The sequence below is a fragment of the Natronospira proteinivora genome, assembly GCF_024170465.1.
In the GTDB taxonomy this organism is placed as follows: domain Bacteria; phylum Pseudomonadota; class Gammaproteobacteria; order Natronospirales; family Natronospiraceae; genus Natronospira; species Natronospira proteinivora.
In genome coordinates this window covers 630,901-688,571 of record NZ_JALJYF010000002.1, presented here as the reverse complement: position 1 = coordinate 688,571, position 57,671 = coordinate 630,901, and the positions used below count along the sequence as shown (strand labels likewise).

Here is a 57,671-nt window from a genome sequence, read left to right as displayed (position 1 = left end):
ATGACGGCAAGAACCTGATTTTCGCGTCCACTGGCCACAACATCATCCAGTTCGATGAGACCGTGCCCTTCTCGGATGTGGCCTCCCAGCTCCAAAGGCGAGACGACGACTTGATTCTCGGGAATGCCAGCAGCGATGCCGAGGTCCGAGTTCGGGAATTCTTCAGCCGCGCTAATACCATCAGCGAAATCCGATTCGCCAATGGCCAAGTCATCACGGCCGAACAACTGTTCGACGTCATGAGCAGCCCCGCGCCTGATCATGAGCAGGCTTATCGCGTCGTCGCTCCAGGTTTTCATTTTGAAGGCGACGACGGTGACGATGACTCTGACGGCGGCGATGATTCTGGAGACGAAGACGGCGGTGGAGGTGATGACGGAGATGGTGATGATCCCGGTGACGGCGGTGACGGCGGTGATGGTGGCGACGGCGATGATGGTGATGGCCCTGGCGATCACCTGGAACCGCTCCCGGCTGCGGGCCCCAATAGTATCCGAATTGCTGACGATGGTGACTATCTGTTCAGCATCGAAAGCGGCGAGGATTTCATCCTCGGTGGCCCTGGCGACAATTATTATCTGGTCGAGGGTGGCGAAGGTGAGACCCGAATCATCGAAAGCGGCGGCCATAATATCCTGCACTTCGGCCAAGGCATCAATTACTCCGATGTGGCCAGTGGTTTCATTCGCCATGGCCAGGACCTGCGAATCGAAATCGCTAATCGCGACCAAGCCGTCTTCATCCAGTCCTTCTTCGATTTCAATGACACCATCGCCGAGTTGCGCTTTGAAACCGCCGACACTATGAGCAGCGGGCAGTTATACGACCTTTTCGGGGTGGATGTACCTGAACAGGCCGCTCCGCAACGCGCAATCAGCGATATTTCTGATGACACCGGCTTATTAGCCCCTAGCGTTGATGATGAAATCCTCATCCAGGATGCCGCCACATTCCGGATGCAAAGCAGCCCGGGTGACGACTACATTATCGCACCTTACGGGGAAGTGATCTTTGAAATAGAGCCAGGCCATGGAAGAACGCAAATCTTTGCGCCTTCGGTCGGTAATAAAATCGTCTTCTCCGAGCAATTTTCTCCCGCCGATGTTTCGTGGTCAAAAATGGGCGATACGCTCATTATTTTTCATGAGAAGAGTGGGACGGAAATCGTCGTGATCGACTATTTTTTGCAGGCCAAATCTATCGAGGCCTTGCAATTTACTAATAGCGGGAGTACGAGTCTACGAACACCCGCCTCTCAACTGTTCTCATCATTCGATACCGCTGTCCCGGAAGAGCAAACTCATTTTTGGCTGTCTGTCAGAGATCGCATTGCTCTAGACGAGCTTGCTAAGCCTGGTGAGGTCTCTGTTCCAGAGCATGGCCGGGCGACTCTCATAGCGTCAAACCAAGATGACTTCATAACAACCGGCCATGATCATTCCACAGTGCATCCTGGGGCGGGATTGAATTTTATCATCGGGGGCGATGGGGATAATATTTATAATATTCCAAGCCTCTTCGGCCGAACCACTATTTCCGATACCTCTGGATTCAATCTCGTCGCCTTTGATGAGAATGTCAGCTCCGCGTCCTTTCTGAAAAGTCTATCGAGGCGGGGTGATGACCTTTTTGTGCCTTTGGACGGTCAGGCACAAAAGCTTCGGATCCGCTATTTCTTCGAAGCAGACAATACAATCTCAGCGTTCAAGTTCGCCAATGGCGACCTCATTACGAGCCCGCAGATTTTTGATCTCATGGATACACTGAAACCCGAAGAGATCCGACCAGCAAAGGACGTGCGCCTTGCTGATGCTGACAATATTCATTTGACCGGAGGTGATGAAGATGAGCTCCTGATCGCCCGGCTAGCTACGCAAAGCATCAAGTCCGTCAGCGCCAATGACTACATGGTCACCGGTGGTGGTCAGGAATATCATCTATATCTGGAAGACGACCCGCGGATCAGTCAGTGGACCAGAGAAGGGATAGTTTTCGAGATTGGACCTGATTTTGACGATAAAAAAATTGTCACTTACGGCGGCGACAATATCGTAGTCATTCGGGAGGAGGTCCCCGAGGAAGAGGTTGAGGCGCTATTCTCCAGGCACGGCAGCGATCTTCACATCTCCTCTTCCATCGGTACGGGTGAGGTTATTGTGCTCGATTACTTTTCACGGACCCCTCAGGTCCGATATTTCTTTTTCGGCGAAATCAGCCAATCAGGGCGATTGCCTCAGACCCGCGTAACACACAATGACATGCAGGCATGGATTGGAGCGGGTCCGAGAGCAGTTCAGGCCGAAGGTAACTTGTTGCTAAGAGACAGGGCTGTGAGCGCTTGCTCCGGAGTTGAGCTGCCTGCTGGTGTTGAGGGGTTTACCCCGGTCGCCTCAGAACAAGATGGGCCAATGTCCTTGGCCTCCCCTGGAACCCTGTCTGTGGTGGCTGGGGAGGACCTCTTCGAAATAATTCAAATTGATGAGCCCAATAATCGTGCCCTATGTTTCGACCTCGTTTCCGCGCCCGATGGAATGGGTCTTTCACCAGAAGCCGGAATCCTTGAGTGGTCTCCAGAAAGAACGGCTCTAGGTCGTCATGATGTTGAGGTCATCGTTCGGAACTCCATAGGAAATGAGTTGCCCATTTCCCTGGAAGTCGTTGTTGAAGATCCGCTTCGCGGAATGGAGTTTATTACCGAGCCACCTAGATAGGTTGTGATCGGTCAACTGCTTCGATATCTCCCGAGGGTCGTGGATGAGGCAGACCGGGCTTCAGTTGAATATGCCCTGGTGAGCAGTCCAGAGGGCATGAGTTTGAAGAGTGGCGCTTTAGAGTGGCGGCCTACAGATGAAGCTCTGCTTGGCGAGCATCTAGTAAAGCTGGAAGCCACCGACGAATTCGGGACTGTAATTAACCAGCAATTTGACCTTAACGTTGTTGCATTGGAACGGATTGAGGCCTTATCGGAAGGTGTTTCCAGAGTGCCACGGACAGGCTTTCGTCATTCACTATTAGACGGTGATGATGGTGATCACCAATTTGGTACTCAGCGCGTTTTTGAGCGAGATGATGCACGTCAAATTGTCTTCGACAAAGTCAATGATTTGGTTTGGCAAGATGACAAGGATGCGATCGAACAAAGAATGAGCAAGAATGCCGGGCACGCTTATTGCGATTCGCTGGACCTAGGCGGAATTGATGATTGGCGTGTGCCGGACCGATTGGAGTTGATTTTCCTGATGAGCCACAAAGGTTCATCAGATGCTGTGGCCACTGAAAATAACTTCAGACAACTTGGTTTCGAGAACGTCAAGGGAACAGACTACCTGGCAAAAGGTGTCCCATCAGGCCCGGGAAGAAGCAGGGAAGATTTTGCTGTAAATTTCAATTCGGGCGGTGTTCAACTGACAGGGATTGTTTCCCCGGGGAATGAGCCGACAGAGCATAATATTCGATGCGTGTCAGGTGCGCCAAGATTTCTGCCAGAGTTTGAGCGTCCAGATACAGATGGTCTAGTTGTCGACCGTGTTAATCGCCTAATGTGGCAAGACCTTGAGGTAAATAGAGAAACTAAGAAGCCACTCTCCGAAGTCCTTAATTACTGCAATACCCTTGATCATGCAGGGTATGAGGATTGGCGCGTTCCAAATTACAATGAATCCCATACCCTTTTGATGGATGTCATAAATCGGTTGTACGGTCGGCAGCAGCGCCGTATATTTCGATTTGTTCCAAACGTGAGCGATGAGAGGGATGAGTGGCATAGTTCGACACTGACAGATTGGTTCTCGGATTCGTTTAGCGAAGGTGAACCGGCCGCGTTTAAGTTCCGCTATCAGGACAGACCGAAACATTTCCTCAGCGATAGTCAAAATATTAGGAATAATGCCGGCGATGCCTACCCTCGCTGTGTGAGAACTTATGCAGAGGCCACTCTAGAGTATGAAGGTGCTTTCGAGTACCAGCTGGCAGTGGGTGAGGAACTGAGCCTGGATGGATCGAATAGCCATCATGTGGATGGTGAGATCGTCTCCTATGAGTGGCGAGAAATCGACTCAGACAAGGTCCTGGGTGAGTCGGAATCTCTGGAAACGAGCTTCCAGGCTCCTGGTGAATATCGTCTCCAATTCACCATTTGGGATCAGCATGGCCTGGGCCAAAGTCTTGATCAGCCGGTAGAAGTTGCGGTTTATTCTGAACCAACGTTCGAAATTACCGGTCCCAAGGCTGCCTGGATAGGTGAGACTATCCATTTATCGATCGAGTTTCTGGAGGATCAGCTCGGTGAAGTCGAATTTCAGTGGATGAACAGCCATTCCGGCGAAGTTGTAGGTGACAGTGCTGAGTTCCTTGTTTCGCCCACGTCCGCTGGAGAATTTCACTACGAGGTTACGGTTCGCAATGAACGGGGACTGGAAGCCTCGGAAAGCATTGTCCTGAGTTTTTTGAATCCACCGATGGTGAATATCGGCGGTGCCACGGAAATCCATGTCGGTGACGATCTGGAGCTGGAGGCCGACGCCTCCGAATCGGAGCACGATATCGTCTCCTACCAGTGGATCGACCCGGAGACGGGCGAGGTCTTGGGTGAATCCGGCACCCTGAGTCTGGCCGGTCTGGCCCAGGGGCAGCATCAACTGCTGCTGCGCATGACCGACGCCAATGGCCTGGAATACGAACAACTGGTGGACGTGGATGTTCAACCGCCACGCCCCGTGATCGTCCTTGAAGAGGCCGTCACCGTTGCCCAAGGCGCGCCTGTGACCCTGGATGCCAATGAAAGTCATGTGCCCGATGGGGAGATTGAAAGCTTCCAGTGGTTCCACGACGGCGAGGTCGTGGGGCAAGACCCTGTGTTGGCGCTGGATGATCTGCCCCTTGGTGAGTGGGTCTACGAGCTTGTAGTGACCTCCGTGGCAGGGGTGTCGGCAAGCCAGACGGTGACCGTGGATGTGGTCCACCAGCCCACCGCCGAAATTCGCGGTGATCTGTTTGTCTATGAAGGCCGCGAAGCGGTCTTGGATGCCTCCGAAAGCCACATCCCGGAAGGCGAGTTGAGCTATCAGTGGCTTTTGGATGGCGAACCTGTGGGCAGCGAATCGGAGCTGCATCTGGCCGACTTGGCGCCCGGCGAGTACGCCATCGAGTTGACCGTGACTTCCGCGGCCGATATGCAAGACACCGCTGAGGCCACCTTGGTGGTTCAGGCTGGCCGAGGGCTGAGCGCTTGCCCCTACAATCCGGTGGAAGATGATCGGGACCGTCTGCCCACCCACCCGGACGGTAATATCGACTGGCAGGGTGGCCAGGCCGAGACCGTGGAGGCCATCACCCAGGCCTTCAACTACGCCCGTGCCCAGGACGACAGTGTCTTCCAATATCTCGTCATGCCCGATCAAGCCGATTGGGATGCCATGAGCGTCTCCGAGAAGGGCCTGTATCTGGTCAATGCAGAACGCATGGCCCGTGGCCTCAAGCCTTTCAGCGGCTTTGACCCCGCGGTGGTGACGGCAGCCCAGGAATTCGCCGACTATACCCGCGACAATGTCTTGATGATTGATCATTTCGCGGATGGGCGCTCCCCTCAGGAACGCATGGATGCGGTGCCCTACATCGATGAGCATCGCCATAACCAGCCGATCGATCCCGAGTCCCTGGCCTACGGTTTAGACAGCGAAATACCGTCCGAGGATTATGCCGTTGCTCGGGCCATCTACCAGTGGATCTATGAAGACGCCGATTGGTTTGAGGAGTTCGAGGGCGCAGATGGGCCTGCTTGGGGCCATCGGGATCATGTCTTTCAGGTGGGATTGGCCGATAGCAGTCATGATCCACACCAGCAAGGCGTGCTCGGCTTTGGTCTTTCCCGGGGCGACTACCCCCTGGATGGCGTGAACGACTATGGCTATGTCACCGTCTTGAAGACCGTTAATCAAGGCGAGAGCTGGGACGCGGAGCGGATTCAGAGCGTGGATACCCGCCAGGCCCAGGGCTGCAATACCGATCATGTGATCCATGTTGATCCGCAGCACGTGGACGTCGATAGCCTAACGGGGCTGCGAATCGAGCCCAATACCCTGTTCATGGCCCTGGGCGACAGCCATGCTATTCAGGTCACCGGCCTGATGGATAATGGGGGTGAGGTTGATCTCAGCCCTTATGCCCAGTTCACGCCTGATAGTCGTTCCATCGTCTCCGTGGATAATGGCCGCATCAGCGCCGAGCGCGTAGGCCACGCCCGGGTGTTGGCACGGCTGGAGGGCATGCGCTCCAACCGCCTGCATGTGCGGGTCCGTGAGGCCGCGGATACCGATCAATTGGTCGGTACGCCCGCCGAATCGCTGCGTCGCCATGTGGCGGGCAATGCCACCGTAGAGCGCTATGAGCCCATGGCCATGGCGGTCTACACCGGTTTAGTCACGGACCGCGATGGAGACCCCCTACCCGGGGTCCAGGTGTCCTTCCTGAATGAGCCGGAACACGGTTCCATGGAAACCGATGCCGACGGCCGCTTCATGATTACCGGCTCGGCGGGTGAAAGAACCGTGGTGTATGAATACCCCGGTCATCTGGTGATTCAACGGACCACCATTGGTGCCTCCGGTAGCTGGGCGGTTTTGGATGAAGTCATGATGCTGCCCCGGGATACCGCCGTTAGTCGCATCGAGCTCGGCACGGGAGAGGCCCAGGTTCATCAATCCTCCCTCATCAGTGATGAGTTTGGCGAGCGGCGGGCCACGGTGATCTTCAATGGCATCCAATCCGCGACGGCGATGAGCCTTGATGGCAGTGAACGTGAGATTACCGCCTTCGATTTCAGCGCCACTGAATACGAAACGCCAGCCTCCATGCCCGGGGAATTGCCAAAGGAAGTGGCTTTCACCTTCGCCAATGACCTGCATGTGGCTGGTACTCACCACACCGAGACTGTGGTCTTTGATAACGATGTGGTGATGTACATCGACAACTTCCTCGATTTCGAGGTAGGTGAGATCGTTCCCATCGGCTATTTCGATCGTCTCGACAACCAATGGGTGGGCTCCGACAATGGCGTGGTGGTCCAGCTGGTGGACGAAAGCGGCGATGGTCTGGTGGACGGTGCCGACTACACCGGCGATGGCCAAGCCAATGACCTCAATGGCAGTGGTTACACCCACGATGATGTGATCGGCCTGGCCGAGCACTACGAGCCCGGCGACACCCTCTGGTGGGGCCATTTCGACCATATGACCCCCTGGGACTACAACTGGGCCCCCGACGACGCCGAAGCTCCCTCCGAGCTGGGGGTGGACAAAAATCCGGAGGACGCCTGTAATTCAGAAGCGGCATCAACCGGTTCTTTTGCCCGTCCCTTCCAGCAATCCTTCCACGAAGACCTGGAAGTGGCCGGCACCAATTTGACCCTGCATTACAGCAGCCGCCGGACCCAGGGCTATCAGCACGAGTTTCGTGTCACCGTCAGCGGCGATGAAGTGCCGGATTCCATGGAGCGCATGGTGGCGCAACTGGAAATCGGCGGCCATGTGTTCAAGAAGGAACTGTCGCCGGCCCCCAACCGGGAAGTGCGTTTCCTCTGGGACGGCGAGAATATTGACGGCGAACGAACCGAAGGCATGGTGCATGGCCAGGTCAAGATCGGCTATGAATACCCCACCGTCTATATGAGTGCGGGCAATGCCGCTGAATCTGAACAGGCTCCAGATGAGTTTCCCATGGCCTGGGCTACCCTGGGCGAACGGGCTACCGAAGTCCCCGGCCGGGAAGCCTTCATGAGCTGGCAAAGCCGGGGCGTCTCGGTGAAGAACAGCTTCGATCGCCAACTCGCCGATGGCTGGTCTCTGTCCAATGTCCATGAATACGATCCCGCCGGTACGGTCTACCGTGGCGACGGCCGGGTTCAGGATGTGGCGGATGAGTCGGTGATTCTCAAGACCGGCCAGACCCGCAGTCTGGTAGAAGGCGACGACGGCTACTACCAGCGGGGCGGCAACACCATCAATTACCGCATCAACAGCGAGGGCATTCTGGAAGACCGTATTACCGGTCTGGAGTGGGAGTACGCGGAGAATCCCCACCAGGTCATTACCCTGCCGGGCGCTGAGGCCTGGTGTGAGGTCTATGCTGACCTGCCCGGGGACGGCTGGCGTCTGCCCACCGCCAAGGAAATCGCTTACGGCATGGACAAGGGCGGCGCCAATCCGGGCCCGGCCATCTACAATGTCCGCCAGGCAAGGCAGCTTTGGCACCAGAGCACGGCCAACCCTGAATTAAATATGCTTCCCGTACTCTGTGTACGTGGCGAAGCCCTGGATGAGCGGCAGCCTGAGTCTCTGGCGAGCAATGTGGTCGAGCAAGTGGTGGTGGATCAGGACAATGGCCTGATGTGGGAAGACAGGCACGCCAACGCCGCCCAGAAGATGGACTGGGAAAGCAGCGTGGCCCACTGTGAGGCCTCCGAGCACGCCGGCTACGATAACTGGCGCCTGCCCAACATCAATGAACTGCTCTATGCTTTGCCCAATGAGGTGTTCCGGCATCAGACCGAATGGGACGAGAGCGCGCGTGGTCGCTTGTGGGACTATGACGTGGATTTCCGTCGCCCCTATTGGAGTGCTACGACAAACCATTCGGACGATGACCGAGCCTGGGCCATTGAGAGCGCCAGTTACAACAGCGAACGCTTCAAAAAGGAAGATGAGTTCTATGTTCGCTGTGTGCGCGACGACCACAGCGCCCAGCGCATGCCCTACCGCTTCGACGGCGATGGCCGGCATAGGGCCACCATCGACATGGACAGTGGCAAGACCCTCACCGAGTTCGAGTATGACGCCGAGGACCGTCTAATTGCTGCGGTAGATCGCTTCGGAAACCGGGTCCGTATTGAGCGGGATGCCAACGGTATCGTGGAGCGCATCGTCGCCCCGGACGGGCAGGAAACCCGTCTCACCGTGGACGATGACCACCACCTGGCCGCCGTCACCTATGAAGACGGCGCCCAATACCGCTTCAATTACACCGCCTGTGGCTTGGCCACGGACAAGATCGATCCCCGGGGCGGCAACTTCAGCCGCGCCTATGATGAGCATGGCCGCATCATCGAGACCGGCGACCCCGAAGGGGGCAGTTGGTCCTTCTTCGATGACCGTCTCGACATTGGCCATGATCATTACGGCTATACCACGGCCGAAGGCAATGCCTACGAGACCGAACGCCGGGTCCTGGACGATGGGGCTGTGGAAACGGTGACCACCCATAAGAACGGCACCGTCACCACCAGCCTGCTCAGCGCGGACGGCTTGGAATCCACCTCGGAAACCTGCGACATCAGTCGTGTGGTGGAAAGCCGTCGTGACCCCAAAACCCGTCAGCCCCGGCCCGAGCGTATTACCCTCACCCAGCCCAGTGGTCTGCGCCGGGTGATGGAAATGGACCTGAGCTACGCCGAAAACGGCGCCGACACCAGCCGCTACACCGTGGTCAGCGGCCGTGATGGCCGCCTGTCCAGCATGAGCGTGGACGCGAGAAGCGGCCAGATCAGCCACCAATCCCCCGAGGGCCGGGGCTTCACCCAGCAACTGGATACCGACACCCTTTTGCCGGAAAGCCTCCAGGTGGAAGGTCTGCCCGAAACCCGCTATGCGTACGACAGCCGGGGCCGCCTGCTGGAAGAAGTCACCGGCGACCGCCGGGTGGCCTACAGCTACGACGAGCGGGGCCGGGTGGCCACCGTCACCACCCCAGATGATCGGAACACCGCCTACGAGTACGACGAGCGGGACCGCATCACCCGGATCATCTTCCCGGACGGCCAGTCCCTGGAAAACCGTTACGACGCCAAGGGCAACCGCACCACCCTGGTGGTGCCCACACCCGCCGAGCATGAGTTCGACTACACCGGCGTCAACCGGGTCAGTGCCTACCGCACACCCCTAGACGAGGCCACCCACTACGAGTACGACCGGGACCGGCGTCTGACCGCCGTCACCCTGCCGTCCGGCCAACGCATGGAGCACAGCTACGCCGACGGCCGGCATGTCAGCACCAGCACCCCGGAAGGCGTCATCGAATACGACTACCTCTGCGGCGGCCGCGTCAGCCAGATCACTGAAGGCAGTGAAAGCCTCAGCTACGACTGGGACGGCAATCTGGTCACCGGCGTCCACTACCAGGGTGCGCTGAACGCCTCCCTGAGCTACGGCTATAACACGGACTTTGAGCTGGATCAGATGAGTTATGCCGGCGGCCAGACCAGCCTGAGCTATGACAAGGATGGTCTTTTAACCGGCATTCACGGCTTCGACATCGACCGCGACGCCAAACACGGCATGGTCACCGGCTTAAGTGATGGCGTCCTCAACAGCAGTTGGCAATACAATGATTACGCCGAGAGCGTTGACGTCACCCAAAGCGTAGCCGGAACTCAGTTCGACTACGAGCTGGAACGCAACAGCCTGGGCCGCATTACCGCCCGAACCGAAACCCTGCCCGACGGCAGCGAAGTCCACTACGAGTACCGCTACGACGACCGCCAACGCCTCACCGAGGTGATCAAAAACGGCCAAACCGTCGAGCAGTACCAATACGACGCCAACGGCAACCGCGTCCAAACCACCAGCACCGCCCGCGACGTCACGAACGAGACCGCCCAGTACAACCTGGCCGACCAACTCCAAAGCCGCCAAACGACTGATGGCGAAGTCAGCTACGAGTACGACGGCAACGGCCGACTCAGCAAAAAACACCACGCTTATGGTCAGGTCACCGAATACAACTATGACAGCCAGGGCCGTCTAAAATCGGTGACCACCCCAGAGCACCACGTTGAGTATCAGCACAATGCTTTGGGTAACCGTGTCTCCAAGTCCGTCGACGGCGAGGTGGTGGAATACTATCTCTGGCAGGACAAGACCACGCTGCTGGCGACTTATGACGGCGACGGAAACCTCAAACAGCGATTTGAATACACCGTCGGCCATACGCCCAGTCGGTTTACCCAGGATGGGGAGACCTACTACATCCTGGCTAGCCACTTGGGGAGTCCGCGGGCGATTGTGGATGAAAGCGGCGAAGTGCTGAGAGAAATCCAGTACGATGCCTATGGGAGTGTGATTGAGGACAGCAATCCGGAGTTCAGCATTCCGTTTGGATTTGCTGGCGGACTGACCGATGAACATACGGGGCTGATTCGTTTCGGTTACCGGGACTACGATCCCAGGATCGGACGCTGGACGGCCAGGGATCCGGTTGGGTTTGCTGGTGGGGATCCCAACCTGTACGGATATGTGTTGGGGGATCCTGTTAATCTATTAGATTCGCTCGGATTGCGTGGTGAGTTCTATGATAGCCGCCGTGGAAGGCGGGGTATTTTCGCTCAAGCATTTATGCCAGCTCATACGGCGCAATTCTCCAGAGATCCAATCGGTGGGGCGCCAGAAGCTCAGCTGGCCTATTCAGCTAACACAAACCAGATTCGAGGTGCTTCTGCGACGGCCGGATATGCAGCTGTCTCCGGTCCGCTAGTAGGAAAAATTGGGGTTGGGACGACCCGTTATGCCTGTGCGACGGCAGCGAGACATCGAGACCAATTGATGGATATAGTTGATCTGCTCCTTGAGCTTTCAACTCTGCTCACAGGTGAAGTCCCGGCAGACATGTCCACCCGAGGGCGTACGGATGCGATGGGTATATATCATCAGCAGGAGGTGGAAAGTCGCGCACCTCGTAGAGGCCCGCGGAGGCCATGATGAACCAAGATTCAGTTATAGCATTATTTGACAGCTCAATTATGAGGCCCTACCTATTATCAGCGTCTTCAGGTCGCCTCGGATCGAGCTATGACAGGAAGTCAATAGTTGAGCAAATTTTGAAAAAAGATTGTGATCTCGTTGAGGTTGTTCGCGCATTGTGCGCTATTGAAAAGTCAAGGCCGCTTTACGCTGCCTATGAGGAATTATTGGATATATCATTAGAATCGAAGTCGATGGAGGCCGCCGCTTTGGTAGGTGAGCTGTTTGTCGAGCCAGCCCCAAGTGAAAAATGGATCGGTGACCGTGGAGCTGAGCAGTATTTTTGCGCGATCTCTAACATGTCCGAATTTGTCCGTGATTTTAGCCTTGCTGTTTACTGCATTAATCGAATGGTTAGCCGGGATGATTCGTATTGGTATAGCCTTGGAGCAAAGATGCTTTCTGAGTGTGCCCACTCTGGAAGTTATTCTGCGTTCGCATTATGCACTGGGGCCAATCTATATATGGAATCTCATTCGGTGGAAAATCGGGATAAATCAAAACGGTATCCAGTAATATCTAGAGTCCCTGGTTTGTTATGGGGTGCAGCTAGTATTTTGTGGCGTGGGCGAAATTTGAGTAAAAGTGCATATTATTGGCGGTACAATATCTTAGGTCGATTTGCTCCGCGTCACGTAGCTAGGTTAGATCGCAGGGTAGCTGAAGGAGGTGTGCCGTGGAGCCTTAGTGCGCAAGACGCCTGCCTTAAGCAAATGGAGCATGAATCGAAATATGGTGATAGCGTTTTGAATGAGATATTTGGTGGCTAGCTACTGCTAGTGGATCACCGCCTACGAGTACGACGAGCGGGACCGCATCACCCGGATCATCTTCCCGGACGGCCAGTCCCTGGAAAACCGTTACGACGCCAACGGCAACCGCGTACAAACCACCAGCACCGCCCGCGGCGTCAACAACGAAACCGCCCAGTACAACCTAGCCGACCAACTCTAAAGCCGCCAAACGGCCGAGGGCGAAGTCAGCTACGAGTACGACGGCAATGGCCGCCTCAGCAAAAAGCACCACGCTGACGGCCAGGTGACTGAATACAGCTATGACAGCCAGGGCAGGCTGCAATCGGTAACGACCCCAGAGCACCATATTGAGTACCAGCACAATGGTTTGGGTAACCGTGTCTCCAAGTCCGTCGATGGCGAGGTGGTGGAATACTATCTCTGGCAGGACAAGACTACGCTGTTGGCGACCTATGATGGCGACGGAAACCTCAAACAGCGCTTTGAGTACACCGTTGGGCATACGCCCAGTCGGTTTAGCCAGGATGGGGAGACCTATTACATCTTGGCTAGCCATCTGGGCAGTCCGCGGGCGATTGTGGACTCAAGCGGCGAAGTGCTGAGAGAAATCCAGTACGATAGCTATGGGAATGTGATTGAAGACAGTAATCCAGAGTTTAGTATTCCGTTTGGATTCGCGGGTGGCCTGACCGACGAGTATACGGGGCTGATTCGATTTGGCTATCGGGATTATGATCCGCGGACTGGGCGTTGGACGGCCAGGGATCCGATTGGGTTTGCTGGTGGGGATCTTAATCTTTATGGATATGTGTTGCGGGACCCGATCAATTATTTTAATCCGAAAGGGTTGAGTACTGTTGGAGTTCACTTGAACGGGAACTTGGGATTGGGTAAGGGAATTACAGTTCGCTCTGGCTTCGTGAGAGATTCAGATGGAAATATAGCCTTTCAGATAGGAGGTGGTGCTGGCGGGACACCACCCCAAGCTTCAATGTCGCTCAGCACAGAGTATACAAATGCAGTCGAAGTTACCGAGTTAGGGGGTATCGGTGCCCAAAGTGGAGCGAATGCACGTTTGCCAGCGGGTCCGGGCGTTGCATCTGGATTGGTCGTGGGTGGTGGCGAAGAAGGTCGTTACGAAGGGGTTTACAGTGAGGCATCACTTGGGTTTGGCACGCCGGGCGTCTCCACATACGCTACGAGGACATATAATGTCTTCGTGTTTAACCCAAGAGAGACTTGGGAGAGAGTTAAAAGGTTGATGCGACGAGGCTCTACTTGTGATTGATATTTTCGAGACGTTATACATTTGGCTAGCAGTCGTCATTATTATAATTATGTTCCCACTCTTGGTTTGGAGTGGATTCGTAATTATTGCAAGTGGTTTGAAAAAGTGATTCATGGGTGGGCCAAAGTGGTTTTTCGCTATAGGCTTCACGTTTTTATGCATAGGATCTGCATTGGCAATGCAAATCACTACGGCAAGGTATATATCAAAAAATATAGAGTCGACTGAGCAAATTAAGCTAGACCCGAGATTTCCTTATGGTGAGGATCAGGTGCTGTCTGCGCTTAAAGGAATGTCGCAATTTAAGTATGCGGGAACCCACCCTCAAGAGGCTTTCGAAGTCGTTTTAACAATAAATGGAATAGAGAGAGAGTTAACGCTGTACCGCGATTCGGGTCTGGATCATATGTTCTGGGTGAAGTATGAGCCATACTTTTTGACCCCTTCGATCGGTTATATTCGGTTTAGTGATTGAGAGCTAGATATAATTCATTAGTGGTAGAGTTTTTAGTCCGCTCATCATGCAGAATTGTCCGAAGATCGATTGAATGACTTTTCTATAGCTTAATGTTTTGAGTTTTTTGATATCTGTGGGCGTCTAAAATTTCGTTGTTATCGGTGATCGTGTGAATTGTTGGAAAGGATTGGGGAGGCCATGATTCTGGCCACCAGACCTCTGCAGGATCAACAACGAAACCGCCCAGTACAACCTGGCCGATCAACTCCAAAGCCGCCAAACGGCCGATGGCGACGTCAGCTACGAGTACGACGGCAACGGCCGCCTCAGCAAAAAACATCACGCTGATGGCCAGGTCACGGAGTACAGCTATGACAGCCAGGGCCGGCTGAAACAAGTCATCACCCCAGAGCATCATATTGAGTATCAGCACAATGCTTTGGGTAACCGTGTCTCCAAGTCCGTCGACGGCGAGGTGGTGGAATACTATCTCTGGCAGGACAAGACCACGCTGTTGGCGACTTACGACGGTGATGGGAATCTGAAACAGCGGTTTGAGTACACCGTCGGGCATACGCCCAGCCGGTTTACGCAGGATGGGGAAACGTACTACATCCTGGCTAGCCACCTGGGGAGTCCTAGGGCGATTGTGGACTCAAGCGGAGAAGTCATCCGCGAAATCCAGTACGATGCCTATGGGAATGTCATTGAGGACAGCAATCCAGAATTCAGCATACCGTTTGGATTCGCGGGCGGGCTGAACGACGAGCATACGGGGCTCATTCGCTTCGGCTACCGGGATTATGATCCCCGGAATGGGCGTTGGACTGCTCGAGATCCGGTTGGGTTTGCTGGGGGCGATCTGAATCTTTATGGGTATGTGCTAAATGATCCGATAAATCGAATCGATCCTTTTGGATTGTCATCCTTAATATATGATGATCATGTTGGAGTATTGACAATAATTTCAAGCTCCGGTGAAAGTGAGAGTTATCCCGCAGCCAATAACGCACAGAGCTCTAGTGCTGGGCCTTTCCCGGAGGGCGTGTTCGAGTTTTCATGGCATAGCCCACACTCTGGTAGTGGCCCAAGTGACCCATTCGGCTCATATGGGAATTTTATTTTTGAAGTTCCGGATCGACAGGGGATGGGGGTGCATTCTGGAAGAGAAGGGCAGTGTGACCTGGCTAACCAGTGCGGAATAGATTATTCGACCAATGGATGCATAAGGACATCCGATGATGCGATGCAGAAAATACATGAGCTGCATTATGGTGGAGATCCTATTCAGAATATAACGGTGATTCGATAATATGAAATCGATACTGGCGGTAACTATTTTCCTGTTGATCTTTTCAACGAGTTCATATGCTAAAGGTGAGGTTGTTCAGCTAGCTTCAACTGATTGCCAAAGCGGGCTGCATGAGCATCCAGAAGGGTCGGATTTCTCTGTGTTCGTGTTTTGCGATGATGCGCTAGGAACCCAGATTGGTATCATACTAACTAGACCTGCTGCAGGGCCAGTCGAGACAGATACAGATTGGTCATTGGGTAATCGTTTTTGGCAGGAAGGGGCTTGGATGACTGATGTTAAACAGATGGTATGGTCGAAGTCTGGGGATTTCCTTTATGTTACGACATCTCAAGTCTACAGTGACGAGTCATTCTATAAGATTGATCTGGTGGATCGGGAGGCATGTAAACTTATTAGTGGCCGTGAACTCGGTGAGTCAGTCTACATCAATCGTGTTGAGGAGGGCGCTATTTTCGTTAACGGCCATGAATTTAAAATGAAATAATAATCATATCATTATACTGGGACGCCGGCCAACGCATGGAGCACAGCTACGCCGACGGTCGGCATGTCAGCACCAGCACTCCGGAAGGCGTCATCGAATACGACTACCTCTGCGGCGGCCGCGTCAGCCAGATCACTGAAGGCAGTGAAAGCCTCAGCTACGACTGGGACGGCAACCTGGTCACCGGCGTCCACTACCAGGGCGCCCTCAACGCCTCCCTGAGTTATGGCTACAACTCGGACTTTGAGCTGGACAGCATGAGCTACGCTGGCAGCCAAACCAGTCTGAGCTACGACAAGGATGGTCTTTTAACCGGCATTCACGGCTTCGGCATCGATCGCCACGCCAAACACGGCATGGTCACCGGCTTAAGTGATGGCGTCCTCAACAGCAGTTGGCAATACAATGATTACGCCGAGAGCGTTGACGTCACCCAAAGCGTAGCCGGAACCCAGTTCGACTACGAGCTGGAACGCAACAGCCTGGGCCGCATTACCGCCCGAACCGAAACCCTGCCCGACGGCAGCGAAGTCCACTACGAGTACCGCTACGACGACCGCCAACGCCTCACTGAGGTGATCCAAAACGGCCAAACCGTCGAGCAGTACCAATACGACGCCAACGGCAACCGCGTCCAAACCACCAGCACCGCCCGCGACGTCACGAACGAGACCGCCCAGTACAACCTGGCCGACCAACTCCAAAGCCGCCAAACGACTGATGGCGAAGTCAGCTACGAGTACGACGGCAACGGCCGACTCAGCAAAAAGCATCATGCTGACGGCCAGGTGACTGAATACAGCTATGACAGCCAGGGTAGGCTGAAATCGGTTACCACCCCAGAGCACCACATTAAGTATCGGCACAATGCCCTGGGCAACCGTGTCTCCAAGTCCGTCGACGGCGAGGTGGTGGAGTACTATCTCTGGCAGGACAAGACCACGCTGTTGGCGACCTATGATAGTGACGGGAATCTGAAACAGCGCTTTGAATACATCGTTGGGCATACGCCCAGTCGGTTTACCCAGGATGGGGAGACCTACTACATCCTGGCTAGCCACTTGGGGAGTCCGCGGGCGATTGTGGATGAAAGCGGCGAAGTGCTGAGAGAAATCCAGTACGATGCCTATGGGAATGTCATAGAGGACAGTAATCCAGAGTTCAGTATTCCGTTTGGATTCGCGGGTGGGCTAACCGATGAGCATACTGGGCTGATTCGTTTCGGGTATCGGGACTATGATCCCCGGATCGGACGATGGATAGCCAGGGATCCGGTTGGGTTTGCTGGTGGAGATCCGAATCTTTATGGGTATGTTTTGGGGGACCCGGTGAAATGGATTGATAGCTTCGGCTTGACTGGTGAATATCCAGGTAGCCGCTCTCCGCGGCGAGTTGGCGTAGTTCAATCGGTATTCCCAGCGCACACTGCTCAATTTTCTAAAGACCCAATAGGGGGTACTCCAGAGGCGCAAACGCAGTATGCACAATCAGTAAATGCATTTCGGTATACTGCAGTTATCCCGTCAGATGTGCTATATGGCGCTGCAGCGGGTGGACCTGCAATCACGCTAGGGGCGCGATCCTGTGCGGCTCAAGCAAAAAAGATCGATCGAAATAAGGCAAGGAGAACAGCCTGTGCTCTTGGTTTCGCAGCGGGATGTGCGCAGGGAGAGCTAAGTAATATGAGTGATATTGCGGCCCATCAACAAATGCGCCATCGACTTGAAAGGTCGATTCGAGCCCAACCTTCTCAAACGACCCATCAGGTTAGAAACTGAAGTCGCGATTGATGCCAAAGGGCGAAGCGGTGAGTAGACGTAGTTCAACTAATGATGTGGGCCCAGCAATTCAGGCGTTGGAGCGCGGCGAGGTTTCTTGGGCATATAATTATATTATGGCCAACTGCGATACAAATGATCCTTTTGTCCTCTCCGTTTTGGGTAAAGTTTATCTGATCGGATCTAATGATGTTCCGCAGGATGTGGGTTTGGCAGTCGAGTGTTACGAACGGTCTGCGTCTGAAGGCGATGTTCTTTGCTCATACTATGAGTTAATTAAAATTTATTTTTATGGTTTTGGCGGGATGGCTAGCTGCGAGAAAGCGGTCGCTTATTGCCGGCTGCTTGCAGAGGAGTCCAAGGATCCTAGAGCTATTTTCCACCTGGGAAGGATGGCGATGGAAGGAAGATGCATGGATAAGGATATCGATTATGCAAGTAAGATGTTTAAGCAGGCATGGGATAGCGGTTATGTCTATGGATTAACTTACATGGCAAAAATTGACTTCCTAAAAGGTCGATTTTTCCAGTCTATCGTTAAGCGAATTCGGGCAGTTAGATTATTGTGGAAACTGGAGGGCGATCCCGAGCAGTACTGGCGGATAGAACTCCCCCTCTAATCGTAGATAACTAAAGGCGGTTATCCCGTTCAGCTTGTTCGCCTCACGGACTGACGAATAAAGGGCGATTGCACCCATAATCTAGCTTGAATTATCTTTCTAGAAGATATTCCTCACAATTGGGAAGCTGTATTGGTTATGAACTGAGCCGAGGGCAGTGGAAAAGTGCCAAGGTTAATCGGTGTTGACGCGGCCCCGGATGACCGGACCACCGCCTACGAGTACGACCGGGACCGGCGTCTGACCGCCGTCACCCTGCCGTCCGGCCAACGCATGGAGCACAGCTACGACGACGGCCGGCATGTCAGTACCACTACCCCGGAAGGCGTCATCGAGTATGACTACCTCTGCGGCGGCCGCGTCAGCCAGATCACCAAGGCAGCGAAAGCCTCAGCTACGACTGGGACGGCAACCTGGTTACCGGTGTCCACTACCAGGGCGCGCTGAACGCCTCCCTGAGTTATGGCTACAACTCGGACTTTGAGCTGGACAGCATGAGCTACGCTGGCAGCCAAACCAGCCTGAGCTACGACAAGGATGGTCTCTTAACCGGCATCCACGGCTTCGACATCGACCGCCACGCCAAACACGGCATGGTCACCGGTCTAAGTGATGGCGTGCTCAGCAGCAGTTGGGACTACAACGCCTACGCCGAAAGCGTCGAGGTCAGCCAAGAAATTGCCGGCACGGGCTTCGACTACGAGCTGGAAAGAAACAGCCTGGGCCGCATCACCGCCCGGACCGAAACCCTGCCCGACGGCAGCCAAGTCCACTACGAGTACCGCTACGACGACCGCCAACGCCTCACCGAGGTGATCAAAAACGGCCAAACCGTCGAGCAGTACCAATACGACGCCAACGGCAACCGCGTACAAACCACCAGCACCACCCGCGGCGTCAACAATGAAACCGCCCAGTACAACCTGGCCGACCTACTCCAAAGCCGCCAAACAGCCGAGGGCGACGTCAGCTACGAGTACGACGGCAATGGCCGCCTCAGCAAAAGCATCATGCTGATGGCTAGGTTCCTAAATGTTGTTGTCTGGGTGTCACCCAGCTGGCGAGGCCGTTAGGTCACTATATGATTCCGGGTGTGCTTGGCTTGTAGCCAAGGTCAAAACAGATCGATGGGGTCCACATCCAGGGACCAGCGGACCCGGCGGGCGGATTTGAGGTTTTCCAGGGCCGGGGCCAGGGGGGTGAGGAGTTGGTGCAGGGGGGTGCGCTCGTCGGCCTGGATCATGATCTGGGCCCGGTAGCGTCCGGCGCGGCGTTCCATGGGGGCCGGCACCGGGCCCATCAACAGCACTCGTTCGTCGGCGGTTGCTTGCCCCAGTCCCATTGCTTCTTCCAGGAAGGCTTGCACCGCTGTCTTCTCGTGGGCTTCGGCCCGCAGCAGGGCTAGGTGGCTGTAAGGCGGGAAGCCGGCTTCCGAGCGTTCCCGTAGGGCGGCGTCGGCGAAGGCCGGATAGCCTCCCCGGATCAGGGTCTCCAGCAGGGGATGCTCGGGGGCCCGGGTTTGGATCAGAACTTCGCCGGCCTTCTTGCCCCGTCCGGCGCGGCCGGCTACCTGGGTGACCAGTTGCGCCATTCTCTCCGGGCCCCGGAAATCGGCACTCATCAGGCCCTGGTCGGCATCCACCAGGCCCACCAGGGTGAGGTTGGGGAAATCATGGCCCTTGGCCAGCATCTGGGTGCCGATCAATAGCTGGGCCTCGCCGTCACGGGCCGCGGCCAGCTTGGCATCCAGGGCCCCCTGGCGGCGGGTCGTGTCCCGGTCAATGCGAACCTGGCTGATATGGGGATAGCGCCGGGCCAGCACCTGTTCCAATTGTTCGGTGCCTTGCCCGGCCACCCCGAGTTTTTCACTGGCGCATTCCGGGCAGGCCCGGGGCAGGCGCCGGCTGGCCCCGCAATGGTGGCAATCCAGGCTGCCGCGCCGGCGGTGATAGGTCATGCGGGCATCGCAGCGCAGACAATCGGCGGTCCAGCCGCATTGATTGCAGACCAGCACCGGGGCATAGCCGCGCCGGTTGAGAAACAGCAGGGCCTGTTCCCCGGCCTTGAGCCGTTCATCCAGGCGCTGCAGCAGCCGCCCGCTGAGCCCCGCCTCCAGTTCCTGGCCCCGGATGTCGATCACCTTCAAGGCCGGTGGCCGGGCATCGCCGGCCCGCTGGGACAACTGGGCATGGCCGTAGCGCCCGTCCCGGGCGTTGCGTAGGGTCTCCAGCGCCGGGGTGGCCGAGCCCAGGACAATGGGCATGGCTTGTTGCCGGGCGCGAACCACGGCCAGGTCCCGGGCCGAGTAGCGAAAGCCGTCCTGCTGCTTGAAGGCCGGGTCGTGTTCCTCGTCCAGGATCATCAGCCCCGGCCGGGGCAGGGGCAGAAAGACGGCGGATCGGGTGCCGATGATCACATCCAGTTCCCCGGCCCGGGCCATCAGCCAGGTATCCCGGCGTTCCCGATCATTCATGCCCGAGTGATACAGGCCGATCCGTGCCGGCAAGGCACGCCGGAACCGCAGGGTCAGCTGGGGGGTGAGGGCGATTTCGGGTACCAGTACCAGGGCCTGCTTGTCCTCGGCCAGGATGCGACGGATCAGGGCCAGATAGACCTCGGTCTTGCCGCTGCCGGTGACCCCTTCCAGCAGGTGGCAGGCGAAACCGTCCATATCCGATTCAATCCGGCTCAGGGCCGCGGCCTGTTCCGGGTTCAGCACCATTTCCGGTTCCTCACCGCGATTCAGCGGCACCGCCGGGTCGCGGCTTTCCTTGAACAGCAGGCCGTTGTCGGCCATGCGGCGGGCCACGCTCTGCCAGCCCTGGCCGAGGTCCGACATCTCCTGGGCGGGCAGGGCGCCGCCGGCCTGCTGCAGGCGAGCCAGCACCGCTTGCTGGCGGGGCGCCCGGCCCAGTTCGTCCGGGTGGGTTTGTCGGCCGGCCTCACTGAGCAGCCACCAATCCTCCTGGCGCCGCTGGGCCTGACCCTCCCGGCGCAGGGCCAGGGGCAAGAGATGTTCAAACACCTCCCCCGGGGGATGGTGGTAATAGCGGGTGCCCCACTCGCCCAACCGCATCATCGACTCGGGCACCAGCGGCTCGGAGTCCAGGCAGCTTTCCACCGGCCGCAGCCGTTTCAGGGGAAGATCGGGATCGGCCTCGCCTACCGAGACCACCAGTCCCACCACCTTGCGGGATCCGAAGGGCACCTGCACCCGGCAACCCACCGGTTGCTCCGGGTAGTCTCCGTCGGGGGGCAGGTAGTCGAACAGCCGTCGCAGGGGAGAGGGGATGGCGACTCGCCAGACTGTGGGCTTCATGGCGATGCCCTCATGGTTGCTGGCGAGCGTGGTGGTTGTCCACAAAAGCTGTGGATAACTTTGTGGACGACTTGGGTGTGAAGCCACCAGAAGGGGTTGCCTGCAAGCCCGCTGTTAGATTGGTCAAAAAATCACCGAATGTATATTTCATTTTAAATCAGCAGGTTACAAAAATATCATGATAAGGCGGGTGAGCATATGTGGCGAATGCGCTATCCCTTCCGGTGATGTGCATAAGTCAAGGCCCCGGTGCGATAAAAAGCGAGAAAAAGGGTGGTCCAGGTGCTTGCTTTTTCAGCACCACAGTGTCCCCTAAAGTCGCCGCAAGGTCGACCGCGAGTGGCTTCAGGGGACGCTGCGTTTGAAAGGGGGGCGTTCCAGGCGACTCGCGGCCCGCCACAGCCATTCCACGGGGCCATGGTGAAAACGCCGCACCCACCACAGGGAGAGCGGCAGTTGGACGGTCCAGATGAGTAGCACCAGCAGCAGTTGCTGAGCCCGTTCCACCTCACCGAACAGCCCCAGCCCGTGGCCATAGAAAAGCGTGGTGCAGATCAGGGTCTGGAGCAGGTAATTGCTCAGAGCAGTTTGGCCCACGGCTTTCAGGGCCGGCACCCGGGCCAGAAAGCCCGGATGGCGGCAGGCCAGCATCACCAGGCTGGCATAGCCCAGGGCCGCCAGGGGCGCCCCCAGCTGGTTGAACTGAAGGCCGATCAGGCGGGTCCAGGGAAAGGCCCAGTCACGGGCTTCTATGGCCACCATCCCCCAGAGGGTCAGGCCCAGGCCGAGCAGCAGTCCGGCCCCGGCCATGGTCGCGTAATGGCGAGTTTGCCATTGCAGAGTGAGAAAACCACTGCGGTAGAGGGCGATGCCGATGAGCATGAGTCCGAGGGCCTGCCAGAGCAAATTGCCGAAGAACTCGAAGCCGATGATCTGCAGGAAGGTCGAGGCCCGCCGGGATTGCTGTTCCGCCCAGCTCCCCTGATAGGCGTTCAAATCTTTTTGAATTTCGGGAGAATCGCTTGCCCAAAGGGTTGCCAGTTCTTGCTGCACTTCCGGCGGGGCATGGTCCAGGCCCGCATGATTAAGCACCCCCAGGACCGAGGGAATGAGGGCGAAAATAACCCCGGCAATCAGCAGAGTGCGAATCCGGCGCCGCAGAAAGAGATAGGCGAGTGAACCGCAAACGGCGTAGATGAAAAGAATATCGCCAAACCAGAGCAGAAAACCGTGCAGCAGGCCGATCAACCCCAGAACCAGCATGCGGCGGTAGTGGCTCCCGGCCGCCGGACGCCCCCCCGCCAATGACCGTTCCGCCATCAAGGCGATGCCGGCACCGAACATCAGGGCGAAGAGGCTGTAGAACTTGGTGTCGAAGAAGAGGTGGCTAAGGCTGTAGACCCAGCCATGGATCCCTTCCAGACTGCCGTAGGCATGGGGGTTGGCGTAGGCTGGCCAGGGCATGGCAAAGGCCTGCATGTTCATCACCAGAATGCCCAGGATGGCGATCCCGCGCAGGACATCCAGACTGTCATAGCGTTGCGGCATTGGATTCTCCTCCTGAGAACCGCAATCAGGACATGGGTACTGGACCGGGACTAGGTGGGTAGCCCCTCGAAGGCCGGAACATACTGAATATGGCTGCCGGCGGGGGGCAGCTTGCCCTTGCTCAGCACCAGAATGCGGAAGGCCTCATCGGCCGGATAGTCGCCTTGCAACTCGTGCTTGTTGATGGGCTCGAAGCCGAGACGGCCATAGAAGGTGGGATCACCCAGTACCACCACATAGGGTGTCCCCAAGGCTTCGGCCTTCTCCAGGCCGGCCTGGACCAGGCGGGAGGCGATGCCCCGCCGCTCGTGTTCGGGGTCGATGCCCACCGGCCCCAGCGCCAGGGGCGGGGCCTGAATACCTGCAATGGCGGGTTGCACGGGAGAAAAGGCGATATGGCCCACCGGGTGCTCGCCCACGGTGGCCACCAGGCTGATGCTGAGTTGATCATTCTCCCGCAGCCGGGCCACAAGCTCACCTTCATCACTGCGGCCAAAGGCCGCTTGGTGAACCCGTGTCAGGGCGTTGATATCCCCGGGTTCTTCTTCACGAATGCTCAGCATGGTTTAAGCCCCCTCGAATCGAGTCTCGTCTATGGCATGAGCGGTTTCCGGGTTCTCCCCGGCCGGCCGCCGCCCATGCTACTGGAAAATGCCGCGCTTGATCACAATTCTTCGAACAGACGTCTGGTTTCATGCAGGCACATTATTCGTCCAGCGAACGGCGCGCGGCAGTCAGGATGTCCTCATCCTGCATCAGCACCCGGTTGGCCGCATCCCCCAGGGGGATGTAGCTGTCCTGTCCGCACACACGCGTCTTGCGAATACCGTGACCGGCTTCCTCTTCAATTACGGTGAAGACTTCTTCGGCCAGCCCCCCGGTTTGGCGGCCTTCATCCACCACCAGCACCCGGCCCACGTCCCGTGCATGCTCGGCAATGAACTGTCGGTTTAGCGGCTTGAGCCAGCGCAGATCCAGGATTCGGATCTGAACTCCGCGCTCTTCCTCCAGGGCGCGGGCCGTGCGCAAGGACATGGGCACGCCATTGCCGAAGGTGATAATCAACAGGTCCCGGGCATTGGGATGATAGACCCGGCCTTCCCCCAGGGGAATGGCCCGGTCCGGCGCGGGGTAGGGGAAGAGCCACTCACCGTCCCGGGGTTCATACAGATCCTTGCTCATGTACAGGGCAATGGGCTCCAAAAAGGCCGAGATGCGGCCATCCACCTTGCCCAGGGCCGCCAGGGTCCGCAGCATCATGGCCGCGTCGTCACCCCGGGAGGGGCAGGCGATCACCAGGCCGGGGATGTCGCGCAGGGCAGTGAAGCTGTTGTCGTTATGGAAGTGCCCGCCGAAGCCTTTTTGATAAGCCAGCCCGGCGATCCGCAGGATCATGGGGTTGCGGTACTGATCATTGGAGAAGAACTGCAATGACGCCGCCTCGCCCCGGATCTGGTCACAGGCGTTGTGGAAATAGGCCAGGTACTGGATCTCCGGCACCGGCAGCAGCCCCATCATGGCCTGGCCCTGGGCCATGCCCAGAATGGTGGTTTCATCCAGCAGGGTGTTGAAGACCCGGTGGCCCTTGAAGGTTCGGTGCAGGCCGGAGGTGACGGTGTAGACACCCCCCTTCTGGGCCACATCCTCCCCGAAGACCGTCATCTCCCGGTACTTGGCCATCAGATCATGCAGGGCCCGGTTGATCTGAATGGACAGATGCCGGGCCGGCTGCTCCTCGGGCAGCCGCTTGCCGAAGACCGCCTCCCGGGCCTGATCGTAATCATTACGGGTGGCCTCGGCATTGACTGCCTCGGGGGAATAGGGGGCCTGGGGCCGGATCACGTCTTCGGCGGATTCCAGCTTGTGCCGCTTGGCCGCCTCGGCGGAGGCCTTTTGAACCCGGGCCCGGACCGATTCATACAGCGACTCAATCTCCTCGGCGCTCATCAGCCCCGATTCCAGTGCCGTTTCCGCCGACATCAGTAGAGGATCCTGGGCCTCGATGGCTTCCACTTCCTCCACCGGCCGGTAATCGCTTTCCACATCCGTGCCGGCATGACCCAGCAGCCGCTTGAGCTTGAGATGCAGAAACGCCGGCTTGCGGTTGCGGCGGACATAGGCCTCGGCCTCCCGGGTGGCCCGCCAGGTGTCGATCAGGTCCAGCCCATCGGCGGAGAAGTATTTGATGCCGGGGCGGTGCCGGAAACTGGCCTCGATCCAGCCGGCCGGGGTCTGCACCGAAATGCCGATGCCGTTGTCCTCGCAGACGAACAGGATCGGGCAGGGCAGGTTCTGGTGGCTGGTCCAGCCAGCGGCATTGAAACCGGCCTGGGCGGTGGCGTGATTGGCCGAGGCATCCCCAAAGGAACAGACGGTGATGCTGTCCTCGGGCACCGGCAGCTCGCCGGTGAGGCGCTTGGCCTGGGCAATGGCGATGGCCGCGCCCACGGCCTTGGGCAGGTGACTGGCAATGGTGGAGGTCTGGGGCGGTACCCACAATGGCACCGAACCCCAGACCTTGTGGCGCCCGCCGGAGATGGGGTCGTCGCTGGAAGCGGCCAGGGACAGGGCCGTGTCGTAGGCCGGGTCAATGCCCTCCAGTTTGCGCGAGCGCTCCATCATGAAGCCGCCGGAGCGGTAATGCAGAAAAGCTGGGTCGGTATGCCGGGTCACCCGGCCGACCACGGTGTTGCCCTCGTGGCCGGCGCTGCCGATGGTGTAGAAGCCCTCGTTGCGACTGCGCATGGCCCGGGCTTCCAGATCCAGATGCCGGGACAGCATTTGGGATTCGAACAGCTGGATAAAGGTCTCACCGTCCAGCTCAGTGCCATGATGAATGGGCGAGGACAGCTCCTGGCGTTTCTCAACGGCTTCATCCCATTCCGCCAGAAACTGGAGGAAGTTCCGATCAACGATTTCCGCCCGATTGATGGCACGGGTGCCTTTTTTGGCCAGTCCGGTAGACATGATGCTTCGATTACCTTCGTGCTTGGCTTCTGTTATGTCGGCATTAGAAAAAAGCTTCAAGCTGCAAGCCTCAAGCTCCAAGCTATCTTGAACAAACGGCCGGCATTGGGGCGATAGCAACTTGTCGAGGCTCTATTGCCTTCGGTACTCGGCTTGCCACGATCTGCTTGCAGCTTGCGCAGCTTCGCTGCGCTAAAACGCCATTTCCCCCGTCAGCTCCCGGCCGATGATCAGCTGATGGATGGTCTCGGTGCCCTCGTAGGTGATTACCGATTCCAGGTTGAGCATGTGCCGGATGGGGCTGTGTTCGGTGGTGATTCCGGCGCCGCCCAGCAGATCCCGGGCATCCCGGGCGATATCCATGGCCATGCGGATGTTGTTCCACTTGGCCAGCGAGACCTGGCTGGGGTTGAGCCGGCCGGCGTCCTTGATACGGCCCAGGCGCAGGGACATGAGCTGGGCCAGGGTGATCTGGCGGCCCATCTCGGCCAGGCGCAGCTGGGTGGCCTGGGTCTGGTTCAGGGGACGGCCGAAGAGCTTGCGATCGGCACTGTAGTCCAGCACTTCCTTAAGGCAGGCCTGGGCCGCGCCGATGCCGCCCCAGGTGATGCCGTAGCGGGCCTGGGTGAGGCAGGACAGGGGGGCCTTCAAACCCTTGGCCTTCGGCAGGCGATTGGCTTCCGGCACCACCACGTTGTCGAAATACAGCGAGGAGGTGATGGAGGCCTTGAGTGACATCTTGTGCTTGATCTCGGGGGCGTCAAAGCCCTTCATGCCCTTTTCCACCAGAAAGCCTTCCACCCCGTTCTCGGTCTTGGCCCAGACGATGGCCACATCGGCGATGGAGCCGTTGGTGATCCACATCTTGGCGCCATTGAGGACCCAGTCATCGCCCTTCTTCTTGGCGGTGGTTTTCATATTGGAAGGATCGGAGCCGCCATGGGGCTCGGTGAGACCGAAACAGCCGATCTTCTCGCCCCGGGCCATGGCCGGCAGCCATTTTTCTTTCTGCTCCTCCGAGCCGTAGGCATGGATGGGGAACATGCAGAGGCTGGATTGCACCGAGACGAAACTGCGCAGGCCGGAATCCCCTCGTTCCAGCTCCTGACAGATCAGGCCGTAGGACACGGAGTTCAGACCGGCACAGCCATAGCCCTCCAGGGAGCTGCCCAACAGACCCAGCTCGGCGATTTCCGGGATCAGTTCCTTCGGGAAGTAGTCGTTCTCGAACCATTCGCCGATGTTCGGAAGGACTTTCTCGTCGACAAAACGGCCGACGGTGTCCTGAACCATCTGTTCTTCGTCGCTGAGTTCGGAGCGAATGTCGTAGAGATCGAGCGGATTAAGTGCATTCACGGTAAAGACCTCGAATATGCTTGAACTGAAAAAAGACGCTTGTCAGGCTGGCCCATACCGGTCAGCCTGTCGCTTGAAAGGTAATTGCTGCTGATTCGACAGTGGCAGGTATCGTTGCCCGATCCCCCAATTTCACGCCATATGTCGCTATTATATCGAATCTGGGCTGGCCTTTCTTTCCCGGAGGTGAAGTGGGATGGGGCTCTTGTCTTTGAGTATTTCGGTGGGTCAGCCTTGTGAGGGCAGCTGAGTACGCCTGTCGCTGATGGAGAATTGAATGACCAGGATTCCGGTCCGGGCGAGTGATGTGATTATTGGCGAACCCTTGCCCTGGGCGGTCTATGACGATCGCGGGGTGATGTTGCTGCGTCAGGGCCATGTGGTGCGCTCTTCTTTGCAGCTACGGCGCCTGATTGAACGAGGGGCCTGGCATGAGCCCCCCGAGGAGGAAGAGGAATCCGCCGGCAAGGGCAAGCTTCGGGGCGGCGCCCGTCGGGAGCGGGAGCCTTTCACCCGCCTGAGCATTCTGATTCCCCGCATTCGCCGCATGCATCAATCCATCTATGAATTGGCCAAAGGCTCTGACAAGGAGCTGGAGTCGGTCGCCGAGCGCCTGATTCAGCTGGTCCGGGATGACCGGGAAGCCATGCTGGCGGCCATCAATCTGATTCGGGATTTCGAATACAGCGCCCGTCACGCGGCTTTTACCGCCCTGCTGTCGGCCATCATGGCCGATGAGATGAATTTAAGTTGGCGTCAACGCCAGGGTGTGGTGGTTGCCGCCCTGACCCAGAATGTGGGCTTTTTCGAGGACCACGATCGCTTTGCCACCTCAGTGGGGGTGCTGGACGAGGAAAGCCGGGTCAAGCTCCGGGCCCATCCCAATACCTCGGCCGAGAAGGTGCTGTCTTGCGGGATTGATGATCCCTTTATCCTGGGGGCCATTCGCGAACATCATGAACGCTACGATGGCAAAGGCTATCCGAGGGAGCTTTCCGGTACCGCCATCAGCCAGGGTGGGCGGATTCTGACCCTGGCGGACCATTTCGTGGCCATGACCTCGCCCCGGGCCTATCGCCAAGGCCTGCATCCGGTGGTGGCGCTGCGCCAGATCTTTCTGCTCAGTGGCCGGGTGGGTGATCCCGAGATGACCCAGGCCTTCGTGGCGGCGGTGGGGGTGAATCCCCCGGGGTGTTGTGTGTACCTGGATACCGGCGAGCAGGGCATGGTGGTCCGCCGCGGCGCCGAGGCCAGCCAGCCCCTGGTGGCCGTCGTGAAGAAGGCCCATGACATGGGTCGCCAGAAGACCGAGCGTTTTCTCCAGGCGGTGGAATGCAGTGAGCGCAATTCACGAGTCACCGGGCCGGCACCGTCCATGGTGGCCAGCTTTCAGGATCTGGAATACCTCTGGATGGAAAATCCCCCCCGACTGACGGTCTGAACGGCGGTTTTGCCGTCACTGCCACGCCTTCTGGAAGAAAGTTCCCACCATCCATGCTCAGACCCTCGGATGGACTGGCCGCCTGGGTTATAATTTTTTGCCTGCCCAGCTACTCCCGCCGGGAGTGTTCGCTGCCATCCGCATAACAATGACAGCCCTATGAAAATACCCGAGATACTGCTTGTCGAATCCCATCACAAACCCGGCAGCCTGGCCAAGATTCTTCAGGTGATCGGGGATTGCGGTCTGGTGGTGGAGCATCTCAATGCCATCCGGCGGGATCAGGACAAGACCGTCTGGGAAATCACCCTGGAAATGGATGAAGACGTCCATTATGGGCTCTATGAGAAGCTGGAAGCCCTGCCCAATGCCCGTTTGCTGGGTAAATCCGACCGGGTCTTCAATCGGCATCGCGGCGGCAAGATCCGCATGCATTCTCGCTTGCCCATCGCCACCCTGCAGGAATTGCGGGATATCTATACGCCGGGGGTGGCCCGGGTGTGTCTGGCGATACGCGATAATCCCTGGCTGGCTCGGGAATACACCTATCTGAACGAATCGGTGGCGATTGTCACCAACGGCACCGCCATTCTTGGACTGGGGGATATCGGGCCGGTGGCCGGCATGCCGGTAATGGAGGGCAAGGCCGCGCTTTTCGACAAGTTCGTGGGTTTGTCCGGCATCCCCATCCTGCTGGAAGAGCGAGACCCGGATCGCCTGGTGGAGCATATCGTGGCCATGGCCCCCTCCTTTGGGGCCATCCAGTTGGAAGACATCGCGGCTCCGGCCTGCTTCGAGGTGGAAGAAAAGCTCAAGGCACGTCTCACCAAGCCGGTATTGCACGATGACCAGCACGGCACCGCCGTGGTGACCCTGGCGGCTCTGATGAGTGCTGCCAAGCGGGTGGGTACGGACCTGACCAAGAGCGTGGTGGGTCAGATTGGCCTGGGCTCGGCCGGTATCGGGATTGCCCGTTTGCTGCAGGCCTATGGCGTGGAGCAGGTGGTGGGCGCGGATTTGAACGAGGCGGCGCTGGCGCGCCTGGAATCCATGGGTGGGCGGCGGGCCGAGTTGCCGGATCTAATGGCTGAGTGTGACGTGGTGATTGCCTGTACCGGGGTGAAGGGGCTGATCAAGCCGGACTGGGTTCGCGAGGGCCAGATCGTATTTGCCCTGTCCAACCCCGATGCCGAAATCGAGCCCAATGTGGCCCTGGCCCAGGGAGCGGCCTATGCTGCTGACGGCAAGGGGATCAATAATGCCCTGGGTTTCCCGGGGCTGTTTCGGGGGGCGCTGGATGCCCATGCCTCCGCCTTCAATGACGCCATGCTGTTTGCAGCGGCCCGTACCTTGTCCGAGCTGGCCCCAGAAGATGAACTGGTGCCCGAGTCGCTGGATCCCAAGGTCCACGAAGCCGTGGCCCGGGCGGTGGCCGAAGCCGCTGAAGCGGGCGATTGAGCCCGGCAGGGCGGTTTGTGGTCACCAGGGCAGTTTCAGTTGCCTGAACACCAGGGATAGCAGCCACAGCAGCCCCACCGGCAAGTATTGAAGCCGCCCCAGCAGAAAGGGGGGAGTGCCTTCTTGTCGTTGTCCCCGATACAGCAGCAACCAGCCGGCGGCGAGCAGTGCCGTACCGCTGGGCACCATGAGTACGCCGGCCCCGGCCAGGGCATCCAGAAGCAGCAGCAGCGGCAGTAGCAGCAACATCAGGGTGATGGTCAGGGGGAAGGAAATCAGGCAACCGTAGGCGGCCATGGCCATGACCGCCAGCAGTGCCACCGGTACGATACTGCGATCAGCGCCGCCTCCCACCAGAAACTCCAAGGGCCAGATAAGCATCAGCAGGCCCACGGTGACCAGCGGCAGGCCGATGGCGTGCATGCGCCGGTTCTCTGGATGCCGCCGGCAGCGATCATAGTGCTCGATCCATGCCTTTGGGCGGTTCCGCTTTCCCTTGTCGGCTGTTCCAATCATGGCTGCTGGGGCCTCCCGGGCCGGATATGACTATGCCGATGCGGTCGATGAGTGTAGCCTTTTCCTTCCCGTCGGTGGCATGAAGGAAGGGTTGGAATGCGATTGCTGCGCTTTATCGCCGGTCTCCGTTTTCTCAGCGAGACCCGGAAGCTGGAGCTCTACCCCCCCTTCTTCATGATGCGCATCAAGGTAGTGGAGATGCGTGACAACTGGCGCTATTGCCGCATTCGCTTGCCCCTCAATACCCTTTCCCGCAACCCGGGGGGGATTATGTTCGGGGGCTGGCAGGCGGCATTGGCCGACCCCATTGCGGCTTTGGCCTGTGCCCGGGTTTTCCCCGGCTATTCCGTGTGGACCCGTTCCATGCAGATCGATTTTCAGGCCGCCGGCTCTTCCCATTTGGAACTTCGCTTCGAAATGAGCCCCGAACAGGAGGATGCCATTCGCGCGTGCCTGGCTGAACGGGGGCGGGCGACACCCCGTTTCGAGTATGGCTTGTACCGGGAAGATGGAGTCTGCTGTTCGCGCATCATCAATGCGGTAGCGATTCGTCCCAGGGGCTATCGTCAGGCCCGGCGCCGTTCCGTTGATTTAACTGACTTGTAAAGGAAAGCCTCATGTTGATGAGAAAATCCCTGCTTGCATTGGTATTGCTGTCCGTCGGTCTGGTGGCCTGTGCCGCCACGCCGAATGCTGATCCCCTGGAAGCGGAAAGCCTTTGGCACTGGGCCTGGGCCGGTGATGCCCGCCTATCCCCGGATGGTGAGCGCCTGGTTTATGTTCGCACCCAAGTGGATCGGGAGCAGGATCGATATCAAACCAGCCTCTGGCTGAAGAACTTTGAAACCGGCCGGCATCGTGCCCTGACCACCCACGAGGCCAATGACGGTAATCCCCGCTGGTCGCCGGACGGAGAGCGAATCGCCTTCACTTCCGGGCGCCGGGAGGGCAGCCAGATTTGGATGATCGAGCTTGCCGGTGGTGAGGCACAGCAGCTGACTGAACTGGAGGGCGGTGCCGGGACACCGGTCTGGTCTCCAGATGGTGACAAGATCGCCTTTTCCTCCCGGGCCCTGACAGAGACCGAGCGGGAAGAAAAGCGGGAAAAGGAGAATGAGCAGCGCCAGGCCCAGCGGGAAGCGCGGGACCTGGACGATGGGGATGACATGGAGTCGGCCCCTTCGGCCTTTGTGACCGAGGATCTGCGTTATCAGGTGGATGGGCGGGCGGATTATCTGCCGGAAGAATCCAGCCATCTTTGGATCGTGGCCACTGATGCCGATGCCGATTGGCCCCAGAAACCCCGGCGGGTGACCGAGGGTGACGATGGCTTCAGCAGTCCGGCCTGGTCCGCCGATGGCGATTATCTGCTGTTCTCCGGCCTGTTGGAGGAGGATGCCGACTGGCGGATCGGTGAAAGCCATCTGTATCGGGTGGCGGTCTCCGGTGAAGACGAGCCGGAGCAGCTCACCGAAGGCCGGCGCAACCGGGGCAATCCCCTGCCGTCCCCGGATGGTCGATGGATCGCCTTTACCGGCAATGAATACCAGGACACGCCCAAGAGTTATACCCTCACCGAGTTGTATGTGATGCCGGCCGATGGGGGCGAGGAAACCCGCTTGACCGGCGATTACGATCGCGGTGTGGCGGATGGCACCAGCGGCGATATGTCGCCACCCACCGGCGGCGGGGATCGCCTGCATTGGGGGCCGGACAGCGAGGCCCTGTATTTCACCTCCGCCGTGGATGGTCAGACCCAGCTGGCCCGGGTGGCTCGTGATGGCGGCTCGGTTGAAGCACTCACGGATTACGCCGCCGGCGATCTGGGCGAATTCAGCCTGAGCGGGGATCGCTTCAGCCTGCTTTGGGCCTCTCCCCGCCATCCCTTTGATCTGTACACGGTGGAGCGGGACGCGGTGGCATCCCGGGATGATTGGGATCGCGTGACCCGGCTCAATGAGCAGCAGCTGGGGGACCGGGCCCTGCCCGGTTACGAGGAAGTCTGGTATGACTCCTTCGATGACGAGCCCATCCAGGGCTGGGTGATCCGTCCGGATGATTTTGACCCGAACAAGGAATATCCCGCCATTCTCTACATCCATGGCGGCCCCCATGCCATGTACGGCACCACCTTTTTCCATGAATTCCAGACCCTGGCGGATGCCGGTTACGTGGTGTTGATTACCAATCCCCGTGGTTCCTCCGGTTACGGTCAGGACTTTGGCAACATCATCCAGCACCGCTATCCCGGCGATGACTACAAGGACCTGATGGCCGGTGTGGATTGGTTGCTGGACGAGGGCTATGTGGATGAAGACCGCCTGGGGGTTACCGGTGGCAGTGGCGGTGGTCTGCTGACCGCCTGGACCGTCACCCAGACGGATCGCTTTGCCGCCGCCGCGGCCCAGCGTTCGGTGATCAACTGGCACAGTTTCGTGGGCACCGCCGACATGAACTACTTCTTCGTGGAACGCTGGTTCCCCGCGCCGCCCTGGGAAGACCCCATGCATTACATCGAACGCTCCCCCCTGGCCTATGTGGATCAGGTGAAGACCCCCATTATGCTGATACACAGCGAGCAGGACTGGCGCACGCCCCTGGAACAGACCCAGCAGTTCTACGCCCAGCTGAGAATGCAGCAGAAGCCGGCCAAGCTGGTGATTTTCCCCGAGGTGAGCCATGGCCTGAGCCGAACCGGGCGTCCCTCCCAACGGGTGGAGCGTTTAAACCATATTCGTGACTGGTTCGATCAGTATCTAAATCCCTGAGGGGGCGGGACTGGTCTATGCTTTCAGGACGGGCCGGTGATCCAGGAATGGGTTGCCGGCCGGCAAGGTTGAGTACGCGAAGCGTTCCTCCGCACCATTGAGGCATGTGTCATGAAGCATCTTTCTCGAGAAACCATCACCGATTTGATCAACCTTCAGGGAACCGGTGATTACGATGCCCTGGCCAGCACCCTGAGGGGGCTGTCCCAGGACGCGGTGGCGGAACTCAAGGCTTTGCTCTGGCTGGCCCGTGATGGCGAATCCCCCCGCCACTGGGAAGCACTGGTGATTGAGGCCCGTTCCAAGGTGGATCTCAAGACCGCCGGCCTGTTTGCCGAGGATCCCCAACTGGCCAACAGCCTTACCGAAGGACTGGAGATTCTGGAGGATTCGGGGCGTTTGTGATGTCTTTGGGGCGAGCGCGAATCCTGGATGCGGCATTGGCCCTGGCGGCGGACCGCCACTGGGAAGCCCTGCGCTTGCGGGATGTGGCTGAGGAGCTGGGCGTCGGCCTGTCCGATTTGCATCCCTGTCTGGGTGAAAAGGAAGATTTGGTGGACTGGTTCTGGGATCGGGCCGATGCCGTCATGCTTAGTCAATGCCGGGGTCCGGACTTTGACGCCCTGGAATTTTCACGCCGCTACGAGACCTGTGTTCTGGCTTGGCTGAGTGTACCCTTGAGCCACCGGCGTACCTTTCGGGAAATGCTTTATGTGCGCATGGAGCCGGGACACCTGCATATTCAGCTGCCCACCCTGTTGCGGGTGAGTCGTACCGTGCAATGGATGCGGGAAGCTTGCGGACGGCGCGGGACCTTTCTTCGACGGGCCACTGAGGAGGTGGTATTGAGTAGTCTGTTTGTGTCCGCCCTGGCCGACAGTCTCAATGATGACAGCCTGGGCGGTCAGCGCAGTCGGGATCGATTGCAGCGCCATATCCGCTGGGCCGTGTCGGCGGGGCGTCTTTGGCCCACCACGCCGCCCCGCACGCCGCACTCGCTTTAGGCCATCATGGATCCCTTTACCCATGCCTTGAGCGGCGCGGTGGGTAACCGGGCTCTGGGCCCGACCCGTCCCGCACCCGGGCAGTTCAGTCATGGAGAACGCCTCTTTCTGGGGGGCGCCTTCGCCCTCTGGCCGGACATGGATTGGGTGATTCACCTGTTTGCCGATGAACTGGTCTATCTGAATCTGCATCGTGGGGTGACCCACTCCCTGGTCATGCTGCCGTTCTGGTCCCTGTTGCTGGGATGGTTGCTGTGCCGTTATTGGCCCCGTCATCGGGATTGGCGGGACGGGGTGCGTATCGTGGCCGTCAGCACCGGTCTGCATATCCTGGGTGATTTCATCACCAGCTATGGTACCCAGTTGTTCGCCCCTCTTTCCTCCCAGGCGCTGGCCTTTCCCAGTACCTTCATTATCGACCCCTGGATGACCTTGATCCTGCTGCTGGGCATGCTGCTGCTATGGCGTGGCTATGGGCGGACCACGGCCCGGATCAGCCTGGGCCTGGTGGTGGCGCTGGTGCTTTTTCAGGGCAGCATGAAGCTTCAGGCCCTTGAGATTGGCCAGCAAATGGCCCGTGCTCAGGGGCCGGGGCCCCATTCGGTCCATGCCCTGCCCCAGCCCATCAGCCCCCTCCACTGGCGACTGGTCGTGGAACATGAAGACCACCATCTGGAGGCCCATCTGGGCTTTCTCCGCCGCCCGGACCCGGTGCCGACCAGGTCGAATGCCTTGACTCGTCATTGGGGCGTGTTTAGGCCCCCGGGCCACCTGGAGTGGCGCGCCTATCCCCGCTTCGGCGAGGGTGACGAGGCGGTGTTTGCCCGTGCGGCCTGGTACCAGCCGGCCTTCTCCGGTTTTCGCCAATTTGCCGGATTGCCCTATCTGCTCGGCGTGGAGATGCAAGACGATCGCCGTTGTGCGGTGTTTACCGATCTGCGTTTTCGAACCGAGGGCTTTCCCAGCCCCTTTCGCTTTGCCATGTGTGAGGACGGGGAGGGGCAGTGGGAGAGGCAGCGAAAGGGGCAATGGTGAATCCCTGGGGCAGGCTGCGCTTGTTGTGTGTGAGCAACGCAAGTTCCTGCTGATTCCTTGTTTTTTCTTTTATAACAACAAATTGGAAGTCCCCGTTCCTTGAAAAACGGTATCGTCACTTGTTGTATTTTAGTTTCGAAACTGTGAAGCCCATCACAACATCCCTCCGCTACCAGCCCTAGGCTGAATCCGTGGCTTGGGGTTGCGACCCCGGCAAACCGTGGCGGCGAATTGATTTCGCCGTTGCGTCGGCTCCTCTTTTTGGCCGCAGGTGCCTGCTCGGAACGCGGGCACCGGAGTCGTACAAGGGACGCTTTCGTTGATATCCGCGGATATCGAATTTGTCACCCAAACCGGCTTGCGGCCACGGTTGATCGGAATTTTTCCGGAGGGTTTTGTGAATAAACTGTTATTGAGTACTTCCGTTGCGCTGGCCATGACCGCCGGGTCAGCGACTGCCATGTCCGGCATCGGCGATGATGCCAAGATCCAGGGCATGGACCATCCCGACCGGGTCCCCGGCAGCTATATTATTATTCTGGAAGAGTCCGAAGTGGGCGTCCAGAACATCAGCACCACTGCCCGGAACCTGGCCGAATCCACCGGCATGAACGTGGAGCGGGAATTTTCCACAGCACTGCGTGGCTTTACCGTAACCACCGGTGATGGCCTGATGGCCGAAAGCGGTTCGCTGGAGCGTCTGGCGGCCGATCCACGCGTGGCCTACATCGAAGCCGATCGCAAGATGTGGCTGCACGAGCAGGTTCAGGACGGCGCTACCTGGGGCCTGGATCGTATTGATCAGCGTAACCTGCCGCTGGACGACCAGTATGCCTACGATGCCACTGGTGACGGTGTGGATGTATTCATCATCGATACCGGTATCAATGCCTCCCATCAGGATTTTGGTGGCCGGGTTGCCGGCGGTATCAACACCGTGGACAACAACAGCAACTTCGATGACTGCAATGGCCACGGTACCCACGTAGCCAGCACCACCGCCGGTTCCGAATACGGTGTTGCCAAGGACGCCACGCTCTATGGTGTGCGTGTCTTCGGTTGCTCCGGTGGTACCACCAACGCGGCCATTCTGGATGGGATTGACTGGTCCGTTCAGCAGATGAACGGTCCGGCCGTGGCCAACCTGAGTCTGGGTGGCGGCGCCTCCCAGGCGCTGGACAACGCGGTCAACAATGCTGCCAATGCCGGCATGACCATGGTGGTTGCCGCGGGTAACGAGAACCAGAATGCCTGTAATGTCTCCCCCGCGCGGGCGGACCAGGCCTTCACCGTGGGTTCCACCACCAGCAACGACAGCCGTTCCAATTTTTCCAACTTCGGCTCCTGTGTGGATATCTTCGCGCCCGGTTCCGACATCACCGCGGCCTGGATCAACACCAACACAGGTACCAACACCATCAGCGGCACCTCCATGGCAGCCCCGCATGTGGCCGGTGTTTCCGCCATCTATCAGGGTGAAAACCCCGGGGCCAGTCCGGCCCAGGTGGAAGATGCCTTGACGTCGGAAGCCACCCAGGGTGCTATCAGTAGCGTTGGTTCCGGTTCGCCCAACCTGCTGCTGTATAGCCGTGTCACCGATGGTAATGGTGGCGATGATGACGATGATGACGGCGGCGACGGTGGTGACGGCAGTGAAGGCCAACTCAGCAATGGTGAGGCCGTGACTGATCTGTCCGGCGGCCAGGGTGAAGAGTTGCACTTCTTCATGGAAGTGCCGGCCAATGCCTCCGAGCTGAGCTTCGACATGAGCGGTGGTAGCGGTGACGCCGATCTGTATGTTCGCTTTGGAGCCGAGCCCACCACCAGTGACTGGGATTGCCGTCCCTACGACTGGGGCAATGATGAGAGCTGCTCCTTCGATGATCCCGAGGAAGGTAGCTGGTACGTGATGGTGCGTGGCTATGAGGCCTTCTCTGGTGTCAGCCTGGTGGGCAACCATGACGGTTCTACCAGCGATCCGGATCCGGGTCCCGAGCCGGGTGCCTGCCCCAGTGGCTATGAAGAGTATGAAGGAGCCCTGAGCGGCGGTCGCGGCACCAGTACCCATGAGCCGGATGGCAATTATTACCAGTCCGCCGCTGGCGATCAGAACGGTATCCTGATCTCCCCGGATGACGCCATCTTTGATCTCTACCTGCAGCGCTGGAACGGCAGTTCCTGGCAGGATGTGGATTCCTCCCTGCCGAACTCCGGCACGGAAGCAGCCGAGATCAGCTACAGCGGTAGCTCCGGCTTTTACGTCTGGCGTCTGGAGATCTGGAGTGGCTCCGGTGACTACACCTTCTGCATGGATACCCCCTAAGTTCGGGGCAAATTCCTTGACAACAAGGTGAGCAAGATAGCCGCGGTCCCTTCGGGGGCCGCGGTTTTTTTGTAATCATCTACCTCGGAAATCTGAACGAAGCCGAAGCTACCCATCGATGGCTGTAGCTCGAACGGCCCTGAGAATAGCTAATGGACAACGCGAGAACCGAACCAGTTCCACCCTGCACTCGATCCTCCGGCCTGAAAGCAGTGGCTTCGACTTCGTTCGGATTGCTGATGTAGACAGTGTCGGATAGTGATGGACCTTGCTATTCTCCGCTGAATTCTAAGAAGATCTTTTTGTATCCCCTCCGCCGTCCTGCGCAGAAATATTGGCGGGAAAGCTGTAGTTATCCGGCTTATGTCTTATTGATGCGCTTCATTTGCTTTCCGTCTGTATTTCCCTGTCAAAACTGTGACCGGGTTCACAACGAATGGCGCCGCCATGCGCTTTAGTTAATGGCTCCAGACCATTGGGGTCCGGAGAAGCAACTTACCTGAGGGGGTATTATGCGTAAGCGAAGTTTATTGGGTGGGAGTATTCCCGCCATCCTTCTGGCTGCGGGCATGTCCCATGCCACGGATCTGACACAGGCCGATAATCTGCTGGGGGTTGACCTTGGCAAGGTGGCCATTGAAGGAATGGATCATCCTGACCGGATTCCGGGTAGTTTCATTGTCGTCCTCAACGAGGACATGATGGGCACCCAGTCGTCCAAGGACCTGGCCCGCACGCTGGCCAAGGACAGCGGTTTTCAGGTTAGCCAAACCTACAGCACGGCCCTTAGCGGTTTCGCCATTACCGCAGGTGATGCGCTCATGGCTTCCACTGAACAGAGTACCCAGCGTGCCCTGGCTGTCATTGCCCAGGATCCGCGGGTGGACTTCATCGAAGCCGATCGCCGGGTTTATCTCAATCAAAGCCAGTCGCCGGCCACCTGGGGCCTGGACCGTATCGACCAGCGCGATTTGCCACTGGACAACACCTACCAGTACCAGACCACCGCCAGTGGTGTGAATGCCTACATTCTGGATACCGGTATTCGTTCCAGCCATGCTGAATTCGGTAACCGGGTTCAGGGTGGTTGGACCGCCATTAACGATGGTCGGGGCACGGAAGACTGTAATGGTCATGGTACCCATGTGGCCGGCACCGTGGGTGGTGAGGTCTATGGTGTGGCCAAGGCGGCAACTCTGGTGCCTGTCCGTGTGCTGGGTTGTCAGGGTAGTGGTAGCAATGCCGGGGTAATTGGTGGCGTGGATTTCGTCGCCAACAATCATCAGGCACCGGCCGTGGCCAACATGAGCCTGGGTGGTGGTGCATCCAACGCCCTGGATAATGCCGTCAATGGTGCGGCGAGTGCCGGTGTCACCATGGTGACGGCTTCGGGCAACTCAAGCACGAATGCCTGTAATTCCTCCCCGGGCCGAGCTGCCGGTGCTTTCAATGTGGGTTCAACCACCAGCAACGATAGCCGTTCCAATTTCTCCAATTACGGTAGCTGCGTGGATATCTGGGCCCCGGGTTCCAATATTACGGCCGCTTGGCACACCAGCTACAGTGCCACCAACACCATTAGTGGCACCTCCATGGCCGCGCCTCATGTGGCCGGGGTGGCCGCCCTTTATTTGGGCATGAACCCCTCCGCCAGCCGCCAGCAGGTGGAAGCGGCTCTAATTGACAATGCCACAACCGGCCGTCTCAGCGGCATTGGTTCCGGTTCCCCCAACCGTTTGTTGTACAGCCTGTTTGGCGGCAACGGGGGTGGCGACCCGGGCCCCGATCCGGGTGCCTGTCCCAGTGGCTATGAAGAGTACGAAGGCACCCTGAGCGGCGGTCGCGGTGCCAGCACCCATGAGCCGGATGGCACCTACTACCAGTCTGCCGCTGGCAATCAGAACGGCATTCTGGTATCTCCCGACAACGCCATTTTTGATCTCTACCTGCAGCGCTGGAGTGGTAGTGCCTGGCAGGATGTGGCCTCTTCCCTACCGAACTCCGGCACCGAAGCGGCCGAGATCAGCTACAACGGAAGCTCCGGTTTCTACGCCTGGCGTCTGGAGATCTGGAGTGGCTCCGGTGACTACACCTTCTGCATGGATACCCCCTAAGCCAGGGTCAATATCCTAGACAGCAAGCTGAGCAAGACAGCCGCGGCCCCTTCGGGGTCGCGGTTTTTTTTGCTTCGGAGTGCGGCGGGCCCGGCTTTGTGCTCATGTTAAAGTAGGGCGCTTGTTCTGCCACGCTTGGATTTATTCATGAAAGCGCTGTCGATTCGAAACCTCACCAAGAGCTATCCCAACGGGGTTCAGGCCCTGAAGGGAATTGATCTGGATGTGGAGGAGGGAGATTTTTTCGCTCTGCTGGGACCCAATGGGGCCGGCAAGACCACCGCTATTGGCATTCTCACCTCTCTGGTCAATAAGAGCGACGGCACCATTCAGGTTTTCGAACATGATATGGACCAGTCGCTGGAGGCGGCCAAGGCCTGCATCGGCGTGGTACCCCAGGAGATCAACTTCAATCAGTTCGAGAAGGTTCAGGATATTGTGGTCAATCAGGCGGGGTATTACGGCATTCCCCGAAAACAGGCCATTCCCCGAGCGGAGAGGTATCTTAAGCAACTGGATCTTTGGGAGAAACGGGATGCCCCTTCAAGGGATCTTTCCGGAGGCATGAAGCGCCGTCTTATGATTGCCCGAGCACTGGTCCACGAACCTCGGCTGCTCATTCTGGATGAGCCCACCGCTGGCGTGGATATCGAGATTCGTCGTTCCATGTGGGATTTCCTGCGCGAGATCAATGTACAGGGAACCACCATTATCTTGACTACCCATTATCTGGAAGAGGCCGAGACCCTCTGCCGCAATATCGCGATCATCGATCACGGTCGCATCATCGAGAAAGCCAGTACCCGTCGCCTGCTGGATAAATTGAGCACCGAAACCTTCCTGCTGAATCTGGCTCAGCCGGTGGTGGATTTGCCCTCGATTGAGGATTACCAGCTGCGCAAGGTGGATGAAGGCTGTCTGGAAGTGGAGGTGCACCGGGATCAGCCGGTCAATGATCTGTTTCGGCAGCTGTCGGTGGCAGGTATTGAAGTCACCAGCATGCGGAACAAGGTCAACCGCCTGGAGGAGCTTTTTGTGCGAATGGTGGGTCAGGAGCGTCAGGCCCAACGTCGTCGTGACGAGACGGAGACAGCAGAATGAATCGTTATCGGCAGAATCTCGTGGGTCTCTACACCATTGTCCACAAGGAACTGACTCGGGTCCTGCGTATCTGGGTCCAGACACTGGTACCCCCGGCTATCACCATGAGCTTGTATTTTGTGATCTTTGGCCAGCTCATCGGTCGTCGGGTCGGGGAGATGGGTGGTTTGGAGTTCATGAGCTTTATCGCCCCCGGTTTGATCATCATGGCCGTTATTCAGAACAGCTACGGCAATGTGGTGTCTTCCTTCTTTGGCGCCAAGTTCGCCCGGCATATCGAGGAGATGATGGTCTCGCCCATGCCCAACTCCCTTATCCTCTTGGGCTATGTGGTGGGTGGCATGGGCCGGGGTCTGCTGGTGGGCTTGCTGGTGGCCGTGATCGCTTCTCTGTTTACACCGCTGAGTGTTTCCCATCCCTTCATCATGATCGCCGTGGTCCTGATGACATCCGCGGCATTTTCCCTGGCAGGGCTGATCAACGCGGTTTTTGCCAAGAAGTTTGACGATATATCCATTATCCCCACGTTCATACTCACGCCCCTGACCTATCTGGGCGGTGTGTTTTACACCGTGGAATTACTGCCGGGGGTCTGGCGGGATGTTTCCCTGTTCAATCCGATCCTGTATATGGTGAATCTGTTCCGGTACAGCATTCACGGCATTAGCGATGTACGCCTGGATCTGGCCTTTGCCATCATTATCACCCTGCTTGTGAGTCTGTATTTTATTGCCCTGTTTCTGCTCAAGCGGGGCATCGGTCTCAGGGCCTGAAATGCCCGCAAGGCAAACATGATGTAACAGGTCACCGGCTTGGTCTTGCATCGGTACACAGAGGCAACTTGCATGTCCAACAGCCTGACAGGGATACCACCCGGACGGGTGCTGGTGATACGGCAAATCGATTTCAAGGGCTTGGGCGCCCTTGGTCCGCATCTTTCCAGCCTGGGCTATGAGATCCAGTACTTGGATGCCACCCAGGATGATCTCAGCGCTGTGAAAGCCAGCGAGGCCGCCCTGGTAATTATTCTGGGCGGGCCACCCTGCGCCATGGATGATGCGCGCTTTCCCTTCCTGGTGGACGAGATGCGCCTGATTGAACAGTGTCTGCTGGCCAATACCCCGGTGCTGGGAATCTGTCTGGGTGCCCAGCTCATGGCCCGTGTCCTGGGGGGCGCCATCCAACGGCGGGCAGCCCCGGAGCTGGGTTGGTGGCCGGTGGAGCTGACCCCGGTCGGACAGCAGTCCTCCCTGCGTTTTCTGGATCAGGTTCCGGTTCTTCACTGGCACAGTGATGCCATAGACTTGCCTCCGGGTTGTGAACGTCTGGCCGGTACCGAGGCTTGCCAGGTCCAGGCCTTTTCCCAGGGCCGTAGCATTCTGGGGCTACAGTTCCACCCGGAAGTGGATGCCCGGAGCATGTCCCAGTGGTTGGTGGCCCATGTGGCCCAGCTGGATGCCCATCCCACCCAGTCGGTCGAACGCTTGCGCGACGAGACGCAGCGCTGTGCCCACTGGATGAATCAAAAGGCGGGGACGGTGCTCAGGGACTGGCTATCCCGGCTGGACGAGATGCGTCTGACCACCGCCCAGGACTAACTCAGGACAGTAGCTGCCAGGCGGCATTGACCACGGCCGTCAGGCCGGCCAGAGCCGAAACTGCCAGTAATGCGGGCCGCAACCAACCGCGATCAAGCCAGTGGGCCAGATAGGCGGATAACAGAAATCCGCTGATGATGGCAGGGAAGAGGCTCAGACCGGCCATCAGCTCCGACCACCCCAGGCGACCCACCCACCAGAGGGCGGCCAGGGAAAAGATTCCTCCCGGAATGAAACAGGCGGACAAGGTGCCTCGCAGACGGGCGCCTCGAACATGCTGGAACACCAGTGCCAGTGGAGGACCGCCGATGGAGGTGGTGGTGGCCATGAAGCCGGCTACGCCGCCGGCGGCAAACAGATGTCGTCCTCCGGGCAGGGGAAAGCGTCGGCTCAGGCTCAGGCCGACCCCGAGCAATACCAGTGCCCCGAACACCAGTCCCAGCGCGGATTCCGACACCACGCCCAGCAGGGCGGCGGCCATCAGGCTGCCCAGCAATTTCCCCGGCAGCACCCAGGCCACATCCCGGTAGACCACGGCGTGATGATCCCGCAAGAGGATGAGCAGGGGCAGACTCATGCCGATGATGATCACCGGAGCAGGAACCAGCATGGGATTGATCAGGAACAGTAGCGGTGCGCCCAGCAGGGCTACGCCGAAGCCAATGCTGCCCTGAACCAGGGCACCGATGATGACCACCAGACTTGCCAGAACCCATTCCCAGAATGACAGGGAAAATGCCAAGACAACCTCCCTTTGGTATCGCCCATCGTTTTGGGCTTTGGGTAGCTGGGAAATTCGCCCCCTTGCACCTTGGCTTTGGATACCTCAGTATTTTGTCCATTCCAAGAAAAACCATCATACACAGGAAGGGCCATGTCAGCGTCCAATGACTCAAGCAGGACACGGATGGGTCGTGCTAATCGTTTGTATTCACTGGGATTGGGTTTGATGTTGTTCGGGGTCGGATTGTCGGTGTTGGCCCTGATCCTTATTTAGGAGACCGCGGCTGTCGTCCGGCCCAGGCCATCAAGGCCATGGCCGATAACAGCAGTGCGGCACCGCTCCACCCCAGCTTGCCCAATCGTTCACCATGGATTGCCCAGGCCAGGACATTGGCCGTGAGTGGTTCGGCCAGAATCAGCATCCCGGCGGTGGCCGAGGTGATCAGGCGAACTCCGGCATAGAAAAGCGCATAAGCCACGGCCGTGGGTAGCAGGGCGATCCAGGCCAGAGCTGCCCATGTCCCTCCGGTGTTGGCTGGAATCCCCCCGGAGCGGAGCAGTACAAAACTGCCGAGTACCAAGGCTGCGATGGCCAGGGTGAAGGTGGCGGACCACAGGGGGGTGGCGCTGTGGCTCATGCGTCGGCTCACCAGGGTCAGCAGGGCGAAACAGAAGCTTGCGCCCAGGGCCAGTGGCAGGCCCAGGAGCAAACCGCCGGTGCCCGGTAGGTCCGGTGACTCTGCTCCGGTGACGATGAGCCCGGCACCGATAACGGCGCCCAACAAGGCCAGCGCGGCCCAGGGGGTAATGGCTTCGCCATACCAGGGCCAGGCAAGCAGGGCGGCCACTACGGGAATGGTGCAGATCGCCAGCAGAGTGGCTACCGCCACCCCCAGGGTGGCGATGGCAGCAAAATAGCCCACCTGGAACCCCGCCAGGCACAAACCCATGATGAGCAGAGTCATGCCGTTCTGCTTGAGCATGGTTCCGGGAAGGGGTGACTGTAGTCGCGCCACCAGGAAGAGCAAGGGCACGGCAAGGCCCAGCCGCCAGAAACCGATGTCGATGGCATCGGCCGTTTCGGCTTCATGGATCCATCGGGAGGCGACCCCCGCGGTCCCCCAAAGACTGGCCGCCAATAGCACCATCCATCCCGCGAGCAGGCGCTGACCGGCATCGCCACTGCTGCGCCATCGCTTCAATCCCATGAAAACACCTTGCTTCATTCCGTCAGACTGCCACTATAAAGGAAGGTGCGCCGCTTAGGGATAAGGAAGCTGGCGTGGACGTGAGCCTCTCCACAGTGCCGGCGGATATGGAAACCGAAGAGACTATTGCCCGGGTGGCCGAGTATGTGAGTCTGACCGAGCACTGAAGAGTGCGACGGGGCCGGTCCTTGGGGGAACTGCCGGGGTCCTTGAGTGTTCTGACGAAGTTGGACCCTTTGGTTTTTACTTATCGCTCAGGCTGGGACGGTATCGGAATGAAAGCCCCCAATGTTCGCATCCCCGAGTTCCGGCGCTGGCCGTCGGTGACCGTACCTGAAGCGGATCCGGCCGATCTGGCGCGCTTTCTGGAGACCCACCCGCACTGTCTCTTTCTCACGGGAGCCGGGTGCAGCACGGCTTCCGGTATTCCGGCCTACCGGGATCGCCAGGGCCGCTGGACCCGCCGCCAACCCATCCAATACCAGGCCTTCATGGCCAGTGCGGCCACCCGCCAGCGATACTGGGCCCGCAGTTACCTGGGTTGGCCGCGGATACAGGCGGCCCTTCCCAATCCGGCCCATCACGCCCTAGCCAGCATGCAGGCCATGGGCATCGGCAAGATGCTGGTAACCCAGAATGTGGATGCCCTGCATCAGCGGGCGGGCAGTTCATGCGTGGTGGAGTTGCATGGTCGTCTGTCCGAAGTGGTTTGCCAGGCCTGTGGTGAGCGTCTCTGCCGTGATCAGGTACAGCGCGATCTGATACGTCTGAATGGTGATTGGGATGCCCGGGTCCAGGGCATCAATCCGGATGGCGACGCCGAATTGCGGGAAGCGGATCATGGAGGGTTCCGGCCCAGCGATTGCCACCGCTGTCAGGGGATACTCAAGCCCGATGTGGTCTTCTTTGGTGAAAATGTGCCTGCCACTCGGGTCACCCGGATCCGTGATGCATTGGCGGAGAGCGATGCCGTGGTGGTCGTGGGTTCGTCCCTGGTGGTTTGGTCCGGTTACCGTTTTGTTCGAGAGGCGGCCAGCCGTGGATTGCCGGTGGTGGCTGTCAATCAGGGTCGGACTCGTGCCGACGCCCTGTTAACGTTCAAGCTGGGTCTGGATTGTGACCAGGCGCTTACGCGGACGATGCACCTTCTGGGGGATGGCGGGTCTCAGGAGGGTGTGCCGTCAAGGCGGCCCTGAGTCAACAGGGCCGCCTGGCCCGGAAATCAGGCCTTGTTGGGGAATCCTTCCGGCTTGATGGCCAGCACATCGCACTCCAGGCGTCCCAGAATGGCTTCCGCCGTGCTGCCCATGATCAGTCGGGTCAATCCCTTGCGGGTTACCGTGCCCATGACCAGCAGGTCCACCGATTGTTCGCGGGTGAAATCGGCAATCGCCCGCCGCGCTGGGGCATCCAGGAAGTGACTCCGATCCTGGCTGATTTGAAACTCCTCACTCAGTTCATGCAGAGCGCGAGTGTGGTGTCGGGTGATTTCGTCCCGGACTTTCTCGAACTCCAGCGACGGCCCCTCCAGGGGAGAGTTGGCGCCCAGGGGCTGGGTCTGGCAGGCATGGATGACATGCAGTTCAGCCCCATAGAGCTCGGCTAATGATTTGGCCGTGGCCAAAATGCGCCGGTCCAGCTCGGCGGGCTTGCCCCGCTCGTGGAAGGGATCCACCGCTGCCGCAATGCGCTTGGGGCTGTCCCCGCTGTCGGCCTTGGCCAACATCAAGGGGATCGGGCAACGCCGCAGCAGGTGCCAGTCCAGCGGAGTGAAGAAGGCACGGGAAAGGAAGGATTCATCATGGGAATCCTTGATCACCAGATCGTAGTCACCCGCCTCGATGGTTTCCAGTATCTGGTCAGCCAGGGGGTGGCCAATGACCACCTTGGTGTCTACTGATACGCCTTCGCTGTCCAGACCGGAAACCACTTCATCCAGCCAGTTCTCCACCTCTGACTGCCAGCCATCAATGGCCTGGCGGGTCAGGGCATCGCCCATGAGTCCGGATTCGACAATGGTTTGGTGGTCCTCAAAGACCGCCATGGTCAGGCGGGCACCGCTCTGACGTGCCTGGGTTATCGCCCGACGGGCGGCTGGATTCTTTTCCAAGCTGGGATCCAGAATGGCGAGAATATGCTTGGTTTCCATGGCGTGTGTCTCCAGCGCGATTGGTTGTGAACTTATTGTGAGGGTAGATTATCCACAATTCTGTGGCCTCAAATTGATCTGAATCAAGCTGAGGGACGATGACCCGCATAGCAGGGGGCCCCGGCGGGCCCAGAGTCCTGACTTGAGCTTGGCCGGTCATCCTGCCAAGCTAGTGGTAAGACACTGCAATGGAGGTGATTATGTTTAAGCGATTTTTGATTGTTCTGACCCTGTCCGTTTTGCCGGCCATGGCTTTTGCCCATAGTTGTCCGGCGTACATGGACATGATCGATGAAGCCCTGGAGATGGCCGATGAGATGGGCCTGAGCGAGGAGCGGATCGCCGAGGTGGAAGAGTTGCGGCAGGAGGGCGAAGAAGCCCATGAACAGGGTGATCATGACACCGCCCTGGCCCTGCTGGATCAGGCCCTGGGTTTGCTGGAAGGGTGATCCCGTTCAACCGGGGCCATCCGCTTCAAGGTGATCGCGGCATGCCGGGAAGGGCCTTCCCGGCATGCCATTTCTCATTCAAGTTGCCCGTAAGCCACGAACCCGGGAATGCATCGTGACGGTCGGTGACCCGCACAAGAACCCCTATAAGCAGGCGGAGATCCATGCCCGGACGGTCCGGGATTTTCTCATCCATTTGGCCATTTTCCTGCCTTCCGCCGGCGTCTTGCTACTTATTGCCCTGGTGAGCAGTCCAATGCTGCTTTGGTTGCTCATCCTGGTGGGCATTTGGGGGCTGGGTTTCTTGCTGCATGCCCTGGCCCTGCTCCATCCCTTCCAGCACCTTTCCCGTCTTTGGGATGAGGACCGTCTGCGTCGGCGCTATCGCAAGCGTTAGCCCAGCAGTCGCCAGATGATCCACAGCAGGGAGAAGCCCAGCAGAAAGCCGATCCCCACCAGACTGAAAAGTCTCAGGCCGGGGCCTGGCCGGTGGGCCGCCGGCATGAGAGGCCCGGTAACCAGGCGATAGTTCAGCCACGCCAGCAGCGGTGCCGACAAAAAGGAGATAGTGGTGGCAAAATCCACCAAGGTGGTAAAGGCCTGCCCAAAGAAGTGGATAACGATCAGCGCCCCGCCCGCTACCGCAAAAAATCCCGTAATAAAGAGGCGACGGCCCCCGTGGTTCAGCTTGGGGCTGGCGAAACCGGCCAGCGCCGAAAGGACGCGAGGATAGGCATCGCTGACCGCCAGGGTGGTGCTGAACATGACGATTAGGGCGCCCAGGAGGATCACGGGCGTACTCCAGCTGCCCAAAGTCTGGCCGTAGAGACTTGCCAGCTGTCCGGCGAAGACCACCCCACTCTCTGACAAGGCTTCTTCGCTGCCATACATTACCGTTGCACCCAGAACCAGAAAGCAGACAGCCAGGAGAGTGGCCCCCACGTAACCCAGCTTGAAGTCGAACAGGGCATGCCGGACTGACGGTTGGTGGCCGGTATGGCGGCGCCGTTCCTGAGCCCAGAGGGAATGCCAGGCCGCCACATCCAGGGGGATGGGCATCCATCCCATCAGGGCCAGCAGAAAGGCGATGCCGGCACCAGACCAGAGGGAGGCCATTGAAGGTTCTGGTGGGCGGTCCGTCCAGCTTTCCGGGCTCAACAGAGCCAGGCTCACTGCCACCAGGGTCAGCAGGGCGAGCAAGGCCATGATCACCTTCATGCTTAGATCCAGGCCCCGAAAGCGCCCCAGTAGCAGAATCAGGCCGCAACAGCCCAGCACCATGGCCGACCAGGCTGTGGTGCCCAGAGGCAGGGGAAAAAAACGTCCGGCCAAGCCGGCGGTGACCACGGTGACGCTGGCCAATATGGCGAACATGGTGCCCACCGTGATCAGGATGTAGACGCCAAGTGCCCAACGCCCCATGCGGCGGTAGCCGTCCAGGAGGGAAAGGCCTGTGGCAGCGGCGTAACGGGGCCCGAACTCCAGGAAGGGATATTTCAGGGCGCAGACCAGAACCACCAAGCCCAGCAGCAGGAAGCCGTATTCCGCGCCGGCCCGGGTGGCCTGGACCAGGTGGGAGACGCCAACGGCGGCCCCGGCCATGAGCAGGCCCGGACCCAGGGTTTGCAGCAGTGCCTTGCGTTGACGGGGATCTGCCTTCATCGTTGCCTCCCATGCCCCAAAGAAGGCGTTGACAGTACCCAGCCACTCAGGCCATTGCAATTGTTGGATATTGGGTTAACCGAGCACTCGGCCGGACTGGGTTTCACCGCAGGGACGCCCCTGTTTTCGGGGTGTTTTTCCCGATTACTCACCTGTAGGCGAAGGCTGCTAAACTAATGGGAAAGAACGATAAGCTTCAATGGCAGAGGAACCCCGGGCAAGGCCACCAGTCCTAATCCATAGTACATAATACGGATCAGACCTTGGGGCAGGAGCGAGAGAATGCGATCAGAAAAAGCCAGTTTCGGCGCCGGTTGTTTCTGGGGCGTGGAGGCCCGCTTCCGGGAAATGGACGGCGTGCTGGAAACCCGTGTGGGTTATCAAGGGGGGGATCACGAGAATCCCAGCTACGAAGACGTCTGTACCGGAGAGACTGGCCATGCCGAGGTGGTGGAGATTCAGTTTGACCCCCAGCGGTTGAGCTATGAAGAATTGCTATCGGTTTTTTGGGAAATGCATGATCCCACCAGCCTGAATCGCCAGGGGCCGGATGTGGGTAGCCAGTACCGCTCTGCGATTTTCTACCATTCACCAGAGCAGAAAGAAAAAGCTGAAACAGCGCGCGAGGCACTGGACCGGTCAGGGCGTTTCAAGCGACCCATTGTGACCGAAATCAGTCCGGCCACGGCCTTCTATCCTGCTGAGGAGTATCATCAACGTTATCTGGAGAAGAAGGGGTTGAGCAGCTGTGCAATTTAAAAAACCCAACATTTTAAAAAAAAACCCAACATAAAGTTGGGGAGAGCGGATGGACTCAAGGAAGGAGGTGACGGATGCCGGGAATGCAGCCGTCTGATAAAGACACCCGATTGACCCTCGCCGATGTGCCCGGTCAATCAAAATACAGGGAGTGAAGGATATGGGCGAAATTGATCATTCAAGCAAACTGGGCGCCAGTGATGACCGCCGGGTATTCGAGCGAATCGATACCCAGCACCCGGTGAAGGTGCTGGATGGTCAGGGCAAGGCTCATTCTGCCCTGGCTCTGGATATTTCCCTGACAGGTTTGCAGATGCTCTGCAGTAGCAGCACCGCTCGGCAATTGCTGCCTGAATCAGCCATGCAGGGCAAGCTTGCCGGCGAGGAGTTGCGGATCCAGATGCAGCTACCGCTCAAGGACGGTCGCTACTCGGATGTAGATGCCCGCTGCCGGGTAGTGGCGGCCAGGGCCGATGAGGGAGATCGGTTCCGGATCGGTCTGCGCTATATCTGGTTCGAAAACTACACTTACGATGATCTGGAACGGTTCATCGACGACTGGCTCCACTAGGCTGTTTGTGGGAAGCTGCCCGATTATAAGGGCGGCGAGCTTGATCTCGGTTTCAGTCATCGGCCAGTTCCCACTCTGAATTGAACCCCGGGCGCCTGTGTGCGTCTGAATTTTTTTGTCCGAAAACTTTGAGGTGCAACGATGAGCAGACACCTGTTGGTGTTGCTGTGTGCAAGTGTTTTGTTTGCATGCGGCCAGGAAGAAATGGGAGAAGGAGCATCGTCCACGGATCAGGAGGCACCTCGTGCCTTGGGTGTGGACCTGGAAAATATGGACCGGGATGTTCGTCCCCAGGATGATTTTTTTCGTTTCGTGAATGGCGGCTGGATGGCGCGTACCGATATCCCATCTGACCGAGCGCGTTACGGGAGCTTTGACGAACTTCGTGAGCAGGCGGAAAGAGATCTGCGTGAGCTTGTGGATGAAGTATCCCAAGCCGAAGGTGTGGAAACAGGTAGCCCGGAGCAGATGATTCGGGATTTCTACATCAGCTTCATGGATGAGGAGCGTCTGGAAACGCTGGGCCTGGAGCCCTTGCAGCCCCTGTTGTCAAAAGTCACCTCCATTGAAGACCGGGATGAGCTCAAGTCCCTGCTGGCTGAGTTGCCGACTTATGGCGTCAACGGCCCCTTTAGTTTCTTTGTGCGTCAGGATGCGCGCGACTCCGAGCAATACATTAGCTATATCAGTCAGTCCGGGCTGGGTCTCCCCGAACGGGACTATTACCTGGATGAAGCCAATGAGGATGTCCGGCAAGCTTATCTTGAGCATATTGCCGAGATGTTCGAGTTGATGGGGCATGAATCTCCGTCACAAGCGGCCGATTCCATCATGGCCCTGGAAAGCGAGTTGGCAGAGCATCACTGGACCCGAGTTGAAAACCGGGACCCGGTGGCCACCTACAACCGCAAGGAAATGGCGTCTTTGAAAGAGTTGGCGCCGGGTATGAACTGGTCGGAGTTCCTGGATTCCCTTGGCGTGGAAGCGGTGGACGCCGTGGTTGTCCGTCAGCCTGATTATCTGAGTGAAGCTGACAGGCTCCTCTCTGAACATCCTCTGGATGATTGGCAGACCTACCTGCAGTGGCGGGTGTTGAGCCGTTATGCCCAATACCTGTCCAGCGATTTTGCTGATGCCCGCTTTGATTTTTCGGGCCGCGTCTTGCAGGGACTGGAAGAACAGGAGCCTCGCTGGGAACGAGCGATCCAAACGCTAAACAGCGTGGTGGGATTCCAGCTCGGCAAGCTCTATGTGGAACGCCACTATGATGAAGAGGCCAGCGAACGCATGGCCGAGATGGTGGACAACCTGATGATTGCCTTCCAGCAGACATTGGAGGAGTCCCCCTGGATGAGCCCGGATACCCGGGACGAGGCCCTGGCAAAGCTGGAAGATTTCAATACCAAGATTGGTTACCCGGATGAATGGCGGAGCTACGAGGGCCTGGAAGTGGACCCCGAAGATCTGCTGGGCAATGTGATGCGGTCACGGGCTTATGAGCATGAGCGTATGCTTAATCACCTGGGTGAAGAGGTGGACCGGGACGAATGGTTCATGACCCCGCAGACGGTGAATGCCTATTATTCGCCTTCCATGACCGAGATTGTCTTTCCGGCCGCGATCCTGCAGCCACCATTCTTTGATGTGAATGCAGACGATGCCATCAATTATGGTGCCATCGGTGCGGTGATCGGTCATGAGATCAGCCATGGTTTCGATGATTCCGGTCGTCAGGTGGACGGAGATGGGAATCTGCGGGATTGGTGGTCCGAGGGTTCGGAAGAAGAATTCCAGGACCGCTCCCAGGTGTTGGTGGACCAATTCAGTGCCGAAGAACCTCTTGAAGGGGTGAACATCGATGGTCGGGCCACTCTAGGCGAGAACATTGCCGACCACGGCGGCCTGCGGGTGGCCTGGCGGGCCTATCAGTTGTCCCTGGACGGAGAAGCGGCACCAGAGATCGAAGGATTCACGGGTGAGCAACGTTTCTTCCTGGGCTGGGGCCAGATCTGGCGAATCCAGTTCCGGGATGAGGCCTTGCGCCAGCACCTCCAGACTCGCCCCCATTCACCCGGCGAGTTTCGCGTCAATACGACCCTGCCGAATATCCCGGGTTTCTATGAGGCATTCGATGTCTCGCCGGACGATGAGATGTACCTGCCGGAAGAGGAACGGGCCAACATCTGGTAAGTCGATCTGACAGAGGGTGATTAAAAAAGGCCGGCCTGATGATTCAGGCCGGCCTTTTTTGCTTCCTGGAAGAGAATCGATGCTTGTCCTCGAAGCAGTCGGCGTCAGGGCTTCTGGTAACGGGCGGCGATTTCATCCTGAGTTCCGTCTTCCTCCAGTTCGGCCAGGACATCGTTGAAGCGTTCCACCAGCGGCTCGTCCACCGAGGATTGACTGAACATCAGGTGGACATCCCCACGGCCCAGCTCGTGCTCCAGGCGTACCACTTGCTCACCGAAGCCCAGACGCCGCTGAATGGACGTGGCCACATAGGGGTCCTCAATCATGGCGTCGATATCATGATCAATGAGGCGCAGCAGATTCAGGTCACCGATCCGGGCCCCCCGTAGAAGGACTTCGTGCTCGGGATCGGCCATGAGTGACTCCACCTCGCTGCCGTAAATGAAGCCTTCCGTGAAGCCCACCCGCCGACCGGATTCCAGCAGGGAAGTCAGGTCTTTGCCTTCCAGCAATTCCTGATCATCGGTCCGGATCCAGATGGTGAAGTACTCCACTCGATAAGGATCGCTGAAGTGGGCGAATTGAGCTCGGGCCTCGGTGTGGGTGGCTCCGGGAATCAGATCGATCTCGCCGGCGCGCAGCCCGTCCAACAGGGTCAGGAAATCGTCCTGGACAAAGTCGAGCTCGCAATCCATTCGCTCGGCGGCGGCGCGGACCAGTTCCACGTCCAGCCCGTCCACCTCACCCTTGGGGGTCATGTAGTGGTAGGGCTCCCAGGGATCCCAGCCCATGGTCAGCTGACAGTCGCTCACCGCTTCGGGCGCCGCCTCGTCGGTGGCGGTTTCCTCCGCAGGGGGCTCCGCCTGTTCACAGGCTGACAGGAGCAGCAGGACACAGGCTCCCCAGAACAATGTATGAATGCTCGCTTGTCTCATGACGCCTTCCCCTCTGCCGGATGAAGTGCTCTAGGGGGCTGACCCCACCCTAAAGCGTAGCAGGCCTTCCGGCGAATGGCGGCAATGGGACGAGCTGCCCACTGACTATTTTCGAGCGCCGGGCCCGTCAGGGTCCACGGCCAGTACCGTGATCTCCTCCCGGTCGTGGTAGAGCTGGCGGGCCCGGAGTTCGAGACTGGGGCGGCTTTCCGCCAATGCCGATTCTAGGCCCCAAAGCAGATTGCGAACGATGGGCCAGGGCCGCTTCATGGGGAGTTTGAGATTGAATACCGCGTGCCGGGTCCAGCTCTGGCCCAGCCATTCCTGCATGCGGGCCGCCACCCGCCCCGGCTTGTCCACCATGTCGCACAATAGCCAGTCCACCGCCCGCGGCGGCCGCCAGGTGAAACCATCCGCCCGCACATGCTCCACCAGCCCGCTGTCCATCAGGGAGGGCGCCATGGGGCCGTTGTCCACTGCCGTGACCTGGATATGACGACGCACCATCTGCCAGCTCCAGCCCCCGGGTGCGGCGCCCAGATCCACCGCCCGAAGCCCCGGCTGAAGCCAGCGGTTTCTTTCCGCCTCACTGAGCAGGGTCAGCAGCGCTTCTTCCAGTTTCAGGGTCGAGCGACTGGGGGCTTGGCCGGGCATGCGCAGGCGTCGGATGCCGCCTGGCGGACTGGCCGGATCCTGGTTGAAACCAATGCTGACCCGGTTGGAATCGGGGAAAAATAAATGCAGGCGAGGGGCGCCGGGCAACGCCAGATCGATCCCCTGTTGTTCGGCACCCTGCCTGAGGGCCCGGCCAAAGCCCTTGAGGAATCGGGACAGTGCCTTGCCCTCATTGCTGTCCGGCGCACTGAGCTGGATCCCCTCAAAGCCTTGATGACGGGGTAATGCGGCCAGAATGGGGCTGAGCCGGTCACGCTGGGGTAGTCCTTCCATCCAGCAATGTTCATGGATCAATTGACGGGCAAAGATGTGGCCCGTGGGCGCCTGCTCCACCATGGCCCGGGCCTGGTCCGGGTCCGGCTGGCACAAGCGCAGATAGGCGCTGTTTGCCTGGGCGATGGCGTAGGTGCCGAGGATGCCTTGCGCGCGGGCCCGTTCCTCCATCTCGGCGGCAGTGGCCGATTCCATGCCGGGACGACAATGGAGCAGCCAGTTGGGGGCGTGCAGGCTTGCTTCAACCGTGGCCATGGTGCGGTGATTTCCTGTCGCTTCGGTTAGAATTGGCGGCCGAGATCGAACTCTACCGTGAAATGTCCGGGAGCATGGCATGAAATCCTTTGCGAAGCCCTTGTCCGTTCTGTTGATCCTGGCCGCCCTGATTCTGTTGGGCTGGCTGCTACTGAGCATGCTGCCCATGGGCTTCAGCACCGATCTCAGCGTGATCGGTACCGGCGAGCCGGCGGTGGTGCTGGTCCATGACCATAATTATGTCGAGAGCGTGGATCTGATGGATCAGTTGGGACAGGTTCGCGACCGTCATCCTGATGCCATGCATTATCTGGTTGCCGACCTGAATACGCCTCGGGGGGAGCGCTTTGCCGAGCAATACGACGTGGACGCGGTGACCCTGGTGTTGTTCGACCGGCACGGTAACACGGTGGCCCGCAGTGCCGGACGCAAATCCGCGACCGAAGTGGAGGCCTGGCTCAGCGATCACTTACCGCCCTTCTAGCGCTGTCCGACCCGGCATTTCACCTAGTAGCCCCGTCCGAAGCCCAGGGTGATGCGACGATCCTCCCCGGTATTAGTCAGGCCAAGAGACAACCAGCCGCTGTCATTGATTCGCAGCCGGGTTTCAATAAAAGCGTGATCATCCGGTCGCCAGCTCAGGTTCCGGCTGGGCCCGCGACTATCCCCGTCGATTCTTTCCTCGCCGTCCCAATGCCGGCGGGTCACACCCACGGTGATGGCCCAGGCATCCCGCTGCCAATCCAGCCCCACACGGCTGCTGGTTTCGCGCAGGTCCAGACTCAGGCTCTCGTCTTCCGCCAGATCACCGCTCACCTGGATCCAGCCATAACTGGCCTCCCAGACCATCGCCAGTTCGCTGTTGTGGGGGTGGCGCCCCCCCAGGCTCAGGCCCAGTTGCCAACCACCCATGCGGGGGGAATCATCTCGGCCCGGCTGCTGCCAGCGAATGGAGGGAAAGCCTGCACTCAGGCCACCGTAAATGCCCCCGGCAACGACTTCCTGGAAATGCAGGCCGGCGATCTGCTGCTCCAGTTGTCGGTCTTCGCCGGCCACTGTCGGGTGCAGGGTTTCACTGCTCAGGCGGGCCTCATAACGCAGGGACCAGTCTCCATCCCAGTCCCGGGCCATGGCGGTCTCAACCAGAGCAAGACAAAGAAGCACGCCTAGCAGTTTGAGTATCACTTGCATGATGCTTTCCTGATGGTTTTGGGCAGCCCATGGGCCGGGCTCGCGCCGCAGGTATAGTCTGGTGTAGCCTCTGACATCTGCTTGGGGAGATTATTCCATAATGTCAGCTCATCTGGCCGGGGGCCGTTTGCATTGAATTGGCTGAGACATGATCGTTTTGTCGGTCTGATCGTTGCACTTCTTGTGGGCCTCGCCGGCTTGGCGGGGGCGTGGAGCGTCGTGGACGGTCAGGTTTCCGAATGGGGAATGCGGCTGGCCCCTGAACGTGGGGCCGGTGATCATGTGTTGCTGGTGGAAGTGGATGATCAATCCCTGCGGCGTTTTTCCGATTGGCCGGAATTGGCTGAGGCAGTGGGGGAAGCGGCGATATTCAGCCGGGAAAGTGGTGCCCGAGTGACCGCCCTGGTGTTGCCCCCGGACTGGGGGCTGGCCGGGCCCGTGGCGGATGCCTTGCTGGCCGCTCGCCTGGATGGGCCCGGTACCGTGTTGCTTGGTCTGCCATACCGCAGTTGGTCCTCGACAGACGAACATCGATCCCTGGAAGCGGACTGGCTGCCGGATTATCTCCGTGCCAGCGCCCTGAACCTGAACCTGCAGGCCAGCTTTCAGGACCAAGTGCAAGGCTATCTCACCGCGGCTCGGTCCATGCCGGAGGGGCGCCTGTTGCCGGTTCATCCTGGCCTGAGCAGTGAAGTGGACGGGGTGGGCTTTCTGCCCCATGCCGAACAGCGTTTGGCGACCCGTCAGCCGGCCGCCTTGCTGCACAGTGATGGTATGTATTTCCCCGCCCTTTCGGTTCATATTGCTGCCCGCATGCTGGATGACAGCGCCTCCGCGATCCGGGTGGAAGACCAGTCGGGCCTGACCCTGGGGTCCCAGCGTATCAGCACGGATACCGGCTATCACTTTCAGCCCCATTTTTATGCTGGCGGCGGTGACAACGCCCTCCAGCGAGTCTCTTTGAATGATGTGCTCGAAGGCCGGGTGGATGCCGAAAGCCTGGCGGGAAAGGCCGTGATCCTAGGCACTACCTCCGCCCAATGGGCCGATCGTCTGCCCAGCCCATTGGGCGTGGACATGAATCCCCTGGAAGTGGTGGGGCATCACAGCAATGCCCTGATACGGGGGGATGTCTATGGAGCCCCCGACTGGCTGGCTGTCCTCCCCTGGGCTGTTCTGGTGGTGGTTGGTCTTTATCTAGCTTATCTATTGCCCCGGGTCGGCTTGGCCACGGGCATTGCCCTGACCCTGCTGTTGGCGGTGGTGCTTTTCAATGTGCAGCTGGTTATGCCCATGGCGCGCATGATGCGCCTGGACTTGGCCATGCCGGTAATCGCCTTGCTCACCGGTCATCTGGCTCTGGGGCTCAAGCAGTATCTGGCCGAGCGGCGGCAGTTGTTCTCCGGTGAGTTGTCCGAGGCTAACCGCTTGCTGGGCCAGGCCTGGCAATCCATGGGGCGTCTGGATGCGGCGTACGAGCGGCTCAAGCTATGCCAGCCCGAGCCCCGCCTGCTGGATCAGCTCTATGACCTGGGCCTGGATTTTGAACGGCGTCGCCTGTTTGCCAAGGCCCAGGTGGTGCTTCGTCATATCAACCGCC

43 protein-coding genes and 2 pseudogenes (2 of these 45 only partly in view) are annotated in these 57,671 nt (G+C 58.8%); 32 read left to right on the top strand and 13 right to left on the bottom strand.

What is annotated here, in order from left to right; all coding sequences use genetic code 11:
- From J2T60_RS10210 to J2T60_RS10155, 12 genes and pseudogenes are all read left to right on the top strand, one after another.
- Positions 1-2,711 carry the 3' portion of a hypothetical protein gene (locus J2T60_RS10210; protein WP_253449505.1) on the top strand. The gene continues 682 nt to the left of window position 1, outside the view, so only the last 2,711 of its 3,393 coding nucleotides appear in the window; its start codon lies off the left edge, out of view; its stop codon occupies positions 2,709-2,711.
- A gap of 96 nt (positions 2,712-2,807) precedes the next feature.
- Positions 2,808-3,449, top strand: a pseudogene (locus J2T60_RS13435) (Lcl domain-containing protein); the annotation flags it as partial.
- A gap of 462 nt (positions 3,450-3,911) precedes the next feature.
- Positions 3,912-11,744 carry a PKD domain-containing protein gene (locus J2T60_RS10205; protein WP_253449502.1) on the top strand — a complete coding sequence of 2,611 codons (7,833 nt, stop codon included), beginning with the start codon at positions 3,912-3,914 and terminating at the stop codon, positions 11,742-11,744.
- Positions 11,744-12,556, top strand: a complete 813-nt coding sequence (locus tag J2T60_RS10200; protein ID WP_253449499.1) for a hypothetical protein — start codon at positions 11,744-11,746, stop codon at positions 12,554-12,556. The genes J2T60_RS10205 and J2T60_RS10200 overlap by 1 nt, the downstream gene beginning before the upstream one ends.
- A gap of 208 nt (positions 12,557-12,764) precedes the next feature.
- A pseudogene (locus J2T60_RS10195) lies at positions 12,765-13,829 on the top strand (RHS repeat domain-containing protein); the annotation flags it as partial.
- A 172-nt stretch (positions 13,830-14,001) separates the two neighbouring features.
- Complete coding sequence (locus J2T60_RS10190; protein WP_253449493.1) at positions 14,002-14,304, top strand: hypothetical protein; 303 nt, start codon at positions 14,002-14,004, stop codon at positions 14,302-14,304.
- 208 nt (positions 14,305-14,512) lie between these two features.
- A complete protein-coding gene (locus tag J2T60_RS13475) occupies positions 14,513-15,598 on the top strand; it encodes an RHS repeat domain-containing protein (RefSeq protein WP_445376060.1) in 1,086 nt (361 codons plus the stop codon).
- A gap of 1 nt (position 15,599) precedes the next feature.
- Complete coding sequence (locus tag J2T60_RS10175) at positions 15,600-16,085, top strand: hypothetical protein (protein ID WP_253449484.1); 486 nt, start codon at positions 15,600-15,602, stop codon at positions 16,083-16,085.
- Between the two features lie 35 nt (positions 16,086-16,120).
- A complete protein-coding gene (locus J2T60_RS10170) occupies positions 16,121-17,863 on the top strand; it encodes an RHS repeat domain-containing protein (protein WP_253449481.1) in 1,743 nt (580 codons plus the stop codon).
- A gap of 11 nt (positions 17,864-17,874) precedes the next feature.
- Positions 17,875-18,483 carry a tetratricopeptide repeat protein gene (locus J2T60_RS10165; RefSeq protein WP_253449478.1) on the top strand — a complete coding sequence of 203 codons (609 nt, stop codon included), beginning with the start codon at positions 17,875-17,877 and terminating at the stop codon, positions 18,481-18,483.
- A gap of 165 nt (positions 18,484-18,648) precedes the next feature.
- Positions 18,649-18,930 (top strand): hypothetical protein, encoded by a 282-nt coding sequence (locus J2T60_RS10160; RefSeq protein WP_253449475.1) that lies wholly within the window; start codon positions 18,649-18,651, stop codon positions 18,928-18,930.
- A complete protein-coding gene (locus J2T60_RS10155; protein WP_510184476.1) occupies positions 18,831-19,556 on the top strand; it encodes a hypothetical protein in 726 nt (241 codons plus the stop codon). The genes J2T60_RS10160 and J2T60_RS10155 overlap by 100 nt, the downstream gene beginning before the upstream one ends.
- Before the next feature lie 41 nt (positions 19,557-19,597).
- Here J2T60_RS10155 and J2T60_RS10150 read toward each other — a convergent pair whose 3' ends face one another.
- The 5 genes from J2T60_RS10150 to J2T60_RS10130 all read right to left on the bottom strand — a co-directional run bounded on the left by J2T60_RS10150 (position 19,598) and on the right by J2T60_RS10130 (position 27,673).
- Entirely contained in the window at positions 19,598-21,802 is a 2,205-nt protein-coding gene (locus tag J2T60_RS10150; RefSeq protein ID WP_253449469.1) for a primosomal protein N', read from the bottom strand.
- A gap of 345 nt (positions 21,803-22,147) precedes the next feature.
- Complete coding sequence (locus J2T60_RS10145) at positions 22,148-23,350, bottom strand: DUF418 domain-containing protein (protein WP_253449466.1); 1,203 nt, start codon at positions 23,348-23,350, stop codon at positions 22,148-22,150.
- A gap of 50 nt (positions 23,351-23,400) precedes the next feature.
- Positions 23,401-23,913, bottom strand: a complete 513-nt coding sequence (locus tag J2T60_RS10140) for a GNAT family N-acetyltransferase (RefSeq protein ID WP_253449463.1) — start codon at positions 23,911-23,913, stop codon at positions 23,401-23,403.
- A 142-nt stretch (positions 23,914-24,055) separates the two neighbouring features.
- Positions 24,056-26,317, bottom strand: coding sequence for a thiamine pyrophosphate-dependent enzyme (locus J2T60_RS10135; RefSeq protein WP_253449461.1), 2,262 nt, complete (start codon positions 26,315-26,317; stop codon positions 24,056-24,058).
- 192 nt (positions 26,318-26,509) lie between these two features.
- On the bottom strand, positions 26,510-27,673 hold the full coding sequence (locus J2T60_RS10130) for an acyl-CoA dehydrogenase family protein (RefSeq protein WP_253449458.1): 1,164 nt from the start codon (positions 27,671-27,673) through the stop codon (positions 26,510-26,512).
- A 277-nt stretch (positions 27,674-27,950) separates the two neighbouring features.
- On the opposite strand from J2T60_RS10130, the gene J2T60_RS10125 reads away from it, so the two are divergent.
- Both J2T60_RS10125 and J2T60_RS10120 read left to right on the top strand, forming a co-directional pair.
- Entirely contained in the window at positions 27,951-29,114 is a 1,164-nt protein-coding gene (locus J2T60_RS10125) for an HD-GYP domain-containing protein (protein WP_253449455.1), read from the top strand.
- Positions 29,115-29,273: 159 nt separating this feature from the next.
- Positions 29,274-30,572: a malic enzyme-like NAD(P)-binding protein gene (locus J2T60_RS10120; protein ID WP_253449453.1), complete on the top strand. Its 1,299-nt coding sequence runs from the start codon at positions 29,274-29,276 to the stop codon at positions 30,570-30,572.
- A 21-nt stretch (positions 30,573-30,593) separates the two neighbouring features.
- Here the strand turns inward: J2T60_RS10120 and J2T60_RS10115 are convergent, their stop codons facing one another.
- Entirely contained in the window at positions 30,594-31,088 is a 495-nt protein-coding gene (locus J2T60_RS10115) for an Mpo1-like protein (protein ID WP_253449450.1), read from the bottom strand.
- A gap of 96 nt (positions 31,089-31,184) precedes the next feature.
- Here J2T60_RS10115 and J2T60_RS10110 point away from each other — a divergent pair, with 96 nt between their 5' ends.
- The 10 genes from J2T60_RS10110 to J2T60_RS10065 all read left to right on the top strand — a co-directional run bounded on the left by J2T60_RS10110 (position 31,185) and on the right by J2T60_RS10065 (position 43,031).
- Positions 31,185-31,694 carry a PaaI family thioesterase gene (locus tag J2T60_RS10110; RefSeq protein WP_253449448.1) on the top strand — a complete coding sequence of 170 codons (510 nt, stop codon included), beginning with the start codon at positions 31,185-31,187 and terminating at the stop codon, positions 31,692-31,694.
- An 11-nt stretch (positions 31,695-31,705) separates the two neighbouring features.
- On the top strand, positions 31,706-33,856 hold the full coding sequence (locus J2T60_RS10105) for a S9 family peptidase (RefSeq protein ID WP_253449445.1): 2,151 nt from the start codon (positions 31,706-31,708) through the stop codon (positions 33,854-33,856).
- Positions 33,857-33,967: 111 nt separating this feature from the next.
- On the top strand, positions 33,968-34,261 hold the full coding sequence (locus tag J2T60_RS10100) for a DUF3775 domain-containing protein (protein ID WP_253449442.1): 294 nt from the start codon (positions 33,968-33,970) through the stop codon (positions 34,259-34,261).
- Positions 34,261-34,860, top strand: a complete 600-nt coding sequence (locus J2T60_RS10095) for a TetR/AcrR family transcriptional regulator (RefSeq protein ID WP_253449439.1) — start codon at positions 34,261-34,263, stop codon at positions 34,858-34,860. Before J2T60_RS10100 ends, J2T60_RS10095 begins: the two co-directional genes overlap by 1 nt.
- A 6-nt stretch (positions 34,861-34,866) precedes the next feature.
- Positions 34,867-35,895, top strand: a complete 1,029-nt coding sequence (locus tag J2T60_RS10090; RefSeq protein ID WP_253449436.1) for a metal-dependent hydrolase — start codon at positions 34,867-34,869, stop codon at positions 35,893-35,895.
- Positions 35,896-36,292: 397 nt separating this feature from the next.
- The gene (locus tag J2T60_RS10085) at positions 36,293-38,218 is read left to right on the top strand and encodes a S8 family peptidase (protein ID WP_253449433.1); all 1,926 of its coding nucleotides are present in this window, start codon (positions 36,293-36,295) and stop codon (positions 38,216-38,218) included.
- Positions 38,219-38,730: 512 nt separating this feature from the next.
- Complete coding sequence (locus J2T60_RS10080) at positions 38,731-40,332, top strand: S8 family peptidase (RefSeq protein WP_253449430.1); 1,602 nt, start codon at positions 38,731-38,733, stop codon at positions 40,330-40,332.
- A 147-nt stretch (positions 40,333-40,479) separates the two neighbouring features.
- Positions 40,480-41,433 carry an ABC transporter ATP-binding protein gene (locus J2T60_RS10075; protein ID WP_253449427.1) on the top strand — a complete coding sequence of 318 codons (954 nt, stop codon included), beginning with the start codon at positions 40,480-40,482 and terminating at the stop codon, positions 41,431-41,433.
- Positions 41,430-42,206 carry an ABC transporter permease gene (locus tag J2T60_RS10070; protein ID WP_253449424.1) on the top strand — a complete coding sequence of 259 codons (777 nt, stop codon included), beginning with the start codon at positions 41,430-41,432 and terminating at the stop codon, positions 42,204-42,206. Before J2T60_RS10075 ends, J2T60_RS10070 begins: the two co-directional genes overlap by 4 nt.
- Before the next feature lie 72 nt (positions 42,207-42,278).
- The gene (locus J2T60_RS10065; protein ID WP_253449421.1) at positions 42,279-43,031 is read left to right on the top strand and encodes a glutamine amidotransferase; all 753 of its coding nucleotides are present in this window, start codon (positions 42,279-42,281) and stop codon (positions 43,029-43,031) included.
- Position 43,032: 1 nt separating this feature from the next.
- On the opposite strand, the gene J2T60_RS10060 is transcribed toward J2T60_RS10065, so the two are convergent.
- Positions 43,033-43,773, bottom strand: a complete 741-nt coding sequence (locus tag J2T60_RS10060; RefSeq protein WP_253449418.1) for a sulfite exporter TauE/SafE family protein — start codon at positions 43,771-43,773, stop codon at positions 43,033-43,035.
- 247 nt (positions 43,774-44,020) lie between these two features.
- On the bottom strand, positions 44,021-44,962 hold the full coding sequence (locus J2T60_RS10055; protein WP_253449415.1) for a DMT family transporter: 942 nt from the start codon (positions 44,960-44,962) through the stop codon (positions 44,021-44,023).
- Positions 44,963-45,237: 275 nt separating this feature from the next.
- On the opposite strand from J2T60_RS10055, the gene J2T60_RS10050 reads away from it, so the two are divergent.
- Positions 45,238-46,158 carry an NAD-dependent protein deacetylase gene (locus J2T60_RS10050; protein WP_253449412.1) on the top strand — a complete coding sequence of 307 codons (921 nt, stop codon included), beginning with the start codon at positions 45,238-45,240 and terminating at the stop codon, positions 46,156-46,158.
- Between the two features lie 26 nt (positions 46,159-46,184).
- On the opposite strand, the gene J2T60_RS10045 is transcribed toward J2T60_RS10050, so the two are convergent.
- Positions 46,185-47,111, bottom strand: coding sequence for a universal stress protein (locus J2T60_RS10045; protein WP_253449409.1), 927 nt, complete (start codon positions 47,109-47,111; stop codon positions 46,185-46,187).
- 200 nt (positions 47,112-47,311) lie between these two features.
- Here J2T60_RS10045 and J2T60_RS10040 point away from each other — a divergent pair, with 200 nt between their 5' ends.
- A complete protein-coding gene (locus J2T60_RS10040; RefSeq protein ID WP_253449406.1) occupies positions 47,312-47,560 on the top strand; it encodes a PA2433 domain-containing protein in 249 nt (82 codons plus the stop codon).
- A gap of 64 nt (positions 47,561-47,624) precedes the next feature.
- Positions 47,625-47,957 carry a 2TM domain-containing protein gene (locus J2T60_RS10035; protein WP_253449403.1) on the top strand — a complete coding sequence of 111 codons (333 nt, stop codon included), beginning with the start codon at positions 47,625-47,627 and terminating at the stop codon, positions 47,955-47,957.
- Here J2T60_RS10035 and J2T60_RS10030 read toward each other — a convergent pair.
- Positions 47,954-49,222 carry an NRAMP family divalent metal transporter gene (locus J2T60_RS10030; RefSeq protein WP_253449399.1) on the bottom strand — a complete coding sequence of 423 codons (1,269 nt, stop codon included), beginning with the start codon at positions 49,220-49,222 and terminating at the stop codon, positions 47,954-47,956. The two genes, J2T60_RS10035 and J2T60_RS10030, sit on opposite strands and share 4 nt — an antisense overlap.
- Before the next feature lie 282 nt (positions 49,223-49,504).
- Here J2T60_RS10030 and msrA point away from each other — a divergent pair, with 282 nt between their 5' ends.
- From msrA to J2T60_RS10015, 3 genes are all read left to right on the top strand, one after another.
- Positions 49,505-49,981 (top strand): peptide-methionine (S)-S-oxide reductase MsrA, encoded by a 477-nt coding sequence (gene msrA, locus J2T60_RS10025; RefSeq protein ID WP_253449396.1) that lies wholly within the window; start codon positions 49,505-49,507, stop codon positions 49,979-49,981.
- 160 nt (positions 49,982-50,141) lie between these two features.
- Positions 50,142-50,552 carry a PilZ domain-containing protein gene (locus J2T60_RS10020; protein ID WP_253449377.1) on the top strand — a complete coding sequence of 137 codons (411 nt, stop codon included), beginning with the start codon at positions 50,142-50,144 and terminating at the stop codon, positions 50,550-50,552.
- 141 nt (positions 50,553-50,693) lie between these two features.
- Positions 50,694-52,742 carry a M13 family metallopeptidase gene (locus J2T60_RS10015; RefSeq protein ID WP_253449374.1) on the top strand — a complete coding sequence of 683 codons (2,049 nt, stop codon included), beginning with the start codon at positions 50,694-50,696 and terminating at the stop codon, positions 52,740-52,742.
- 104 nt (positions 52,743-52,846) lie between these two features.
- On the opposite strand, the gene J2T60_RS10010 is transcribed toward J2T60_RS10015, so the two are convergent.
- Together J2T60_RS10010 and rlmM are read right to left on the bottom strand one after the other, a co-directional pair.
- The gene (locus J2T60_RS10010; protein WP_253449320.1) at positions 52,847-53,677 is read right to left on the bottom strand and encodes a substrate-binding periplasmic protein; all 831 of its coding nucleotides are present in this window, start codon (positions 53,675-53,677) and stop codon (positions 52,847-52,849) included.
- Positions 53,678-53,782: 105 nt separating this feature from the next.
- Complete coding sequence (gene rlmM / locus J2T60_RS10005) at positions 53,783-54,880, bottom strand: 23S rRNA (cytidine(2498)-2'-O)-methyltransferase RlmM (RefSeq protein WP_253449317.1); 1,098 nt, start codon at positions 54,878-54,880, stop codon at positions 53,783-53,785.
- A 79-nt stretch (positions 54,881-54,959) separates the two neighbouring features.
- On the opposite strand from rlmM, the gene J2T60_RS10000 reads away from it, so the two are divergent.
- Positions 54,960-55,364 (top strand): TlpA family protein disulfide reductase, encoded by a 405-nt coding sequence (locus J2T60_RS10000; protein ID WP_253449314.1) that lies wholly within the window; start codon positions 54,960-54,962, stop codon positions 55,362-55,364.
- A gap of 23 nt (positions 55,365-55,387) precedes the next feature.
- Here J2T60_RS10000 and J2T60_RS09995 read toward each other — a convergent pair whose 3' ends face one another.
- Positions 55,388-56,071 carry a hypothetical protein gene (locus J2T60_RS09995; protein WP_253449311.1) on the bottom strand — a complete coding sequence of 228 codons (684 nt, stop codon included), beginning with the start codon at positions 56,069-56,071 and terminating at the stop codon, positions 55,388-55,390.
- 132 nt (positions 56,072-56,203) lie between these two features.
- Between J2T60_RS09995 and J2T60_RS09990 the strand changes: the two genes are divergently transcribed.
- A protein-coding gene (locus tag J2T60_RS09990) for a CHASE2 domain-containing serine/threonine-protein kinase (protein WP_253449308.1) crosses the window boundary here: on the top strand, positions 56,204-57,671 show its 5' portion. Its footprint extends 998 nt past the window's final position; only the first 1,468 of its 2,466 coding nucleotides appear in the window; the start codon lies at positions 56,204-56,206; its stop codon lies off the right edge, out of view.

Excerpts from the sequence above, each read along its gene's own strand:
- J2T60_RS10200 (WP_253449499.1), top strand. The coding sequence starts at position 11,744 with ATGAACCAAGATTCAGTTATAGCATTATTTGACAGCTCAATTATGAGG.
- J2T60_RS10175 (WP_253449484.1), top strand. The coding sequence starts at position 15,600 with ATGAAATCGATACTGGCGGTAACTATTTTCCTGTTGATCTTTTCAACG.
- J2T60_RS10170 (WP_253449481.1), top strand. The coding sequence starts at position 16,121 with ATGGAGCACAGCTACGCCGACGGTCGGCATGTCAGCACCAGCACTCCG.
- J2T60_RS10165 (WP_253449478.1), top strand. The coding sequence starts at position 17,875 with ATGCCAAAGGGCGAAGCGGTGAGTAGACGTAGTTCAACTAATGATGTG.
- J2T60_RS10150 (WP_253449469.1), bottom strand. The coding sequence starts at position 21,802 with ATGAAGCCCACAGTCTGGCGAGTCGCCATCCCCTCTCCCCTGCGACGG.
- J2T60_RS10145 (WP_253449466.1), bottom strand. The coding sequence starts at position 23,350 with ATGCCGCAACGCTATGACAGTCTGGATGTCCTGCGCGGGATCGCCATC.
- J2T60_RS10140 (WP_253449463.1), bottom strand. The coding sequence starts at position 23,913 with ATGCTGAGCATTCGTGAAGAAGAACCCGGGGATATCAACGCCCTGACA.
- J2T60_RS10135 (WP_253449461.1), bottom strand. The coding sequence starts at position 26,317 with ATGTCTACCGGACTGGCCAAAAAAGGCACCCGTGCCATCAATCGGGCG.
- J2T60_RS10125 (WP_253449455.1), top strand. The coding sequence starts at position 27,951 with ATGACCAGGATTCCGGTCCGGGCGAGTGATGTGATTATTGGCGAACCC.
- J2T60_RS10120 (WP_253449453.1), top strand. The coding sequence starts at position 29,274 with ATGAAAATACCCGAGATACTGCTTGTCGAATCCCATCACAAACCCGGC.
- J2T60_RS10115 (WP_253449450.1), bottom strand. The coding sequence starts at position 31,088 with ATGATTGGAACAGCCGACAAGGGAAAGCGGAACCGCCCAAAGGCATGG.
- J2T60_RS10110 (WP_253449448.1), top strand. The coding sequence starts at position 31,185 with ATGCGATTGCTGCGCTTTATCGCCGGTCTCCGTTTTCTCAGCGAGACC.
- J2T60_RS10105 (WP_253449445.1), top strand. The coding sequence starts at position 31,706 with ATGTTGATGAGAAAATCCCTGCTTGCATTGGTATTGCTGTCCGTCGGT.
- J2T60_RS10100 (WP_253449442.1), top strand. The coding sequence starts at position 33,968 with ATGAAGCATCTTTCTCGAGAAACCATCACCGATTTGATCAACCTTCAG.
- J2T60_RS10095 (WP_253449439.1), top strand. The coding sequence starts at position 34,261 with ATGTCTTTGGGGCGAGCGCGAATCCTGGATGCGGCATTGGCCCTGGCG.
- J2T60_RS10090 (WP_253449436.1), top strand. The coding sequence starts at position 34,867 with ATGGATCCCTTTACCCATGCCTTGAGCGGCGCGGTGGGTAACCGGGCT.
- J2T60_RS10080 (WP_253449430.1), top strand. The coding sequence starts at position 38,731 with ATGCGTAAGCGAAGTTTATTGGGTGGGAGTATTCCCGCCATCCTTCTG.
- J2T60_RS10075 (WP_253449427.1), top strand. The coding sequence starts at position 40,480 with ATGAAAGCGCTGTCGATTCGAAACCTCACCAAGAGCTATCCCAACGGG.
- J2T60_RS10070 (WP_253449424.1), top strand. The coding sequence starts at position 41,430 with ATGAATCGTTATCGGCAGAATCTCGTGGGTCTCTACACCATTGTCCAC.
- J2T60_RS10065 (WP_253449421.1), top strand. The coding sequence starts at position 42,279 with ATGTCCAACAGCCTGACAGGGATACCACCCGGACGGGTGCTGGTGATA.
- J2T60_RS10055 (WP_253449415.1), bottom strand. The coding sequence starts at position 44,962 with ATGGGATTGAAGCGATGGCGCAGCAGTGGCGATGCCGGTCAGCGCCTG.
- J2T60_RS10050 (WP_253449412.1), top strand. The coding sequence starts at position 45,238 with ATGAAAGCCCCCAATGTTCGCATCCCCGAGTTCCGGCGCTGGCCGTCG.
- J2T60_RS10045 (WP_253449409.1), bottom strand. The coding sequence starts at position 47,111 with ATGGAAACCAAGCATATTCTCGCCATTCTGGATCCCAGCTTGGAAAAG.
- J2T60_RS10040 (WP_253449406.1), top strand. The coding sequence starts at position 47,312 with ATGTTTAAGCGATTTTTGATTGTTCTGACCCTGTCCGTTTTGCCGGCC.
- J2T60_RS10035 (WP_253449403.1), top strand. The coding sequence starts at position 47,625 with ATGCCATTTCTCATTCAAGTTGCCCGTAAGCCACGAACCCGGGAATGC.
- J2T60_RS10030 (WP_253449399.1), bottom strand. The coding sequence starts at position 49,222 with ATGAAGGCAGATCCCCGTCAACGCAAGGCACTGCTGCAAACCCTGGGT.
- msrA (WP_253449396.1), top strand. The coding sequence starts at position 49,505 with ATGCGATCAGAAAAAGCCAGTTTCGGCGCCGGTTGTTTCTGGGGCGTG.
- J2T60_RS10020 (WP_253449377.1), top strand. The coding sequence starts at position 50,142 with ATGGGCGAAATTGATCATTCAAGCAAACTGGGCGCCAGTGATGACCGC.
- J2T60_RS10015 (WP_253449374.1), top strand. The coding sequence starts at position 50,694 with ATGAGCAGACACCTGTTGGTGTTGCTGTGTGCAAGTGTTTTGTTTGCA.
- J2T60_RS10010 (WP_253449320.1), bottom strand. The coding sequence starts at position 53,677 with ATGAGACAAGCGAGCATTCATACATTGTTCTGGGGAGCCTGTGTCCTG.
- rlmM (WP_253449317.1), bottom strand. The coding sequence starts at position 54,880 with ATGGCCACGGTTGAAGCAAGCCTGCACGCCCCCAACTGGCTGCTCCAT.
- J2T60_RS10000 (WP_253449314.1), top strand. The coding sequence starts at position 54,960 with ATGAAATCCTTTGCGAAGCCCTTGTCCGTTCTGTTGATCCTGGCCGCC.
- J2T60_RS09995 (WP_253449311.1), bottom strand. The coding sequence starts at position 56,071 with ATGCAAGTGATACTCAAACTGCTAGGCGTGCTTCTTTGTCTTGCTCTG.